The sequence below is a fragment of the Flavobacterium sp. FG68 genome, from assembly GCF_057808895.1.
Genome location: NZ_JBMDIY010000001.1, coordinates 114,178 through 171,848, shown reverse-complemented (window position 1 = coordinate 171,848; position 57,671 = coordinate 114,178). Strand labels below are relative to the sequence as shown.

Sequence of the window (57,671 nt, the reverse complement as noted above, 5' to 3'; positions counted from 1 at the left end):
TCAGCATCAAATGCCAGAAAGTTATCAATTAAAGCATCCGAAATTTGATCTGCAACTTTGTCTGGATGCCCTTCACTAACAGATTCTGACGTAAATAAATAAGCCATAATAATTTATTAAATTAACATTAAGCGAGGAAAAGTAATTGCTGAAAGTGCTAAAGGAGAATTCCTGCTTTAGCATTTTTTACTACCAAAAACTTAGTTTCGGCATTCATAACGAATCATTTCATTATGAAGAGGTTGCAATCAGTTCAAATTTTTCCTCTGTATTCGCGTGCAAAGGTATAAAACCATTTTGATTTGCAAATTAAAGTTCAACTTTTTTTATTTTTTGTAGCAGAAATTTAACAGTAATATACTAATTTGATAGGGTAATAGAAAATATTTTTGTTTTTGTTTGGTCAGTTAAAAAATAGTTTGCACATTTGCCTCGTTAAAATAACAGAACAAAATGAAATTTACAATTTGCAATATGATGTCTTGTAAGATGCCGGAATCCTCCGCAGAGACTCTATTGTAGTTTATTTTCAACAACATATATAGAACCTCTGCCAGCCGCAGAGGTTTTTTTTTGTTCGAAAATTAAACTTGTAAGAATTTTTTTTAAGCCAAAAACAAATTAATCAGCAAAAAGAAATGAAAAAAAATGTACTAATCGTTTTAGGTCTTTTGACATTTTCAGGCCTGTATGCTCAGGATAATAAAACTGAGCAGGATACTTTAAAGAATAACGAACTGTCAGAAGTTACCGTAATTGGAACTCGTAATAAAAATAGAGTAAAAACAGATGTGCCGGTTCCGGTTGATGTTTTTAATATTTCTGAAATAACAAAAGGAGCGCCGCAAACCAGCGTAACCCAGATTTTAAATTATGTTGCACCATCCTTTACCAGTAACGCAACATCAACTGCCGATGCAACAGACCACGTTGATCCGGCACAATTAAGAGGTTTAGGCCCAGATCAGGTTTTAATTTTAGTAAACGGAAAACGTAGACATACAAGTGCTTTAGTAAACATAAACGGATCACCGGGAAGAGGATCTGTAGGAACAGATTTAAATGCGATTCCGTCTTTTGCCATTGAAAGAATCGAAGTTTTAAGAGACGGAGCCGCGGCACAATACGGTTCTGATGCTATTGCCGGAGTAATCAATATTGTATTGAAAAAGAATGCTAAATATCTTTCGGGAGGAATTCAATATGGAACAAATTTATCTTCGGGTTCTAATAATTTTAAAGGAGGAGCCGATGGACAAACCGTTCAAGTCGATTTAAACTACGGAACATCATTAGGTAAACCGGGAAGTTTCTTGAATGTTACCGGAACAGCCGTAACAAGACAAGCAACAAGCCGTGCAGGAATTAGAAATAACGGAATTTTTAATGCTTATAATGCTGTAGAAAACAGAGCCGCACAAAACGGAGTTCAGATTAATTCGCTTTTCAGTAATATCAATAGTACTCCAAATTCGGCACAAATTATAAGCTCGATACAGCAATATGCTCCGCAGGTAAGTTATTTTACGCCGGCACAGCAAACTGCAATTTCATCTGCAACAACAATTACGCAATTGCAAACCGCACTTAATTTTGATGTTACCAATAATGAGTTGGCATACAGAGGACAAGAAAGAGCAGACTATAATATGAGTGTTGGTCAGTCGGAATTGGCTTCGGGACAAGCGTATTATAATGCAAAATATCCTTTAACAGAAACAACTTCACTGTATTCTTTTGGTGGAGTATCGTATAGAGATGGTAAATCGTATGCTTTTAACAGACTTCCAAATGGTTCAGGAACTTTCACGCAAGTGTATGAAAATGGATTTTTACCGGAAATCGAATCAGGAATTTTAGACGCTTCTGCAGCACTTGGAGTAAATACACAATTATTTGGATTTGATACTGATTTGAGTTCAAACCTTGGAACTAACTCTTTTAAATATGATGTAAACAATACGATTAATGCAACTTTGGGCGTAAATTCTCCTTCAAGTTTTGATGCCGGAAAAGTTTCCTTTTTACAAAGCACAACGAATTTAGATTTCAGCAGAAAATTTGATTTCCTTGCAGGTTTAAACGTTGCATTTGGTGGAGAATTCAGATATGAAAATTACCAAATCAAACAAGGAGAAGAAGCTTCATACGGATTATATGATGTAAACGGAGCTTTAGTTTCGGGAGTTTTACCAACTACTTCACCTTTAATTGTGACTGATTTCTTTGGAAACAAACGCGGAGCCGGAGCGCAGGGATTTTCAGGATTTCAGCCTTCGGATGCTAAAGAAAGAGACAGACGAAGCGGTGCAGCTTATATTGATTTAGAATTAAATGCAACCGAAAACTGGCTTTTAAACGGTGCGGCGCGTTATGAAAACTATTCAGATTTTGGAAGTACGGTTACTTTTAAACTAGCTTCTCTTTTAAAACTAAATGATAATATCAACTGGAGAATTTCTGGACAAACAGGTTTTAGAGCGCCATCTTTACAGCAAAAATACTTTGAAGCAAGCTCAACTCAGTTCATTAACGGATCTCCATATCAGGTTGGATATTTTACAAACGATTCTCAGGCGGCAAAAAGTATTGGTGTAGAAAATTTAAAACCAGAGAAATCAAAAAGTATCAGCACAGGATTTACATTTAAAATCCCGGAAGCTAATATCACAATTGCTACCGATGCTTATTTTACAAGAATCAACGACAGAATTGTTTTGTCAGGACAATATGCAAGACCAACAGATGCACAGATAAATGCCGCAACATCGCAAACACAAAAAGATGCCTTGACTTTGTTTCAACAAGCATTTGACTTGAAAGGAGTAGAAAGAGCTTCGTTCTGGACAAACGGAATTGACTCTGAAACGAAAGGAATTGATGTCGTAATTTCTCAAAAATACGACGTAATTCAGGATTTTGTGATCAGAAATGATTTTGCTTTAAGTTATAATGAAACAAAAAGAGTAGGAGATTTACATATTCCGCAGTCTATTGTTAATGCAGGAGGAGATCCTTATATATATTCCTTTTTTCCGGAGTCAAGCCGCGTGTATTTAGAAGAAGCAATTCCAAAACTGAAAGCGAACTTAACGACAACTTTCAGCATTAAAAAACTAGATATTTATTTGAGAAACAGTTATTTCGGAAAAGTAACAGATCCGGGAGCGACAGATGTTAATTTAGATGGATTTGCTTCTGTATACGAACATCCGGAATACAGCGCAAAACTGGTTACCGATTTATCTTTCGGATACCAAATCAACGAACATTTTAGAGCAACTGTTGGTTTTAATAATATAGGAGACGTTTATCCGGACAGAAATAATCCGTCAACTCCGGCTTTCACCAATACAACTCCAACTTTATCTCCTGCGCCAAGTACTGACTTGACAAATGCAAATCAGTTTGCGTATTCAAGAGCTGTATCGCAATTTGGATTAAACGGAAGATTTGGATTTGCTCGTTTGAGCTTTAAATTCTAAAAATATAGGCCGCAGATTTTACGGATTAAACGGATTGGCACTGATTTTTTGAATCAATGTAGTTTTTAAAAAGAATAGACCACAGATTTTACGGATTAAACGAATTAGCACTGATTTTTAAAATCAATGTAATCTTTTTAATCTGTGGCTAACCTTTCAATCCATGTAAATGGTTTTTATATTACATAGGTTCGGAATTACATTAAATAAAAGAGAAAACCCGTGCTAATTCGTTTAATCCGTAAAATCTGTGGTCAATTTTTTTTTTAAGAAGAAGCCTTTATTTACGCGAACTAAAAAAATTTAACGTTAAATATCAAAATTTTATTTGGCAGTTAAATAAATAAATATTACATTTACTCTATCGAATTAGTCGAGTTTAAAAAAGAATTAAATTTTAAATTAAAATGAAAACAATAGCAAGAAATAATATGATGTGTTGTAGCATGATGCAAATGTGCATCCAATCTTGCTGTTGCCAAAAGTAAAAAGATAAAATCTTTGTTATAGTTAAACTATAAGCCCTTTTGGTCGCCATCCGAAAGGGCTTTTTTCATTTTCACACTTAAAATTTTAAAATCATGAAAACACTAAATTCAATCGCTATAGAGTATTTATTGAGAAACGATTCTCAAACAAACAACAATAGATCAGAAGAGATAACAAAAGAAGTTGTCAGAATAAAAACAGAGCAAGATAGAAAAAGTCAAAAATCATTACTGTTTCAAATGTATGATCTTGAACTAGAAGGAGAACTTCCTTTTGCATAAATCAATTGGCAATTTCAAAAATCAATTACAATTCACAATATCAATATATCGTATTAACAATATTTAAAAACTAAGAAATCATGAGTACACAAAAATTTGCAACAAACGCATTACACGCAGGGCATGATGTAACTAAAAATTCAGGAACAAGAGCAGTGCCTATTTATCAAACATCATCATACGTATTTAATAACGCTGATCATGCTGCCAATTTATTTGGTCTTGCCGAAGCAGGATTTATCTATACCAGATTAAACAATCCAACAAATGATGTTTTAGAACAGCGTTTAGCGGCTCTCGAAGGCGGAATTGGAGCTGTAGTTACAGCATCTGGAGCATCGGCAATTTCAACGACTTTTTTGACTTTGCTTAGAACTGGCGATCATATCGTAGCGTCAAATAGTTTATACGGCGGAACGTACAACTTATTAAGTGTAACATTACCGCGTTTAGGAATTACAACCACTTTTGTAGATCCTTCAAACCCTGAAAACTTCACAAAAGCAGCAAAAGAAAATACCAGAGCATTCTTTGTAGAATCACTGGGGAATCCAAAACTGGATGTATTAGATTTAAAAGGAATTTCGGCGCAAGCCAAAGCATTCAAAGTGCCATTTATAGTAGATAATACAGTTGCGACACCTTATTTATTAAACCCAATTAAATATGGTGCCGATATTGTAATTCACTCCTTAACAAAATATATTGCCGGAAACGGAACTTCATTAGGTGGCGCGATTATCGACGCCGGAACTTTTGACTGGTCTAACGGAAAATTCCCTGAATTTACAGAACCTTCTGCAGGATATCACGGATTAGTATATCACGAAGCTTTAGGAAATGCAGCCTTTATTGCAAAAGCAAGAATCGAAGGACTGCGTGATTTTGGAGCAGCTTTAAGTCCATTTAATGCTTTCCAGATTATTCAGGGATTAGAAACCTTACCAATCCGAATTAAAAAACACAGCGAAAATGCTTTGGTTCTGGCCGAATGGTTAGAGAAACAAGATGAGGTAGTTTGGGTAAATTACCCAGGTTTGAAATCAAGTAAATATTATGATTTAGCAAAACAATATCTTCCTGAAGGACAAAGCGGCGTGATCACTTTTGGACTAAAAGGAGGTTTTGATGCGGCTAAAAAAGTGGTAGACGAAACAAAATTGTTCTCACTTCTGGCTAATATTGGTGATACAAAATCGCTGATTATCCACCCGGCGAGCACTACGCATCAGCAATTGTCAGAAGAAGAGCAATTGGCTACTGGAGTTTCAAAAGATTTAGTCCGACTTTCTGTTGGAATAGAAGATGTAGAGGATTTAATTGCCGACTTACAATCGGTTTTTGAAAACGTAACCCAGTCACAGTATAGTATCAATAAAAATTAGGTTTTTTTGTTTTTTGTTTGAAAAATTGCCTTTAGCAGCGTGAGTTCTGCTAGAGGTGATTTTTTATGAAAAAAGATTTCAAGATAAAAGTTTCACCATATAAGTTATATAAGTTCATTGTAGAGACGCACCATTGTAGAGACGCACAGCAGTGCGTCTAACTCGAAAACACGGTACGTCTAAAATTATAAACGTTGATAAATTAAATGAACTTATATTACTTATATGGTTTACTAAATATAGATATGTTTTAAAAAATTAAAATTATGTCAAAGCTTAAAATAAATATTATCCTTTTTGGGATTGGAAATATAGGAAGTACATTAATCAATCAGATTATAGAAAGTCAGGAGTTTTTTCTGCAAAGTAAAAACGTCGATTTTCATTTTCCAATAATTACCAATTCTACCGTTGCCTTTTTCGAGAAAGAAGGCGTAGGATATGCGTGGGAAACCAATTTTAGAGAATTGGCTGTTCCTTTTAGAGTGCAGGATATTGTCGAATTTGCAAAAGAAAACGAATTCGAAAATTTAATCGCTGTCGATGCAACCGCAAGTGACGAATTGATAGGTCACTATAATACGTTGATCGAAAACGGATTTAATATCGTTGCTGTCAATAAAAAGGCAAATACACTCCCAATTGATCTTTATAAGCAATTGAGAGAAAATCTTAAGAAGTACGACAAAGAGTTTTTGTATGAAACCTCAGTCGATACCGGTTTTCCCGTTTTGCAGACTTTAAGAGATTTGTATTTCTCCGGAGAAAAAATCACCAAAATAAGAGGCGTATTTTCAGATAATCTGAGTTATGTCTTTAATCGTTTTTCTGCCGAAGAAAATACTTTTTCCTCTGTTTTAAAAGATGCAAGCCTTCTCGGATTAATGCGCTCTACTTTTAAAGAAGATTTATCCGGAAATGACACCGCCAGAAAATTGTTGATTTTAACTCGTGAAATTGGTAAAGAATTCGAACTCTCTGATATTAAAATCAATCCGCTTATTGGAGAAGAACATTTGGAGAAAAACGGAATCCTTAATAAAGATGCCATTGACCGATCGTTTAAAATTGCCAAAATAACCCAGAAAGACAATCATGTTTTAAGATATATAGGAGAATTTGATGTCGAGAAAAATACATTAGAAGTCAAATTAGTATCAGAACCTATTACATCGGCCATTGGACAATTAAAAGGTTCCGACTCTATTTTTGAAATTTATACCCAATCTTATGCCAGTACACCCATTGTACTCCAAAGTGCGTCGCCATGCAAACAGGCCATTTCAAGAGGTTTAATTACAGATATTTTAAAAGTAGCTGAAAAGATTAAAAATAAGGAAGCAGTCTGGCTATAAGTGGTTGTAATATTAGTAGTTCTTTGACAGATTGAAACTAAAAGTAAGTTATTTTTTGTAAGATTATACTTCGTTTGGTTCAAATTGTAATTTTGTAGGATGTTTTTTAACGATAAAAAGCTGTTTTTTAACGTTTTTTAAGAAAAAATAGGGTTTTATAACTTGGAATATTGAAAAAATATTCGCACATTTGTAAGACAAGTAAGAACTGTTAAAAACAGCTGATTAATTGTTAAAATAAATATAGCTTTTGAGATCCTAATCACATCTTAAAAAAAGCTTTTTAAAGAAAAGTAAATGCAAGATTTTATTAAAATAACTGTCAAATTGCAAATGAATAAGTCCCTACAGATGAACATGATGTTTAATGTCGCACGTATTTGTGTACACGTCTGTTGATACTAAAAGTATATATAAGTTCTATAAAAACTTAAACCCTTTTGGTATTAAAATCCAAAAGGGTTTTTTTATTCCATTAGGCAGACATAACAAAGAATTAAAAGAAATATAAAGATTTAAAAATAACTAACTTAAACTTAATAATATGAGCGCAATAACTTACTTAAGAAAAAAACTTACAGGGTTCAGAAGTGCAAAAGCTGAAAGAAACAATCCGCCGCCTGTAAATGAATTAATCCACCCAAGTTTCGGTGTAACTGAAACAGATAAAAAAGCGGAGAAAAAAGTACCAAATTCATTATTGTTTTTGATGTACTCAAAAGAAAATGAAACCCTTTTCATCTAACTTGAAAAGCAGCCATAAAATAGGTTAAAACCTGCATGACTTTACTGGGCATTACGTTCGGTATTTTTGTGCGTACAAAAGTTTCTGATTGAATTATGTTTAAGAAATTGAGCAATCAGTTTCATTAAAATTTGTTAGTTTAAGAAATTAGTAGTTAATTTGCACCGTTAAGTTCAAAAACGTATTGAAATGTTATAAAGAAAGGAGGAGGGATTAGACCCGATGAATCCTTAGCAACCCTTCGTTAATTCGAAGAAGGTGCTGCATTCTACCACGCCTAAACGTGGAAAGATAACAACAAGAATTTTTCTAGTTTCAACTCTAGACTTTCTTTCTAATATTTCCACATACAAATCAATAATAAATAGATTTGAAATTGGAAAATATACCAAGGCCCATTATAATTCAAGATTTCATCACCGAAAGTGGTGCGCTGTATCCGTCGTTACCGTTAAGTTTTACACTTTCCGGCAAACCGCTGTATACTACCCCAATTGTTTTGGTAAATCACGCCTTAACCGGAAACGCTCAGGTTACCGGAGAAAATGGCTGGTGGAATGATTTAATAGGCGAAGCAAAAACCATCGATACCAATCAATATACTGTTTTGGCGTTTAATGTTCCCGGAAATGGAAACGATTCGTTTATAATCGAAAACTATCAGGATTTTACAACCAGAGATATCGCTAGAATTTTTATCAAAGGATTAAAAGCTTTAAATATTGAGCAGGTATTTGCCATAATTGGCGGTTCTGTTGGCGGTGGAATTGCCTGGGAAATCCTGGCTTTGGAACCAAACATTACTGAACATTTAATTCCTATTGCAACCGACTGGAAATCTACTGACTGGATGATTGCAAACTGTTTTCTGCAAGAACAAATTCTGAACAATTCTTCAAAACCAATCGAAGATGCCAGAATTCACGCCATGTTATGTTACCGATCTCCTGAATCATTCAAAGAAAAATTCCAACGAACCATCAATCAGGATCTTTTGATTTTTAATATCGAGAGCTGGCTGGCACATCACGGAAAAAAACTACAGCAGCGTTATCAATTAGCATCATACAAATTGATGAACCAACTGCTTAAAACCATAGATATTACGAGAAATAGCGCCGATTTCGAAACGTTAATATCCAAATCAAACGCTGCGATTCATATCGTGGCCATCAATTCAGATTTGTTTTTTACACCAAAAGAAAATCTGGAAACTTACAATGAATTAAAGAAATTTAAAAACAATGTTTTTTACAGCGAAATTGATTCGGTTCACGGACATGACGCTTTTTTAATCGAGTACAAACAATTAGATCATTTACTTGCCGATATTTTTAAGGCAGAAACAATAGCAAAATAAAATGAAAATATTAAAATTTGGTGGTAAATCATTATCAAACGGAGAAGGACTTAACAAAGTAGTTTCAATCATTACTGATAAAGTAAATCAAGGAGAAAAAATTGCCGTGGTCGTTTCTGCGCGCGGAAATGCAACAGATGAATTAGAAGATATTTTAAGAATTGCTGCCAAAAACGGAAATTACAAACCGCTTTTAGAAAGCTTTAAAGCATACCAAACTTCAGATTATCCAAACGTTGATTTATCTGAAGAATTTAATATTTTAGATAAATTATTTGAAGGAGTAAGCTTAATTGGTGATTACAGCAACAAAATCAAAGATCAGATTTTGTCTAAAGGCGAATTGCTTTCGGCTAAATTATTGACTTCAATTTTAGTTGAAAAAGGAATTCCTGCCAATTTCGTTGACACAAGAGAATTATTAAAAACCGATTCTAAATTTGGTGACGCTCAGCCTTTGGAACAACTTTCAAAGAAAAACGTTATCAATTATTTCAAACTTCATAACGGTGAAACAGTAAATATTGTTACGGGTTTCATTGGTTCAAACAACAACAACGACACGACAACTTTAGGGAGAAATGGAAGTAATTATACCGCTTCGTTAATCGCAAATTATCTGGATGCCGAAGAACTTCAAAACTTTACACACGTTGACGGAATCTACACAGCAAACCCGGATTTAGTTGCCGATGCTAAAAAAATCGAATATTTGTCGTTTAATGAAGCAAACGAATTAGCCAATTTTGGTGCAACAATTCTGCACGCCAAAACGATAATTCCTTTATTAGAAAAAAATATTCCGCTTCGTATTTTAAATACATTCAATCACGAAAATCACGGAACCTTAATCACTTCAAATTCTCAAAAAGAAGGAATTAAAACACTTTCTGTTTTAGAAAACGTTTCACTTGTAAACCTTGAAGGACGTGGATTACTAGGAAAATCTGGAGTTGATGCCCGTATTTTTAAAGTAATGGGTGATCACAACATCAGCGTAAGCATTATTTCGCAAGGTTCTTCAGAAAGAGGAATTGGATTGGTTGTGGCAAAAGAAAAAGCAACGCTTGCAATGGTGGAATTAGAAAAAGAGTTCGAAAACGACTTTTATTCTAAAGATGTAAACCAGATCACAGTAACAGATAATGTTTCGGTAATTTCGATTATTGGTCAGGATTTAAGTACGTTCCATAAACCATACACAGCATTAATCAAAAATAAAATAGTTCCCATTTTATTCAACAACACCGTAACAGGTAAAAACGTGAGTTTGGTTGTGAAGAAAGAAGAACTAAACAAAGCTTTAAACGTAATTCACGGAGAGATTTTTGGAGTTTCTAAAAAAATCAACATTGCTATTTTCGGTCACGGATTAGTGGGTGGAACTTTGATTAATCAAATTTTAGAATCGGCTTCTTCAATTGAAAAACGTAAAGATATTAAGCTGAATGTTTTCGCAATTGCGAATTCTAAAAAGCTTCTTTTAAATAAAAATGGCGTAACTTCAAGCTGGAAAAATGACATTGAAACTAAAGGTGAACCGTATACAATCAAAGATATTATCGCTTATGCAAATGAGTATCATTTAGAGAACTTAATTGCAATTGATAATACGGCAAGTGCATCATTCGTAGAAAATTATGTTCCGCTTGTAGAAAGCAGTTTCGACTTGATTTCTTCAAATAAAGTGGCGAATACATTGACCTATGGTTTTTATAAAGAATTAAGAAAAGCTTTAGCAGAAAACCAAAAGAATTATTTATACGAAACTAATGTTGGTGCAGGATTACCATTAATTGACACCATTAAATTACTGCATCTTTCGGGTGAAAATATCACAAAAATTAAAGGCGTTTTCTCAGGAACGTTGAGTTATTTATTCAATAATTTCTCTGCAAAAGATGTTCCGTTCAGCGAAATTCTGAAAGAAGCAATTGATAACGGATATACAGAACCAGACCCGCGTGAGGATTTATGCGGAAATGATGTGGGAAGAAAATTATTGATTTTGGCGAGAGAATTAGATTTACAAAATGAGTTTGAAGAAATCTCCATTCAAAACCTGATTCCGGAACATTTACGCGAAGGAAATGTTGCTGATTTCTTAACCAAATTAAAAGAATTCGATCCAATTTACGAGAAAATAAAAGCCGATCAAAAACCAAATCACGTATTAAGATACATTGGTGAATTGTCTGGTGATTTACAAAATGATAAAGGAAATCTAGAAGTAAAATTAGTTTCTGTTCCTTCAGATACTGCTTTAGGCGGATTAAAAGGTTCTGATTCTTTCTTCGAAATTTACACTGAATCTTACGGAGATCGTCCAATTGTTATTCAGGGAGCTGGTGCAGGCTCTGCGGTAACGGCAAGAGGAGTTTTTGGAGATATTTTGAGATTATCTGATAAAGGGTAATTTGAATTTTAGATTGCAGATTTTCGAGTTTAGATTTTTGATTTGAACTCAAATAAAACAAAAAAAGAAAAATAACATGAAAGTAACTTTGAACAGAGTAAATGACGCTTTTCATTTTAAACTTAAAAATGAACGCGGACATGTAGTTGATGTTGACAGCAGAGCTGAATTTGGCGGAAGCGATTTAGGCGCAAGTCCGATGGAGTTGGTATTAATGGGCGTTGCAGGATGCAGTGCCATTGATATGATTTCGATTTTGAAAAAGCAGCGCCAGGAAATCACTTCTTTTAACGCTGAGGTTGATGGAACGCGTGTACAGATTGAAGAAGCTAAACCTTTTAAAGAAATCGATGTGGTTTTTTATTTAGAAGGCGATATCAATCCAGAAAAAGTGCAACGTGCCGCACAGCTTTCTTTTGAGAAATACTGCTCAGTTGCTAAAACTGTAGAACCAACAGCAACAATCAATTACAAAGTTGTTTTAAACAACATTCAATTAGAAAATTAGTCAATTAAAGAATTAGATAATTCTTTGGACTAACTATTAAATAATGAAAGATTATTTCGCGAAACTCTGTGATCACTTTGTGAAACTCTGCGAAATAACTCTTTTAAATAAACAACACAATGAACGAACAAGAATTTGGTTTTGAAACTAAAGCCATACGTACACATTTAGAAAAAACACAATTTCAGGAACATTCAACTCCTTTGTATTTATCATCAAGTTTTATATTTGAAGATGCAGAGGATATGAGAGCTTCTTTCACGGAAGAAAAAGTCCGCAATATTTACTCCCGTTTCAGCAATCCAAATACAACAGAATTTGTAGACAAAGTTTGTGCAATGGAAGGTGCCGAATCTGGTTATGCTTTTGCAACCGGAATGGCTGCAATATATTCTACGTTTGCCGCATTGTTAGAATCTGGAGATCATATTGTTTCTGCTGGAAGCGTTTTTGGATCAACGCATGCATTGTTCATGACGTATTTTCCAAAATGGAAAATTGAAACTTCATATTTCGATATCAATAAACCGGAAACTATTGAAAGTTTCATCAAACCAAATACTAAAATTCTATATGCTGAAACGCCAACAAATCCTGGTGTAGATGTAATTGATTTAGAATTGTTAGGTCAAATTGCGAAAAAGCACAATTTAATTTTAATAATTGACAACTGTTTTGCTACGCCATATATTCAGCAGCCTATTAAATATGGTGCGCATTTAGTAGTTCATTCGGCAACAAAATTAATAGACGGACAAGGTCGTGTTTTAGGGGGAGTTGTAGTTGGAGAAGCTGAGTTAATTCGTAAAATATACTTGTTTTCAAGAAATACCGGGCCGGCAATGTCGCCATTTAATGCCTGGGTTTTGTCAAAAAGTTTAGAGACTTTGGCTGTTCGTGTAGACAAACATTGTGAAAATGCTTTAAAAGTGGCTGAATTTTTAGAAAGCCATCCAAACGTAAACAGTGTAAAATATCCATTTTTGAAATCACATCCAAAATATGAAATTGCCAAAAAACAAATGCTTTTAGGCGGTAACATTATTGCGATTGAAATTAAAGGCGGTCTTGAAGCAGGAAGAAAATTTTTGGACAAGATTAAATTATGTTCTCTTTCGGCAAATATTGGTGACGTAAAAACGATTGTAACGCATCCTGCGTCAACAACACACAGCAAATTATCTGAAGAAGATCAACTTGCAGTTGGAATCACACAAGGTCTGGTTCGCGTTTCTGTAGGTTTAGAAACCGTAGCAGATGTAATTGCCGATTTAAAGCAAGCGCTGGATTAAATAATTTTAGATTTCTGATTTTAGATATTAGATTTTCTAAACTGTATATAATGACGATTTTTGACTGTAAATTTATTACTGTTAAAAATCGTCATTCTTTTTTGATGGTTATTTGAACAAAAAATATATTTTTGTTTTCGTTATAATTTAAATCTATAATAATCAATTTAATAAACGACCAAACCATGAGTAACTCTACTTACATTCTTGATGAAAAATTATTGGCATCCGGCGGAAGCCGATTTGTAAACTATATTTTAGATATAGTTGTAATCCTTGCTTTAATTTTTATTATTTCTTTAATGATTGCTTTTTTAGGAAATTTTTTGGGCTGGAATGATCTTTTGTACTGGCTTGGTAATTTGAGTGATTTTGAAGGACAGTTAGTTTTTATTGTTATTTCTGTTTTTTATTATTCATTGTCAGAAGGTCTTTTTGGAAGATCACTTGGGAAATTTGTTACGGGAACTGTTGTGGTAGATGAAAATGGCGAAAAACCTTCTTTCGGAACGATTTTTAAGAGATCATTATGCCGACTAATTCCTTTTGAAGTTTTTTCTTTTTTAGGAAGCAGAGGCTGGCATGATTCAATTACTGATACTTATGTTGTCAATAAAAAAGATTTGGAGAAAGAAGTAAAACTATTCCACGAATTCAATTTAATAGGGAACACCGAACTAAATTGATAGAATAAGTAGAATATAAATCTCAATCTGTTATTTTTCTCATTTAAAAAGCCTATTTTTGTTGCAGAATAATATGAAGCTTGTAAATTTTAAAAATAATCTAAAATTTACAGTCTGAAATCTAAAATTTAAAGATGCTTTCAAAGAAAACAAAATACGGAATTAAAGCTTTAACCTATTTAGCCAGACGAGAAAATAACGAACCTGTACAAATAGCGGAAATTGCAAAAAGTGAACATATTTCGATAAAATTTCTGGAAAGTATTTTATTATTATTGAGGAATTCAGGATTTCTTGGTGCAAAAAAAGGTAAAGGCGGCGGATATTATCTGATAAAAGATCCAAAAGATATCAGTATGGCCAAAGTATACCGAATTCTTGAAGGTCCAATTGCATTGCTTCCGTGCGCAAGTCATAATTTCTATGAAAAATGCGATGACTGCGATGATGAATCTACCTGCGCTGCACGACGTTTAATGACAGAAGTAAGAGATAATACACTTAAAATATTAGAAAGCAATTCTCTAGCTGATATCGCTTTTTAAGTTTAAACCATATAAGTTATATAAGTTCATTTTAGACTTTGCACTTGCGGCATAGCTTAATTAAATGAACTTATATAACTTATATGGTTGAAAAAATATTTTAAAAGATCAGTTTATATCCTGCAAGAAAAAGCATTACGGCGATGGCATTTCTAAGGAATAAATCCGGTACTTTTCCGCTTAAACTACTTCCTATATAAATTCCTGGAAGAGATCCCAATAATAATTGTCCTAATAGCGCTAAATCTAAATTTCCCATAGAAGCATGGCCAATTCCTGCAACTAAAGTCAACGGAACAGCATGGGCAATTTCAGTTCCTACCAAACGAGGCGTTGGCAAAAGCGGATAAAGGAAAAATAAAGTTACAGTTCCTAAAGCGCCGGCTCCAATTGAAGTTAAGGTTACAGTAGCTCCCAGTAAAATTCCAATTCCTACAGTAAGCATATTTTGAGTATGGCTTTCGCTGTGAAATTTATCACCGGCATGTTTTTGAGAAAACTTTAAAATTCTGTTTTTAAATATAATAGCAATTGAAGTGAATAATAGAGCCCAGCCTAAACTGTATTTAATTACACGATTAATAGTTTCAATATCTGTTTTAATACTATTTAATATCCATAAAGTCACTAAAGCAGCAGGAACACTTCCTAATGTGAGCCAGCCGGTAATTTTCCAGTTTATATTTCCCTTTTTATTGTGTACAAATACACCACCGGCTTTAGTAAAAGCGGCATAAAGCAAATCTGTTCCCACTGCGGTTGTTGGCGGAATATTAAAAAATAATAAAATTGGAGTCATTAAAGAACCGCCTCCAACGCCAGTCAATCCAACAATAAAACCTACTACTAAACCTGCAATTACAAGACCTATTTGAAAATCCATACAAAAAATTTGTCGCTAAAATAACGACATTTTTATAATTATCCTATGGAAATTGTAGAGATTAAGATTTTTATTTGATAACCAAATAATTCGAGCCATTATATTGTTTAAATAACATGTTATACGGTGTTATTTGTGAAATTAATTCAATTATTTGTTTCAATGTGATCCAGAGGAAGTTAAAGGTTTAAAAAAACGAGAATATTTGTTTTGATTTTTAGAAATAAATAGTATTTTTGCAAAGTAATCTATTAACCCGATAGGGTAATAGGTTTTGAAAACAAATCGAATCATTTTAATATGGAAAGAGAACTGAAAATAAATACCGCCGATTCTTTTAAAGAAAAGCTATGGATTGGAATTCCTGTTGTTTTACTAGTAAGTTTATTAACTGTATTAATATACAATCATTACACTGAATTTTCGTGGAATGGATTTGTAGAAGGATTTAATGAAGAATTTTTAGTGTTTTTTGCCATTGGAGTTTTCGCTCAATTAGTTGACGGAACTTTAGGAATGGGTTACGGAGCAACTTCAACGTCATTTTTATTGGCTTATGGAGTTCCGCCGGTTGTAAGCAGTACGGCAGTTCACGTTTCAGAAATGTTTACAACAGGAGCGTCGGCACTTTCGCATCACCGATTTGGGAACATCAATAAAAAATTGACAAAACATTTATTAATTCCGGGAGTTTTAGGTTCAATTACAGGAGCTTATTTATTGTCTGATGTTATTAATGGGGATGTTATTAAACCATTTATTGCAGTTTACATGATTATTTTGGCAGTTGTTATCATCAGAAAAGCATTGAAAAAAACAATTGTAAAGAAGAAAACGAAAAGATTAGGCGCTTTAGCTGTTTTTGGAGGTTTTATGGATTCGGTTGGCGGCGGAGGCTGGGGACCAATCGTAACTTCAACATTATTAGGAAGAGGAAGAAATCCAAGATATACAATTGGTTCAGTAAATGCAGCGGAGTTTGCGATTTCATTTGCAAGTGGTATTACTTTTATGCTTTTTGGAGGAATTCATGGCTGGCAGGTAATCATCGGATTAATTTTAGGAGGCGTTATTTCAGCACCATTAGCAGCATATTTGGTAAACAAAATCAAAAGAAAACCAATGATGATTGCCGTTGGAATTCTAATTATATTATTGAGTTTAAAAACATTATCTAAATTATTGTAATTCTTTAGATACGGAGAAAGAGATTATGAGTGCGATTATTGTACAAGAATTATTAGAGAAAACAAAAGATTTTTCGCTGGATCAAACCTTAGTTTTTTTAGCAGAAAAATTTCCGGGGAAAGTAATTTTTTCCACTTCTTTTGGACAGGAAGATCAGGTGATTACAGATTTTATTGCCAAAAGTAATACTGATATTACCGTTTTTACTTTAGACACGGGAAGATTATTTCAGGAAACTTACGACGTTTTTCACAAAACATTAAAAAAGTATAAAAGACCTATTGAAGTTTTTTTTCCAGAAGCTGCGGCGGTAGAAAATCTTCTAAAAGAAAAAGGCCCAAACAGCTTTTACGATTCAGTAGAAAATAGAAAAGAATGCTGTTTTATTCGAAAAGTAGTTCCGTTAAGAAAAGCCTTAGCAGGAAATTCAGTTTGGATTACAGGTTTAAGAGCTGAACAATCAGAAAACAGACATGATTTAAGTTTGTTTGAATATGACGGAAACTTCGAAATCATAAAATTCAATCCGTTATTAAAATGGACTTTAGAAGAAGTTGAAACGTATTTATCAGAAAACAATGTTCCTCAAAATGTTTTACACAAACAAGGTTTCGTTAGTATTGGCTGCGCACCGTGTACAAGAGCAATTTTTCCGGGCGAAGATATCAGAGCCGGAAGATGGTGGTGGGAATCAAGCCATAAAGAATGTGGTTTGCATAGCGCTAAGAAAGAATAATTAGAAGCAAGAGGCAAGAAAATAGAATAAAGAATATAGATTTAAAGTTCCGGAGGAACGATTCATATTGTAGCGCCGGATTTTAATCCGGGGGAGAATGAAGATTTATATTGCGGCATCGGGTTTCAACCTGATGGATGAATGGAAGAGAGAATAGAAAACAGAATAAATAGTGTAAAGTTTTAGAGTAACTCACAACTTAAAACCTGAAACTTGAAACTAAAAAATATCAAACAAAAAACAATGAGTTCAGTATTAAAAACAAACGCTTTAGAGAGTGAAGCGATATACATTTTCAGAGAAGTAATTTCACAGTTTGACAAACCGGTTTTACTTTTCTCAGGAGGAAAAGATTCTATCACATTAGTGCGTTTAGCGCAAAAAGCATTTTTCCCTGCTAAGATTCCGTTTCCTCTATTGCACGTTGATACGGGGCATAATTTCCCTGAAACAATCGCTTTCAGAGATAAATTGGTAGAAGAATTAGGTTTGGAATTAATCGTTCGTAATGTTCAGGATGCTATTGATGAAGGAAAAGTGGTTGAAGAAACTGGTAAATATTCAAGCCGTAACAGCTTGCAGACAACAACACTTTTAGATGCAATTGAAGAATTTAAGTTTGATGCTTGTATTGGTGGAGCACGTCGTGATGAAGAAAAAGCAAGAGCTAAAGAACGTATTTTCTCTGTTCGTGATGATTTCGGACAATGGGACGAAAAAAATCAAAGACCTGAATTGTTTGATATTTTAAATGGAAAAATTGAAAATGGACAAAACGTTCGTGTTTTCCCAATTTCAAACTGGACAGAATTAGATGTTTGGAGTTATATCGAAAAAGAACACATTGAGATTCCATCAATCTATTTTTCACATAAAAGAAAAGTTTTTTTGAGAGACGGTTTAATCTGGTCGCATTCTCCTTTTGTGTATCAGGAAGAAGACGAACAAATCGAAGAACGAATTGTTCGTTTCAGAACCGTTGGAGATATGAGTTGTACAGCAGCAGTTGAATCTTACGCAGCAACAATCGAAGAAGTTGTTGGCGAAATCAGAGAATCAACAATTTCTGAAAGAGGAGCCAGAATTGATGACAAACGCTCTGAAGCTGCAATGGAAAAGAGAAAACAACAAGGATACTTTTAATAATTGTTAATTATGAATTGTTAATTGTAAATGCAATTCAGAACGAAATTTTAAAAGTAAAAATCAAGAAAACAAAAAATATACAGACTTATAAGTTTCGAGAGAACATGAAACCTGAAACTTTAAACCTGAAACAATATACAAGAATGGAAGTTTTAAAAATAGCAACAGCAGGAAGTGTAGATGACGGAAAAAGTACTTTGATCGGGAGATTATTGTATGATACAAAATCATTAACGACTGATAAAATAGAAGCAATCGAAAAAAGCAGTAAACAAAAAGGATACGATTACCTTGATTTTTCTTTGGCGACTGATGGTTTAGTAGCAGAAAGAGAACAAGGAATCACGATTGACGTTGCGCATATTTATTTTTCGACTGCAAAGAAAAGTTACATTATTGCCGATACTCCGGGTCACGTAGAATATACAAGAAACATGGTTACAGGAGCTTCGACTTCTCAGGTTTCTATCATTTTAATTGATGCCAGAAAAGGAGTAATTGAGCAGACTTACCGTCACTTTTTCATCAATAATTTATTGAGGGTAAAAGAAGTAATTGTTGCGATTAACAAAATGGATTTAGTTGATTATTCGGAAGAAGTTTTCAACAAAATCAAAGCCGATTTTCAGGCATTAAATGCAAAAAGCACATTCAAAGAGCAAAACGTAAGTTATATTCCGTTAAGTGCAATCAACGGCGGAAACGTGGTTGATAAATCTGAGAATATGCCTTGGTACGACGGACAAACTGTATTGGAACATTTAGAAGGATTACATGCTCATGATGTTTTTGAAACAGGAAAAGCACGTTTCCCGGTTCAGACTGTGATTCGTCCTAAAACTGAAGAATACCACGACTTTAGAGGTTACGCAGGAAAATTATACGGAAACTCAATCAAAGTTGGAGATGCCGTAACAGTTCTTCCTTCTTTAACAGAATCAAAAGTATCTAAAATTCACTTTTTCGATAAACAATTTGACGAAGCCGTTGCAGGTTCTTCAATCACAATCGAATTAGAAAATGATATCAATGTGACGAGAGGTGATATGATTGTAAAATCATCAGAACTTCCAAAAATTGAAAAAGAAATCACAACAACAGTTTGCTGGATGGACAGCAAAAAACTGGTTGCAGGAACAAAATACATTGTACAGCACAATACAAATTCGGTTTTAGCAAAAGTAGAAAGTATTAAAAATACAATTTCAACAGACTATTCCGGAACAAAAGAAGCTTCACAATTAGCCATCAACGAAATTGGAGAAGTAAGTATCAAATTAAGCAAGCCTTTATATTTTGACGCTTACAACGAAAACAAATCAAACGGAGCTTTTATCTTAATTGATACAGCAACAAACACAACAGCAGGAGTAGGATTCATTCGTTAGTTTTACTGCTGTAAGCAATAAGCTTTAGGCTGTAAGCTTTTAGCAAAAAACGTATAAAAAGGCATGCAATAAAGCTTACGGCTTATTGTCTAAAAGCCTAAAGCAAGAAAACACAAAGTTTAAGAAGCTTATAGCCTAAAGCTTAAAGCCTAAAGCATCAAAAAGAAATGGAAAGTTTTAGAACAGAAATAGAAAATCCGGTAGTTCAAAGAGAGATTATCGAATTAGAAAAAAAGATTCATTTATTCCGTGGAGGAAAAATTGATGATGAGCGTTTTCGTAGTCTTCGTTTAGCGCGTGGAATCTACGGTCAGCGCCAAGAAGGCGTTCAGATGATTCGTATCAAATTGCCTTACGGTAAAGTTACCAGCGAGCAATTGGTGCGTATTACACAAGTTTCTGATGAATATTCTACAGGACGTTTGCATATTACGACACGTCAGGATATCCAGATTCACTACGTGAGTTTAGACAGAACACCAGAACTTTGGGCAGATTTGGCTAAAGATGATATTACACTTCGTGAAGCTTGTGGAAACACGGTTAGAAATATTACAGGAAGTGAATTAGCTGGAGTTGACGTAAACGAACCGTTTGATGTTTCGCCTTATGCACACGGACTTTTTCAATATTTGTTAAGAAACCCGATTTGTCAGGAAATGGGACGTAAATTCAAAATTTCGTTCTCTTCTTCAGACGAAGATACGGCGCTGAGTTATTTACACGATTTAGGATTTATTCCGAAAATTAAAGACGGGCAAAAAGGTTTCAAAATCATGTTTGGAGGAGGTTTAGGATCTCAGCCAGCACATGCCGAATTACTTTCAGAATTCGTTCCGGTTAATGAAATCATTCCAACAGCTGAAGGAATCATCCGTATTTTCGACAGATATGGTGAGCGTGCAAAAAGAATGAAAGCACGTATGAAATTCTTAATCAAAGAAATGGGAAGAGATGTTTTCCTTGATTTGGTTGAACAAGAGAAAAAAGCAATCGCTTTTGAAACATACGAAATAGATACAACAGCTTTTGATGGTCCAATTCCAGAACCATTATTAGAAGTTCCACAAGTTACAATCGAAGATACTGCAGCTTATGAAGCTTGGAAAAATTCGAATGTAATCAAGCAGAAGCAAGAAGGTTATTACGCTATTGGAATTAAAATTTTATTAGGAGATTTTTATACTGATAAAGCCCGATTATTAGCCGCTTTAATTAAAAATTACGGAGCAAATGAATTACGTTTTTCATTGCGTCAAAATATTGTAATACGTCATATAAAAGAAGCCAATTTACCTTTCTTTTATCAGGAATTAGCCAAGTTAGATTTTGTTCAATTGGGGTATAATTCTACGGGTGATATTACGGCATGTCCGGGTACTGATACTTGTAATTTGGGGATTGCAAGTAGTACCGGTATTGCAGAAGAATTAGAAAGAGTTTTAACTGCCGAATATCCTCAGTATTTAAATAACCGTGAAATCGAAATTAAAATTTCAGGTTGTATGAATGCCTGCGGACAGCATAATATGTCTGCAATTGGATTCCAGGGAATGTCTATCAACTCAGGAAAACTGGTTGCTCCGGCTTTACAAGTTTTATTAGGCGGAGGAAGATTAGGAAATGGAGCGGGACGTTTTGCTGATAAAGTAATCAAAGTACCGAGTCGTAGAGGTCCTGATGCATTGCGTACCATCTTAAATGATTTTGATGCTAACGGAAGCGGACAAAAATTCCTAGATTATTATGATACAAAAGGAGAAAAATATTTCTACGAAATCTTAAAACCTTTTGCAGATGTAACCAATTTAACAGAAGCTGATTTTGTGGATTGGGGTAACGCAGACAATTACGTAAAAGCAGTTGGAGTAGGAGAATGTGCCGGAGTTGTGATCGATTTAGTAGCGACATTATTGTTTGAAGCTAAAGAGAAATTAATCCTGGCTGAGGAATCTTTCGACAACCAAAAATGGTCAGATGCAATTTATCATGCTTACGCAGGATTTGTAAACGGAGCAAAAGCTTTGTTATTGGCAGAAAACCAAAAAACAAACCATCACGCAGGAATTGTTGATTTGTTTGATACCGTTTTTATCGAAAATAATAAAATCGAATTAAACTCAACTTTTAAAGACTTGGTTTACCAAATCAATAAAAATGAACCATCAGAAGCTTTCGCTAAAGATTACATTGCTCAGGCAGTAGTTTTCTTTGACAAAATCGAAACTTTCAGAGCTCAGGAATTAGCAAATGCATAATATAAAACCCAAAATAACTTTAGTCGGTGCAGGTCCGGGCGATCCCGATTTACTTACGCTGAAAGCTGTAAAAGCATTGGCTGAAGCAAATGTGGTTTTATACGACGCTTTGGCCAACGAAGAAATTCTGGATTATGCACCAAAAAATGCCATTCGAATTTTTGTTGGAAAAAGAATCGGAAATCATGCTTACACGCAAGATCAAATTAATCAATTGATTGTTGACAATGCATTGACTTATGGAAATGTAGTGCGATTAAAAGGCGGAGATCCATTTATTTTTGGAAGAGGTGGAGAAGAAATTGATTTTGCAGAAAGCTTCGGAATTGAAACGATCATAGTTCCAGGAATTTCATCTGTAGTTGCCGTTCCTGCAAGTCAGGGAATTTCAATTACAAAACGTGGCGTTTCAGAAAGCTTTTGGGCGATTACCGGAACAACTTCTGATAGAAAATTATCTTCAGATGTAGCTTTGGCAGCACAATCATCTGCAACAGTTGTGATTTTGATGGGAATGCACAAATTGCCTCAAATCATCGAGTTGTTCCAGAAAGAAGATAAAGGAAATTTACCTGTTGCGATCATTCAAAACGGAACAACAACAGAAGAAAAAGTGGGAGTTGGAACAGTAGATTCGATTTTAGAAGTTGTAAAACAAAAAGAATTAGGTTCACCGGCGATTATTGTTCTTGGAGAAGTTGTGAGAGAAAGCAATAAATTAAAAGGATTTTACGAAGAATTTCTATCAAAAGAAGTTTCAAGATAAAGTTCCGAAGGAACGATTCATATTGTAGCGTCGGGTTTCAACCCGATGGACGTATGGCAATAACATTGGATTTTAACCCAATTTTGCCAAAGAGAATGTTCCGTTAGGAACATTTGGTCGGTAGAAAAAAATAAATGTTCCCAATAAAAATGTTCCGTTAGGAACAATTCGTTGGTAAATCATCTAATTTTGATTAGATGAAAATAAATTAAAATGGAACAAAACGAATTATATCCAATATTTCTAAAGCTTCACAATTTAAATGTACTGATTGTAGGCGGAGGAAATGTAGGTCTGGAAAAGCTTTCTTTCTTGCTAAAGTCAAGTCCGAATGCAAATGTTGAGGTAGTAGCAAAAGAATTTCATTTAGAAATTAAAGTTTTAGCAGAAAATCATCCTTCGATAAAATTGACAAAATCGAAGTTTAAAAAGAAAATGCTCAAAAAGCTTCACATGGTAATTGCCTGCACAGACGATTTGAAAGTGAATAAAAGGGTTTATGATTTAGCGAGAAAGCGTTATTTGATTTGCAATATCGCCGATACGCCCGATTTATGTGACTATTATTTAGGTGGAATCGTAACAAAAGGAAATGTAAAAATTGCTATTTCGACCAACGGAAAATCGCCAACAACGGCCAAAAGGCTTCGGGAATTTTTTGAAGAAGTAATTCCGGAAGATATAAATCAAATGGTTGAAAACCTCAATGAATATCGTAAAACCTTAAAAGGTAATTTTGAAGAAAAAGTGAAGAGAATGAATGAGATAACATCTTCGCTCAAAAATAAAGAGTAACATACAGGAGAAATGAATAATGATAAAAATCATTGTCAGGAGAATAAATTATTCGTTTCTTTGTATTATTAAGAATGATTATAAACAATAACCATAATGATTAAAACAGATATACTTATAATTGGAGCAGGACCAACAGGTTTATTTGCCGTTTTCGAGGCAGGATTGTTAAAATTGAAATGCCACATTTTAGATGCTTTGCCTCAGCCAGGAGGACAGCTTTCAGAATTATATCCTAAAAAACCTATCTATGATATTCCAGGTTTCCCAGAAGTTTTAGCCGGAGATTTAGTTGATGGTTTAATGGAGCAAATTAAACAATTCGAGCCAGGATTTACTTTAGGAGAGCGTGCAGAAACAATCGAAAAACAAGAAGACGGATCTTTCATTGTAACTTCAAACAAAGGAACTAAATTTCATGCGCCAGTTATAGCAATCGCTGGAGGTTTAGGAAGTTTTGAGCCTCGTAAACCACTTATTGAAGATATCGAGTTTTATGAAGATAAAGGAGTAAAATATTTCATCAAGAATCCTGAGAAGTTTAGAGATAAAAGAGTTGTAATTGCAGGAGGAGGAGATTCAGCGTTAGACTGGTCAATTTTCTTAGCAAATGTAGCCTCAGAAGTAACTTTAATTCACAGAAGAAACGAATTTAGAGGAGCTTTAGATTCTGTAGAAAAAGTACAGGAATTAAAAACAGCTGGAAAAATCAAATTAATAACTCCAGCAGAAGTTATTGGAATCAATGGTGCTGAGCACGTTGAATCATTAGATATCGAAGAAAACGGAGCACACCGTAAAATCGAAACGGATTATTTTATCCCGCTTTTCGGATTAACACCAAAATTAGGTCCAATTGGAGACTGGGGATTAGAAATCGAGAAAAATGCAATCAAAGTAAACAATGCATTAGATTACCAAACCAACATTCCGGGAATCTTTGCCATTGGAGACGTAAACACATATCCAGGAAAATTAAAGTTAATCCTTTGCGGTTTCCACGAAGCAACTTTAATGTGTCAGGCTGCATACGGAATCATAAACCCAGGTAAAAAATATGTATTGAAATATACAACAGTTTCTGGTGTAGACGGTTTCGACGGAACTCGTAAAGAAGCTCCAAAAGCAGTTGTGAAAGCGATTGTCTAGTTTCTGAGACTCTAAGATTTTATATACAAGCTCAAACTTTTAGTTTGAGCTTTTTCATTTAATTATGCATTGATGTTTTAAGAAATCTACATAAAATATAGCCAGTGGTTTCAACCACTGGAACGCAATCCATACAAATGATTACAATACGAAAAGAATTATCACAATACGTTTCCCGTGGTTGAAACCACGGGCTATGTTTGAAAAACAGTATTCAATTTTAAAACCTTAGAATCTTAGCATCTTAGAACCTCAGAACCTTACAAAAAAAACATTTGCAAATCGAAACCCTATTTCATACCTTTGCACTGTTCTTAAAATTATTGTCAGTTATCACGAAAGGCGGAGGGATAGACCCGATGAAACCTTAGCAACCCTTTATCATAAAGAAGGTGCTAAATTCTACTTTATACAACATTTTCCAGTATTAAAGATAGATAACACAAATACATTACTCGTATTTCTCAAAACTTTTCCAGACAACTACAATATTTACTGAAACAGATTCTGTATCAGGAGCGAATCATTGGCGCATTTTTACAGTCAATAGTTCCCGCTTTTCGTTGCAATCTTTTGCTTTTTTAAAGAAAAAAATCAAAAGGATTTCCACTTCAATCGGGGCTAATGAGCTGGCAATAGTGCACTTTTGGAATTAATGTAAAAAAAATATCGAAGGCAAACAGAGCCTTCAAAATTAAAAATAAAAAAAGCTTTGTGCCTTAGCGCCTTAGCGGCAAATACAAGATGGCAATAACAATTCAAGAAGCAATAAAAAAAAATATCCTAATCCTTGACGGAGCAATGGGGACAATGCTGCAGCGTTATAATTTCTCAGAAGAAGATTTTAGAGGAGAGCGTTTCAAAGATTTTCCGCATCCGCTAAAAGGAAACAACGATTTACTATCCCTAACACAACCACAAGCGATCCGCGATGTTCATGCCGCTTATTATGAAGCTGGTGCTGACATCGTAGAAACCAATACCTTCTCAGGAACGACAATCGGTATGGCCGATTATCACATGGAAGATTTGGTTTACGAGTTAAACTATGAATCGGCAAAAATCGCCAGACAAGTTGCGGATGAGTTTACTGCTAAAAATCCAGAAAAACCACGTTTCGTAGCCGGTTCAATCGGTCCGACAAACAGAACGGCAAGTATGTCACCAGATGTAAACGATCCGGGTTACAGAGCCGTAACGTTTGACGATTTGCGAATCGCATACAAACAACAAGCTGAAGCTTTAATGGATGGTGGTTGTGATTTACTTTTAGTAGAAACAATCTTCGATACATTAAACGCAAAAGCAGCACTTTTTGCAATCGAAGAAGTAAAAGAAGAACGAAATCTGGATATTCCAATCATGGTTTCGGGGACAATTACAGATGCATCTGGAAGAACACTTTCAGGGCAGACTGTTGAAGCGTTTTTGATTTCAGTTTCACATATTCCGTTATTAAGTGTAGGATTCAATTGCGCTCTTGGAGCCGATTTATTGAAACCGTATTTAAAAACATTAGCGCATAATACAAGCTTTAATGTTTCGGCACATCCAAATGCAGGATTGCCAAATGCTTTCGGACAATACGATGAAACACCGGAACAAACGCAGGCTTTCATTAAAGAATATTTAGACGATAATTTAATCAATATAATTGGTGGCTGCTGCGGAACAACTCCGGATCATATTCGATTAATTGCTGAGATTGCAAAGGATTATAAGCCGAGAGTCGCACCAGTTATTGCGTAAACGTTTCCTGCAAGGTTTCCAAAACCTTGTAGGTATGATTTTGTTTGCGAATAAAAGTAGAAACCAAAAAGGTTTTGAAAACCTTCAGGTTGAATTGAAATTGAAATATTCTGTAGGAATAAATGTTTGGGAATAACAGAATTTATTCAGTTGAAAATTAAAAAGTGGAAGAAAACAAAAGAGATTTAGATAAAATCAAAGGAGTTATAGGAATAGCTCTGCTTGCACTAATATTTCTGTTTAGTATTTTTTCGAATAAGAATGAAAAGAAGTATGATGAATACGATAAAAATTTAAAAGGTGAAACCATAGGGCTTACAACTAGAGTCAAATACCACAGAAAAACTAGGTCTTTGAGATATTATTTTTATACAAATAAAAAAGTTTTAGCTGAGGTTTCTAGTGATTATGGACATTTAAATAAGTTTTATAAAGTAAAGTACGATTTAGACAACCCAGAAAAAAACTATATAGTTTTAGAAGAAGAATTAGAACCTGATTCAATTTCATTAGTTAAAGCAGGATTTACTAAAACTAAATATTACATATATGATGCAGGAGTAACTTGCAAATATATAGAGCATTCAAAATGGAAATAAATGTTCCGTAGGAACAAATGGTTGGTAGCATTGCGTGAGGGATAGAAGCGGTTAGCCCACAGCCTGACGAAGGAAGAGCGAGGACTAAAAGCGGATAGCCCGACCCGGAGGGACACGCCCAAATTAATAAACATAAATACCTACAAGGTTTTAAAAACCTTGCAGGAACACAAATAGAGAATAAAAAAACTTAGAATCTAAGCATCTTAGAATCTTAGTAACTGAAAAAGAAAATGACAGAAAAAAGAAGAGACCTTGTATTATCAGGATTAGAACCATTAATTATTACGCCGGAAAGTGTTTTCGTGAATGTTGGAGAGCGTACGAATGTAACAGGTTCAAGAAAATTCCTGAGATTAATCAAGGAAGAGAAATATGACGAGGCACTTGATATTGCAAGACAACAGGTAGAAGGAGGAGCGCAGATCATCGATATTAATATGGATGAAGGAATGCTTGATGGCGTTAATGCAATGACTAAATTTTTGAATTTAATCGCTGCAGAACCGGATATTTCGAGAGTTCCGATTATGATCGACAGTTCGAAATGGGAAATCATTGAAGCAGGTCTGAAAGTAGTACAAGGAAAAAGCGTTGTAAACTCGATTTCGTTAAAAGAAGGCGAAGAAGCCTTTATTCATCACGCGCGATTAATCAAACGTTACGGAGCGGCGGCAATTATCATGGCTTTTGACGAAGTTGGTCAGGCCGATAATTTCGACCGAAGAGTTGAGATTTGTCAGCGTTCGTATGATATTTTGGTGAACAAAGTAGGGTTTCCTCCACAGGATATTATTTTCGATTTAAATATTTTCCCGGTTGCAACCGGAATGGAAGAACATCGCTTAAATGCTTTGGACTTTTTTAGAGGAACAAAATGGGTTCGCGATAATTTACCTCACGCACATATCAGCGGTGGAGTGAGTAACGTTTCGTTCTCTTTTAGAGGAAATGATCACGTTCGTGAAGCCATGCACTCCGTGTTTTTATACCACGCGATTAAAAACGGAATGACGATGGGAATCGTAAATCCGGAGATGCTTACGATTTACGATGATATTCCGAAAGACTTATTAGAACACGTTGAAGACGTAATTTTAGATAGACGCGACGATGCGACAGAACGACTTTTAGATTTTGCAGAAAATGTAAAAGGTGAGGCAAAGAGCGATGAAAAAGTAGTTCAGGAATGGCGTTTTGGAACCGTTCAGGAGCGTATTACACATTCATTGGTAAAAGGGATTGATGGTTTTATCGAAGAAGATGTTGAAGAAGCACGTTTAGCAGCAACAAAACCAATTGAAGTTATCGAAATCAATTTGATGACGGGAATGAATGTCGTTGGAGATTTATTCGGAAGCGGAAAAATGTTCCTGCCTCAGGTTGTAAAATCGGCTCGTGTAATGAAAAAAGCTGTGGCTTATTTACTGCCATTTATTGAAGCAAGCAAACAAGCGGGAGACAAACAAGGAAACGGAAAAATCCTGATGGCGACCGTAAAAGGTGACGTTCACGATATTGGTAAAAACATTGTTTCGGTGGTTTTGGCTTGTAATAATTACGAGATTGTAGATCTTGGTGTTATGGTGCCTCCGGAAAAAATTATTGCTGCGGCGATTGAACACAATGTAGATATCATAGGTTTAAGCGGACTGATCACGCCTTCGCTTGACGAAATGGTGTATTTAGCCAAAGAATTAGACAAACAAGATATTAAAATCCCAATTATGATTGGCGGGGCAACAACTTCACGTGCACATACAGCCGTGAAAATTGCGCCTCAATACAGAGAAACTGTAATTCACGTAAACGATGCTTCGAGAGCCGTTACTGTTGCAGGAAACCTGTTAGATCATAACCGAAAAATATATGCGGCAGATATTCGTGCAGAATACGACTCGTTTAGAGAAACATTTTTAAATCGTTCGAGAGATAAAAACTTCCTGACGATTGAAGATGCCCGTAAAAACAAATTACCATTAGATTGGTCTGAATATACACCAACTAAACCAAAAGTAATTGGCGCACAAACTATTGAAATAGAACTGGATGTTTTGGTTCCGTATATCGACTGGACACCATTTTTTCAGACTTGGGAATTGTACGGGAAATATCCGGCAATTTTAACGGATGAGGTTGTGGGAGAACAAGCTACTTCTGTTTTTAACGATGCTCAGGCGATGTTGAAAGTGATTTTAGAAGAGAAAAAGCTGAAAGCAAAAGGTATTTACGGAATTTTCCCTGCGAATCAGGTTGACGATGATGACATCGAATTGCGTGATGAAAACGGAAAAGTTCTAGAGAAATTCTTAACACTTCGCCAGCAGTCACAAAAAACAAAAGGTGCTCCAAACATCGCTTTGTCGGATTTTATTCTGCCAAAAGAAAGCGGAATAACCGATTATATGGGAGCTTTTTGTGTAACCACAGGTTTTGGTGTTGACGAATGGGCAGCGGAATATGAAAAGAATTTAGACGACTACAATTCGATTATGGTAAAAGCGCTTGCCGATCGTTTTGCTGAGGCTTTCGCCGAATATCTTCACGAAAAAGTTCGTAAAGATTTCTGGGGTTATGATTCAGAAGAATCTTTAACCAACGAAGAATTGATTAAAGAAAATTATAAAGGAATTCGTCCTGCTCCAGGTTATCCGGCTTGTCCAGATCACTTGGAGAAACCAACGATTTGGAAGCTTTTAAATGTAGCCGAAGAAATTGGTGTGACTTTGACAGAAAGCATGGCGATGTGGCCGGCTTCATCAGTTTCTGGATATTATTTCGGGAATCCAAAAAGCAGGTATTTCGGACTCGGAAAAATAAAAGAAGATCAGGTAGTAGATTACGCCAAACGACGCAATGTTCCAACTGATTACGCCATGAAATGGTTAAACCCTAATATAGCAGATTAACGAAAAGTTATTTTAGTTTCAAGTTTCAGGTTTCAAGTTCTCTACAGCAACTTGAAACTTGAAACCTGAAACTTGAAACAAATAAAAAGATTGATTTACGTTTTTTGATTTCAGATTTTTTACACAGACTAAAACTCAAAATTCATAACTCATAACCCATAACTTAAAAAATGAAAGTAACAGAGCATATAGAAAACGCCAAAGGAAAAACATTATTCTCATTTGAAATTATTCCGCCTCAAAAGGGGAAAAGTATTCAGGAATTATATGATAATATCGATCCGTTAATGGAGTTTAAACCGCCGTTTATTGACGTAACTACTTCTCGCGAAGAATATATTTATATTGATAAAGGCAACGGACTTCTGGATAAAAAATTGACTCGTATGCGTCCGGGAACGCTTGGAATTTGCGCTTCTATAAAACACAAATACAATGTAGATACGGTTCCGCATTTACTTTGCGGTGGCTTTACACAAGAAGAAACAGAATATATGCTGGTTGATTGTCAATATTTGGGAATCAACAATGTAATGGCGCTTCGCGGCGATGCAATGAAAGACGAACAATCTTTTGTGCCAAAAGCGGGAGGAAATCATTATGCAATTGATTTAGTACGACAAATCAACGATCTAAACTGCGGAAAATATCTTCATGAAGTGATGGATATCGACAACAAAGCTGATTTTTGTATTGGTGTTGCGGGTTATCCTGAAAAACATTTAGAATCACCATCTTTACAATCAGATTTAAAAAGATTAAAAGAAAAAGTTGACGCGGGAGCAGATTATGTGGTAACACAAATGTTTTTTGACAACTCGAAATATTTTAATTTTGTTGCAAAAGCAAGAGAAATGGGAATCACAATTCCTATTATTCCCGGAATTAAACCAATTGCTGTTCAAAGACATTTACAAGTTTTACCGCAGATTTTCAGAATCGATTTACCGGAAGATTTAATTGATGCGGTGGATAAATGCAAAAATAATGCTGAAATCAAACAAGTGGGAATCGAATGGGCGATTCAGCAGTCATTAGAATTAAAAGCGGCAGGAGTTCCATTTTTACATTATTATTCAATGGGGAAATCTGAGAATATCCGCCAGATTGCTAGTCAGGTTTTTTAAGGTCCTTGCGAGGAACTTTGTCAAAGTTTTAAACTTTGACAAAGTTGATTGAGTACAGTTTGTCATTTCGACGAAGGAGAAATCTTCGCTAGAAACTCGACAAAGATTAGATTCTCGTTGCGGAGCTGCGTACGAAGATTTCTCCTTCGTCGAAATGACAAGAATGTGGAAGATGATGATTGGAATTTGGAATTTTTTTAATTGAAATTTAAAAAATTATGAAACAAGAAGAATTACAAGCCATAGCCTCTCAATTAAAACATCCATCTGGAGAAAAAGGAATCGAAATGGCAAATATGATGAACGAAACGAACATCAATATGACGCGCCATTCGATTCAAAATCTTAATATATCCAAAGAAAATAAAATTCTGGAATTAGGTCACGGAAATGCGGGACACGTAGAATTTTTGTTTGAACAAGCAGAAAATCTTAAATATTACGGACTGGAAATGTCGGAACTGATGTTTCAGGAAGCGCGCCAGATAAACAGAAATTTTGTCTCTCAAAAACAAGCTTTCTTTTCGCTTTATGACGGAGATAAAATTCCGTTTGAAGACGAATCTTTTGATAAAATATTTACAGTAAATACCATTTATTTTTGGCAGAAACCAGAAGAATTACTTCTGGAAATTTACAGAGTTTTGCAACCAAATGGAAATTTCTGTATAACCTTTGCCCAGGAAGATTTCATGAAGCAATTACCTTTTACACAATTTGAATTCGAATTATACAGCACTGAAAAGGCTCAGCAATTAATTGAAAAAACGCCTTTTAAAATTGTTTACACAGAAACGCAGACAGAAAAAGTAAAGAGCAAAACAGGCGAATTGGCAGACAGAGATTATACAACTATTGTTTTGGAAAAATAATTTTTCTGCCACTCCCGATAACTATCGGGATAAAAGATTTAAAAGGATTTTTAATTTGTGTTAATCCTTATATAATCTGTGGCAAAAAATAATTAACTCTAGCAGTTTTTTAAGTACTTTCATTGTTTATTATTAATCTTTCTGAATTATAACCCTTATTAAATTATGGAAGTTAAAAAAATCAATTTTCTACAAAATTACAGCAGCATACTTTTGCTTCTTGGCGGTATTATTATCGGGAGTATTTTTGGATTAGTGTTTGGAGAAAAAGTTTTGATAATAAAACCAATTGGTGATATATTCCTAAACCTGCTTTTTACTGCCATTATTCCGCTTATATTTTTCACGATTGGTTCTTCCATTGCTAATTTGGAAAGAACAGAAAAATTAGGAAAGCTGTTTGTTATCATGATTCTGGTTTTTTTGGCGACAATTCTTATTTCAGGAATTGTAATGATTTGTGCCGTTTATCTTTTTCCAATTCATCAGGATATTGCCATTACCAAAGTTCCGTTTGAAAAAATTGAATCAGGATCTGCGGGTGATCAAATAGCGAAACTGCTTACGGCAAATGATTTCTTCGAATTACTGTCGCGAAAAAGCATGCTGGCGTTGATTATCTTCTCTTTTTTAATTGGTTTTGCCACATTGCAGTCTGGAGAAAAAGGAAAGGCTTTCAAGAGTTTTCTGGATTCCGGAAACGAGGTTATGAAACAACTTTTGAACATTATAATGAAGTTTGCACCACTTGGTTTAGGAGCTTATTTTGCCTATCAGGTTGGTATTTTCGGGCCGCAGTTGTTTGGAGTTTATGCAAAACCTATGGCAGTTTATTATGCAGCCTGTATTTTTTATTTCTTTGTGTTCTTTAGTTTATACGCACTTGTCTCTGGCGGAAAAAGAGCATTTAAAGTTTTTTGGAGCAATAATATTACGCCTTCATTAACAGCAGTTGGAACCTGCAGCAGTATTGCAACGATTCCGGCAAATTTGGATGCTGCACAAAAAATGGGAATTCCGTCGCATGTTCGTAATTTGGTAATTCCGCTTGGAGCACCTTTGCACAAAGATGGTTCGAGTATGTCATCCATTTTAAAAATAACCTTTTTGTTTGCCATGTTTGGCAAAGATTTTACAGATCCCATGACCATTCTTCTGGCTTTAGGAATTACTGTAGTTGTCTCAATTGTAGAGGGCGGAATTCCAAACGGAGGTTATATTGGCGAAATCTTAGCCATTACTGTTTACGGTTTCCCGATGGAACAAGCGCTGCCAGTCGCCATGATTTTAGGAACCCTGGTTGATCCAATTGCCACTTTACTAAACGCAAATGGCGATGTAATCTGCTCGATGATGGTTTCGCGATTCTCTGAAAAAACCAAGTGGTAGCTTCGGTATAAAAAATTTCCTTTCAAAAATAATTCTTAAAAATAACTTTATCTCGCATGTAAAGGCTTCGACTTCGCTCAGCCTGACAATGACGCTGATCAAATAACTTATGTAAATATGAACACAACACTACAACACGATCTAAACGATTTAGAAAATATCTTAGAAAAAGCAAAACAACAAGGGATTGATTTTCTTAATAATCTTGAAAACATTTCAACATCCAATACCAATAGAATTGATCCCAAGCGAAATTTAAACGAGTTAGGTTTAGGTTCAGAAAAAGCTTTAAAAGAATTTAATGAAAGACTAGCGCCTTTATTAGTTTCGTCTCCGGGACCGCGTTATTGGGGATTTGTGACGGGCGGGTCAACTCCGGCTTCTATTGTTGGCGATTGGCTGGCAACGGTTTATGATCAAAATGCACAATCAATTAATTCGCAAGGAGGAAATTCGGCACTAATAGAGTTTGAAACTATTAATTTACTGCTGCAATTATTAGAACTTCCAGATTCCTTTTTAGGCGGATTCGTAACCGGAGCCACAATGTCAAACTTTACCAGTTTAGCAGTTGCGAGACAATGGTTTGGAAAACAACTTGGAAAAGATTTTGCTAAAAACGGAATTTCTGAAACCATAAATATCTTAACTGCAACGGCGCATTCTTCTTCCATAAAATCATTATCAATGTTAGGAATTGGAAGTCAGAATTACACCGTAATAAAAACGGTTGAAGGCAATCGTGAAGCAATTGATATTGCTGATTTAGAATTGAAAATTAAAGAATTAAACGGAAAACCTTTTATATTGATTTCAAGTGCCGGAACCGTAAATACTGCAGATTTTGATGATTTTGAAGCGATTTCAAATCTAAAAGAAAAATACAATTTCTGGTGGCATATTGATGGTGCTTTTGGTGGATTTGCTGCAGTTTCGGAGAAATACAAACATTTTGTAAAAGGCTGGGAAAATGCAGACAGTATTACAATTGATTGTCATAAATGGCTTAATGTGCCTTATGAAAGTGCCTTTTATTTAATTAAAAAAGATCACGTGAACCTGCAGATTGAAACGTTTCAGAATTCGAATGCACCATATTTAGGAAATCCGCTGGAGAATTTTAATTATTTAAATGTTCTTCCTGAAAATTCACGTCGTTTAAGAGCGCTTCCAGTTTGGTTTTCTTTAGTAGCTTACGGGAAAGAGGGTTTTTGCGATATTATTGAAAAAAGTATTTCACTGGCACTTCATTTTGGAAATGCTCTTATTGAAGACGGCAGCTTTGAACTTCTGGCTCCAATTAGATTAAATAATGTTTGCTTTACTTTAAAAGGGGATGAAAATCAAGATAAAGTGGGAGAGTTTTTAACCAAACTAAATGATACGGGAACCGTTTTTATGACGCCGACTTTTTATCAAAATAAAAAAGGAATCAGGGCTTCGTTTGTAAATTGGCGAACTACAGAAAAGGATATTAAAATAGTTTTAGAAGAAATCAAACAGCTTATCTAAAAAAACAAACAAAAACTTTTTTACAAGTCCTGCTAACTACGGTTAGCAGGATTTTTTTTATTGAATTTGTAAGGTTTTTAATGGATTTAAGTTTTGTGATTTTAACTTATTTTCAATTTTATTTAATAAAAACTTAATTTAATATTAATCAAATCTTAAGAATTGATGGATTTTTTTATTAATATTTTATTTTAAAGGTTAATTTAATTCTTATTTAGAATAAATAAAAATTAATTTGTTTTTATTTATATTTGTATGTTAATTTTGTGCAAAAATTTAATTTAAACCAAATTAATATAATGCAAATTAACAGACTATTAATCCTGATTTTATTGTTCTTCACTTCGATTCAGGGTTTTCCACAAAGTAGTAAAGTAAATTTAAGTGGTGTCATTTTAGGAAATAATGGAAAACCTGCTGAAGGTGTTTCGGTTGCATTAAAAGGGACATCTTATTCAACTTTAACAAACGAAAAAGGAGAATTTGAAATTAGTGCCGCTCCGGGTAATTATACTTTATCAATTTCTTATGTTGGTTACAAATCAAAACAAATCAAAATAAATCTGGATCAGTCTAAAACAATCCCAACGATCACTATTGAAGAGGATATGGCGGCTTTAGATGAAGTTCAGGTTAAAGGAAAATCAAAAGTACAGCGCGTTCGCGAAGAAGCCTTTAATATTACCGCAGTTGATTTAAAACAGCTTTATAATACTTCTGCCGATTTAAATCAGGTTTTAAATAGAACTACCGGAGTTCGTGTGAGAGAAACAGGAGGAATGGGATCTGCTTTTAATTTTTCATTGAACGGTTTTTCCGGAGATCAGGTTAAATTTTTTATGGACGGAATTCCATTAGATAATTACGGGCCATCTTTTACATTGAATAATATTCCAACAAATATGGCGGAAAGAATAGATGTTTATAAAGGAGTTGTGCCAATTGAATTAGGAGGTGATGCCTTAGGAGGTGCAGTAAATATTGTAACGAATAAAAATGTAAACAGATATATTGATGCATCATACAGTTATGGCTCTTTTAATACGCACAAGGCTGCACTAAATACACGTTTTACAAGTAAAAAAGGTTTTGTAACTAATCTTAATGCTTTTCTTAATTATTCTGATAATAGTTATAAAGTCGAAGCTCAGGTTCCAGATCCTGTAACAGGACTTTTTGGGCCGCCGGAAGAACTTAAGCACTTTCATGATGGTTATAAACAAGCAACTGTTATAGCAGAAGTAGGAGTAAAAGACAAAAAATATGCAGATTACTTATTAGTTGGTGTTACTGGCAGTGCAAACAAAAAGGAAGTACAACAAGGGCCTACTATGTTTAGAGTTGTTGGGGATGCTTTTGAAGACAGCCAAAATTTTGTTGCGTCATTAAAGTATAAGAAATCAAACTTGTTTACTAAAGGATTAACGGCAACTTGGGCGGCATCTTACAACATAGCAGAAGAACGTAAGGTTGATACGTCATCCAGAAGGTTTACATGGAGAGGAGTGCGTACAGACGTACCGGCTTATAATAGTTCGGGAGAAATTAATACCGTTAAAACTTTAATGGTTTATGATGTAAAATCTCTTCAAAGTAATGCTAATTTAAAATATGAGTTGGATGAGAATAACACATTTGCTCTAAATTATACTTATGTAGGATATAAGCGTACAGAGGATAATGAATATATAACTACGGACAAACCAACAAAACCATTTTTGAATAAAAATATAGTAGGTTTTTCATATAGTTTATCAGCACTTGAAAAAAGATTGTCTTTTACAGCTTTTGGAAAAATGCTTGATTTAAAAGGAGAAGTAACAACAGATCCGGGTACAACTTCAGAAAAAGTAGTTAACCCTTCCTTTAACAATTTTGGTTATGGAAGTGTCGCAGCTTATTTTTTAATTCCTGAAACTTTACAGCTTAAAACATCTTTTGAGCATGCTTACAGAATGCCATCAGCACTTCAATTATTAGGAGATGGTCTTAGAGTAAGTCCAAGTCCAAATCTTCAGCCGGAATCTAGTGATAATTTTAATTTTGGATTTTCTTATAAAAATGCTGCTGCGGTACACTCTTATGGAGCAGAAGCAAATTTTATTTATAGAAGAGCTGATGACTTTATACAAGACAGACAAGATCAAAGCAATCCATCAAAAAGTAAAGCGATTAATTTTAAAAATATTCAAGTAACCGGAGTTGATGGAGTTTTGCATTATGGTTACAAAGACTGGCTGGTTTTAGATTTAAATGCAACATATCAAAAAACGGTTAATAAAGATGCAACGGTTTCTCCGGGTACTAACCAGGTTAATTATTTGTATAATAAACAATTAGCAAACGTGCCAATTTTATATGGAAATGCTAATCTGGGATTTAACTTCAGGAAAATTAAATTTGATGACGACTTCCTTACCGTTAACTTATTAACGAATTATTCAAGCAGTTACTATTTAAGAAATCCAAATCTTGGAGAAACAGGTAAAAAAGAAATTCCAGAGCAGCTTTACTATTCCGCATCTGTAGCTTATTCACTTAAAAATGGACGTTATAATGTTGCCGTAGAGTGTTTTGATATCACAGACGTTAAACTTTACGACTATTTTAATGTGCAAAAACCAGGAAGATCGTTTACCCTAAAACTTCGTTATTTTTTCATGTAACCTTTCTAATACTATATAAAATTAATTCCAGAAACAGTTGAAGCTGCTGGTACTACTAAACTAAATTTAAATAATTATGAAAACACTTAAAATTAAAAATCTATTAGCAGTTATGCTAATGTCAGTTACTATATTTTCATGCAGTAGTGACGATTCTAATACAGAGGAGCCAATAACGTTAAGCAAATATGTTATTGGTTACCAAACTGATACCTGGAATGAAAACTACATGTGGAGCTTTAGTTCAATAGATCAGTTAATGACCGGAACAATAGACATGAATGGAAAAGGAATTGAGCAAGGCGGTTCATACATTCCAATTGCTAATACTATGTTTGCAATGGATAGTGAGGCAGAAGGTTCTGCACCATTTTCATTAAATGCTGCCGGAGCATTAGTTGCCGGAAGCCGTGTTTTTATCGAATCTCCATATGCTTATGGTGTTACTGAAGATAATAAATTATTAATTGTTGGTGCTTCATGGGAAGGTGCGAGTTCAAACAATGAATTAATTGTTTACGATCCTGTAAAACAATTTATTACAAGTCGTAAATTTAACGATTTTGCAACTACTACAGGTCGTTTTGATTTCCCAACAGGTGTAACAGTAGTTGGAGATAAAGTATTTGTATCTGTATTTAACAGAGATGCAAGTGATGACTGGCAGATAGATCAAAAACAAGCTTACATTAGAGTTTACGACTACCCATCTTTAACTTTTGTAAAAAGAATTGCTGATCCTCGTACAACTGCAGTTGGTATGTATTACACTAACACGGGTATTATACGCACAGATTCAGGAAACATTTATACTTTCTCTTCAAATGCTAAAGCTGGAGGTTATACTGTAAAAGAAGATTCTCACTCTGGAATCCTTCGTATTAATAAAGGACAGACAGATTTTGATGCTTCTTATTTCTTCGATCTTCAGGAAAGCACTCTTAACGGAAAAGTACTTGCAGCTTACCCAATTGGAGGAGAAAAAGCATACATCGTTTATCTTCCTGCTGCAGATGATACGGTAGAATGGGGTTTCTTACGTCATTATACCTTTAAATTTAAATCTGCAATTATCGATTTACCAACTAAAAAAATAACTGCAGTAACAGGATTACCTGGACACGCTGGAGATAATTATTTTGGTATAGGAAGTTTATTTGTTGAAAATGGAAATGCTTATAAAGCTTTTGTAACAAATGATGAAGTTCGTATTTACAAAATTAATTTAGAAACTGGAGTTGCAACTGCTGGTGCAAAAGTAACAGGTGGTGGAACTGATATTTCGGCTATTACTAAATTAACGTATACAGCTCAATAAAAATAGGTTAAAACTTTCTGTTTTAATTTCACATAACCATATAATCAATGTCTTTTACGGATTTGATTATATGGTTTTTTTATAATAACAATTTCATTTTAGAATTACAAAATATCTATTATTATCTCAAAACACCAAATTCAAATATCATTTCAGTAAAATAAAAAGAGCCTGTCTAAAATTAGCAGGCTCTTTTCTTTCAAAAAAAAATAAAAAACAAAAAAACAAGTTTAAGGGATCTAAAATTCTATATGTTTGGAGTTAATGCACTAATAGGATTATCCAGATTATATCAATATAAATTTTACAGATGCAAATATAATATTATTTATAACAAGTCTAAATAAAAATAATTAAAAATTGCAATAAACTTTACATGTTTGATACCAAGTAGATAAATATTTGATATTAAGAAAGATTAAGAGAGAAACAGAGATTCTTAGAAAAGAAAAACCGATTTATTCTTAGGAATAAATCGGTTTTTAATATATCTGAGACTGTAAACCGCGACTGAAAACTTACTTAGTAATTTCTCTAAACACCGCCTCCAGGTTTTTATTTTTCTGGTTTAATTGTAATGTTTTTAAACCATTTTCTGTAGCAAAGTCAAAAATTGCAGGGCGCATATCTTTTTCTGTAACAAAAGTTAGTTCCCAAGTCATGTCATGCGTGTTTTTGTACGAAGAAATGTTTTCTAATCTGGCTAAAAGCTGCTCTTCGACTTTATAATCAAACTCTACTTCAATAACTTGCTCTTTATTATCAGAAACTAAATGATCTAATTTATTGTCGGCAACAATTTGTCCTTTGTCAATAATTATGACACGATCGCAAATTGCTTCGACTTCCTGCATAATATGTGTCGATAAAAAAATGGTCTTATCCTTACCAATATTTTTGATTACGTTTCTAATTTCCATTAACTGATTCGGATCCAGACCTGTAGTTGGTTCATCCAAAATCAAAACATCAGGATTGTGAAGTAAAGCATTCGCAAGCCCAACGCGCTGACGGTATCCTTTTGAGAGCTGGCTGATTTTTTTATGGCTTTCCGGTGTCAGTCCTGTCAGTTGAATTACCTCTTCAATTCTTGACTTTGGCACCTTATAAACATCGGCATTAAAAGCCAAATACTCACGAACATACAAATCCAAATATAACGGATTATGCTCTGGTAAATATCCTATCGACTGCTGTACCGCTTTAGCGTTTGTCATGACATCGTGGCTATTTACAAGGGCTGAGCCGCTGTCGGCAAGTAAATAAGTAGTCAAAATTTTCATTAAAGTAGATTTTCCAGCTCCGTTGGGACCAAGAAATCCTACGATTTCTCCCTTCTCAATTTTAAACGAAATTTCATTTAAAGCTTTTTGCGCTCCGTAACTTTTTGATATACTGTTTATTTCTATTGACATGACTTTTTATTTGCTACAAAAGTAAACAGAAATAGTCTCGATTGCTAAAATTTATCTTTTAAAGTAATTATAAAAAATTAAACATCGCCCAGTATTCACGGCATCGTTATTGTTAAAGGAATGCTAAATTAAAATAAAACCCAAATTATGAAAAAAATTCTAGTGATGGCTGCATTGGCTATCTGCAGTTTTGCAAATGCACAAAAAGGAACAATCTTAGTAGGTGGAAACATCGGATATTCTTCTGAAACGGTTGATTATGGAGTTGGTGAAACAAAAACAAATCAATTTAGCTTTTCTCCTAAAGTAGGTTACCAATTTCACGAAAACTGGACAGTTGGAGGTGAATTTACGGTATCTTCAGCTAATGATGACAATGGTGCAAGAGAAATAAAAGATAATGATTTCAAATTAGGAGCTTTTGTACGTTATTCAGTGCCATTAAACCAAACTTTTTCTGTTTTTGCAGATATGGGCTTAGGTTTACAAAATAAAAAAAGAACTATTGATGGTCCTGGAAATGATTACTCAAAATCTAAAGCAGACGGAATGTACGTTGGAGTAACTCCAGCTCTTTTCATTAACATGAAAAAAGGTTTTGGTTTAAACTTCAGCATTGGTGGTTTAGGTTACGATACTTACAGCTATGACAACAATGGTCCGGATGTTAGTAATTTCTACTTCAATTTTGGACAAACATTTAACATTGGAGTTTCTAAAAACTTCTAATCTTAAGTTACATATTCAATTTCAGAAAAGCACTCCAATTGGGGTGCTTTTTTTATTGATAGAATCCCATTGAGTGTATCCTTTGCGCATAAGACGCACTGCGGTGCGTCTCTACGATATGCTTTGTGTTGATTTTTCTTTGATAATCATACACGTATTTTGTTCTGTAGAGACGCACTGCAGTGCGTCTACGCAACGAATATCGAATAAAACATTTTGTATTAAGATAGCGTATTGTTCGCTAAGATTTTTTGAAAACAAAAAGTCTTCTGCTTAAAAAAAATAATGCCCGCAAAAGTGAAGTCGAAACTAAATCATAACTAATTCCCGACTCCACTAAGCTGACACTAAAAAACAAAAATATATCTAAAAAGAACTATTAATTTACAGGACTTTCAACCGCAGCGCGCATTTCCTGAGCCGCTGCAACCATTTCGATTAAAGCTTTTTTGGTTTCATCCCAATGACGTGTTTTTAAACCACAATCAGGATTTACCCATAATTGATCTACTGGAATTACTGCCGAAGCTTTTTCTAATAAACGAACCATTTCTGCGCTCGAAGGCACACGTGGTGAGTGAATATCATAAACGCCGGGACCAATTTCGTTTGGATATTTAAAGTTGGCAAAAGCATCTAAAAGCTCCATTTGCGAACGGGAACATTCAATCGTAATTACATCCGCATCCATATCGGCAATGTTTTGAATAATGTCGTTGAATTCGCTGTAACACATGTGTGTATGAATTTGCGTATCGTCATTTACACCGCTTGCAGAAATACGGAAAGCTTTTACAGCCCAGTCTAAATATTTCTCCCATTCTTCTTTTCGCAATGGTAAACCTTCACGAATTGCAGGCTCATCAATTTGAATAATTTTGATTCCCGCTTTTTCTAAATCCACAACTTCGTCACGAATTGCCAAAGCAATTTGCGTACAAGTTTCAGAACGAGGCTGATCGTTACGTACAAACGACCATTGTAAAATTGTTACTGGTCCTGTAAGCATTCCTTTTACCCATTTTGGAGTTAAAGACTGTGCATATTTAGACCATTTTACCGTCATAGGGTTTGGTCTTGAAACGTCACCATAAATAACCGGAGGTTTTACACATCGGCTTCCGTAACTTTGAACCCAGCCATTTTTGGTAAAAGTAAATCCGGCCAATTGTTCGCCGAAATATTCCACCATATCATTACGTTCAAATTCTCCGTGAACCAGAACATCAATTCCGGTTTCTTCCTGAAAACGAATCGTAGCTTCAGTTTCTTTTTCGATTAAATCATTGTATTGTTCCGTAGTTAATTCGCCTTTTTTGAATTTCGCTCTCCAGCTTCTCACTTCAGCCGTTTGAGGGAAAGAACCAATTGTTGTGGTTGGGAATAACGGAAGATTTAAAGCCTCAATCTGACTTTTTCTTCTTGCTGCAAAAGCACTTTTACGTTTGTCATCTGAAGCTGTAATTCCGGCAACACGCGCTTTAACTTCGTTATTATGAATTAATTTTGAAGTCTTACGGTTTTCATTTGCAATTACGTTTCTTTCGTAGTCAACAGAATTTTTAACATCAACTTCTCCTGAACCAATTTGTTTTAAAAGTACAATTTCGTTGATTTTTTGTTTAGCAAAAGCAAGCCATTGTTTGATTTCAGGCGTTAGAGTTTCGTCGTTTGTTTCTAAATCTAAATCGCAAGGACTGTGAATTAAAGAGCAAGAAGGTCCAACTAAAATTCTGTCTTTACCTAAAGCATCAGTTGCTTTTTTAATTAATTCTAAAGATTTTTTGAAATCATTTTTCCAGATATTTCTACCGTCAACAACTCCCAAAGAAAGATTTACGTTTGAAGCCAGTTTTCCGGATTCTAAAATATCATCTAACTGAAGCGGACATCGAACTAAATCTAAATGGAAAGTATCAACCGGAAGAGCCAAAGCCGTTTCTAAGTTTTCTCCAAAACAGTCAAAATAATTCGCTAAAATGATTTTAAGTTTTGGGAAACGAATATTGATTTCGTTATAAACCTTTGTAAACGTATTTCTTTCTTTATCAGTTAAATTTAAAGCTAAGAAAGGTTCGTCAAGCTGAATATATTCTGCATTTTCTGCTTGTAATTTTTCGAAAATTTCGAAGTAAACAGGCAATAAAGCGTCAATAAGATCAATTCGGTTAAAACCCTCTTCCTTTTCTTTTCCTAAAAGTAAATACGAAATTGGCCCAATTAAAACTGGTTTTGTAGCAATTCCTAAAGCATTTGCTTCTTTAAATTCATTGATTATTTTTTCTGAAAACAATTCAAATTTTTGGTTCTTTGTAAATTCAGGAACAATGTAGTGATAGTTCGTATCGAACCATTTTGTCATTTCCATTGCTACAACATCCTGACCTTCTTTTTGTGCGCCTCTTGCCATTGCAAAATACAAATCAAGAGATGAATTTTTTCTTGCGAATTCGTGGTAACGCTGCGGAATTGCACCAACTGTCAAAGTCAAATCCAAAACCTGATCATAAAAAGAAAAGTCATTTGACGGAATTAAATCAACTCCGGCTTGTGATTGTAAATGCAAGTTTTTGATACGGATTTCTTTTCCGGCATCGATAAGTTCATCTGCCGAAATTTTTCCTGCCCAATACAATTCACTGGCTTTTTTTAATTCTCTGTTGCTCCCGATTCTTGGATAACCTAAATTATTTGTTTTCATTTTGATTTCAGTATTTTTTACTGAACAAATTTATTGTATTAGATTTTATAACTTATATTTGACCCTTATTTCAGTAAAATGTATTTTAAAAGTTATTTTAAAAAGATTTTATTACTGTAAATGTCTTTTAAACGAACCTTTAGCCGTAAAAAAAACTATGGAAAACCTCGATAAAACCGATTTGCTGATCCTGAAACACCTTCAGGAAAACTCAAATATCAACACAAAAGACCTCGCCAGTAAATTATTTCTTACTGTAACGCCAGTTTATGAACGTATAAAAAGGTTAGAAAGAGACGGATTTATAACAAAGTATGTGGCATTACTTGATAGAAAAAAAATGAACCGCGGCATGACAGTTTTTTGCAATGTCCGTTTAAAAGAACACGCTAAAAACGTGGGAAGTAATTTTGTAAAAGATATCGTAGCGCTTCCTGAAATTATAGAATGTTATAATATTGCGGGCGATTACGATTTTATGCTAAAAATTCTCGTGCAGGATATGGCTAGTTATCAGGATTTTGTAATGAATAAATTGTCAACAATAGAAAACATTGGAAATACGAACAGTATTTTTGTAATGGGAGAAATAAAACACAGTACCGCATTAGAGTTTTAATCTTTTTTTGCCACAGATTAAAAAGATTATAATGATTTTTTTAGGATTGATGGTTAGGTTTTTTGCCACGAATTTCACGAATTTTCACAAATCATTGTATATAAATTAATTCGTGAAAATTCGTGAAATTCGTGGCAAACAAAACATTTAATCTTTTAATTCAAATTAATCTACGGCCTATTTTTATTTAATATTATCCTAAAATAAAATGTATTTTTGACGTTTAGATCCTCAATCTAAAATCAATAATCTACAATCTAAAATAGAACAATGAACTGGGAACAACTTTTATCATTAAAACGTCAGGGAGATACAAGCAAAAGATTACGTGTAGAACAAGATGATACACGATTAGGTTTTGAAGTCGATTATGACCGAATTATTTTCTCGGCAGCATTTCGTTCTCTGCAGGATAAAACCCAGGTAATTCCGCTTTCTAAAACAGATTTCGTACATACCAGATTAACACACAGTTTAGAAGTTTCTGTTGTGGGAAGATCTTTAGGACGTTTGGTAGGTAAAAAAATCATCGAAAAATATCCTTATTTAAAAGAAATTCACGGTTATCATATGAATGATTTTGGGGCAATTGTAGCCGCTGCTTCATTAGCGCATGATATCGGGAATCCGCCTTTTGGACATTCGGGAGAAAAAGCAATTGGCGAATATTTCTCTACCGGAAAAGGATTGAAATACAAAGATAAATTAACGGCAAAACAATGGCAGGATTTAATTGATTTTGAAGGAAATGCCAATGGTTTTTCGGTACTTACGGCAAGCCGTCCGGGAATTGAAGGCGGACTTAGAATTTCATACGCAACATTAGGCGCATTTATGAAATATCCAAAAGAAAGTCTTCCGAAAAAACCAACCAATAATATTGCTGATAAAAAATACGGTTTCTTCCAGTCTGACAAAGCCTTTTTTGAAGAAGTTGCCGAAGATATGGGAATGATCCCAAATAAAGAAGAGGGAGATATTGGCTTTGAAAGACATCCTTTAGCTTATTTAGTTGAAGCTGCAGATGATATTTGCTACACCATTATTGATTTTGAAGACGGAATCAATCTTGGTTTAGTTTCTGAAGATTATGCTTTAGAATACTTAATCAAATTAGTAAAAGACAATATTGGAGTTGCCAAATATAAATTGTTAGAAACAAAAGAAGACAGAATTAGTTATTTACGTGCCTTAGCAATTGGAGCCTTAATTAATGACGCTGTTGATGTTTTTGTAGAAAATGAAGAAGCGATTCTGGCCGGAAATTTCCCTTTTGCTTTAACTGATAAAAGTAAATACAAAGCGCAGATGAATGATATTATCAACTTAAGCGTTGAAAAAATCTATCAAAGCCGTGAAGTTATCGAAAAAGAAATTGTTGGGTATCAAATCATTCAGACTCTGCTTGATAAGTTTATCACTGCATTCAATAACAAATACGAAGGGACAGCATCAAATTATGATAAATTAATCCTGAAAATGTTGCCGGAAAAACATAATTTAGAGAAAGGTAATTTATATGAACGTCTGCTTCATATTTGTCATTATGTTTCTCTTTTAACAGATGGAAATGCCTTGGAATTATACGAAATGATTCAGGGAAGAAAAAAGAATTAATGTTCAAATTATAGTATAAAAAAGTGCCTGTATGTTTGTTTACAGGCACTTTTTTTTATAGTATGAATTTTATTTATTGAAAAGCATAAACTAAACCAACACCAAGAACTTGGCGTAATTGCGCTCTTGGTCCGTCGTTAACCTGCGAAGTACTTCCGGTTACAGGATCAACAACATCTTTTTTAGTTTTAATATCATCATCATAAACTAAATGAATACCAATATTTGCTTTCACATAAGCGTTTACAACAAGATCTAAACGCGTATCGTAATCGACATCGACATTTCCAAATCTGTTTAAATAATCGGTATATAAACTTAATCTGTTTTCGTAAAAAATATTTTTAAAGATTTCGCTTTTCATGTATGCCGTAAAAAGAATACCAAACTCCGCTTTTACTTTTTGTCCTTCCTCAATTAAAATTTGATTATTAGGATCTAAAGGATCTGGTGCATAAACCGCTTTTTTCACACCAAAAGAACCTTGATTTGCCAAGTATTGATCTAATACCAAAGTAGTTTTTAACGTAATAGGAGAGAAGTAAAAAGTTCTGTTTTTCTTTTTGTCTGAATTCTCAGCTCCCGCTCCCAGAAATATATAAGCTGGAGCAAAAGGCCTAGAGATTGCAATATCACGGTTTGGATAATTGTAACCGTCTGTAAATTGTGTATTGAAGTTAAATTTAGCAGAATAATACCAGTTTGAAACCGTATCTTTTCTAAAGCCGTATGTTGAGTTTAATAAAACAGCATCGTCTGTTTTTCTAAGTTCAGTCCCGTCTTGTTTGTTTAAACCATATTTAACAATAAGTTCGTTAACCCACTTATGATTTCCTTTTACAAAAGTTCGTCCAAATTCACCCTTAAATAAACCAGAAATAGAACTTGTTCCCCCCGCACTCCAATTCACAAAAGCGATCTCTGAAATATCAAAACCCACTTGATTTTTTTTAGTCCAGTTTGAAGGCAGTTTAGGTACTTGATTTGGATCTAAAGTCGTTTGTATAAGCTGCGCAAAGTTTTTTGAAGAACAGAGAAGCAACAGAAGCAAAAGGGTAGAACGTAATAATTTCATTAGGCTTATTTTTGTATTTTTGGTGTTGCAAAATAATTATTTTACACCGTTTGAAAAAAGATTTATTAAAGATTTAACGTCAATTTCACACAATTGTTGTAGCTGCAGCACGCTTCCATGCTCAATAAACTCGTCTGGAATACCCAAAATTTTGACATCATTTTTGAAGTTATTTGTGGCAGCAAATTCCAAAACAGCACTTCCAAATCCGCCTCTTTTTACTCCGTCTTCAATTGTAATTATATTTTCAAAAGTTGAAAAAATAGTGTTTAATAAATTGATATCTAGTGGTTTAATAAATGAAAAGTCATAATGCGCAATCTCATCTGAATTCGAACACTGATTTATAGCTTCGATTACATTATTTCCAATTGCTCCTGTAGATAAAATGGCTGTTTTTGTGCCATTTTTTAAGCAGTTTCCCTCGCCAATATTAATTTTTTCGTAATGTCCGAAATTTTCTACTTCCCAGTTTTGTAAGACACCGCGTCCTCTTGGATATCGAATCGCAACAGGATGATTTAATAAGCCTAATTGAGCCGTATATAAAATGTTTTGAAGTGCAATTTCATTAATTGGTGCATAAATAATCATGTTAGGTATAGAACGCAGATAAGCAATGTCAAAAACACCGTGATGCGTTGCACCGTCTTCGCCAACTAAACCAGCTCTATCCAAACAAAAAATAACGGGTAAATTTTGCAAAGCCACATCATGAATAACCTGATCGTAAGCGCGCTGTAAAAAAGTAGAATAAATATTGCAATATACCATCATTCCCTGCGTTGCCATTCCGGCGGCAAGAGTTACAGCATGTTGTTCTGCAATTCCCACATCAAAAGCACGTTCCGGCAGTTCATCCATCATAAATTTTAAAGAACTTCCTGATGGCATTGCGGGCGTGATTCCTATTATTTTTTCGTTCTTTTTAGCTAAATCTAAAATAGTTAAACCAAAAACATCCTGATATTTTGGTGGAAGATTTTCTTCTGATTTTAAATGAATTTCTCCCGTCGAAGCATCAAATTTTCCGGGCGCATGATATTTTACCTGATTCTCCTCGGCTTGCTGTAAACCTTTTCCTTTAGTAGTTACAATATGAAGAAACTTTGGGCCTTTTATCTTTTTTAATCTATTTAATTCTTGGATTAAAGTTGGAAAATCATGTCCGTCAATTGGACCGGAATAATCAAAATTCAGTGATTTTATAATGTTATTCTGCTTCGGATTTTTTCCGTTTTTAACCGCAGTCAGATATTTTTTTAGAGCACCAACACTTGGGTCAATTCCAATTGCGTTATCGTTTAAAATTACAAGAATATTAGCATCGGTAACTCCGGCATGATTTAAACCTTCAAAAGCCATTCCGCTTGCGATAGAAGCATCGCCGATAACCGCAATGTGCTGTTTATCGAAATCCCCTTTTAATTTAGAAGCAATCGCCATTCCCAATGCTGCAGAAATAGAAGTAGAAGAATGTCCAACGCCAAAAGTATCATAAACACTTTCGGTTCTTTTTGGGAAACCAGAAATTCCTCCAATTTGTCTGTTAGTATGGAAAATTTCTCTTCTTTCGGTTAAAATTTTATGTCCGTAAGCCTGATGTCCAACATCCCAAACCAATAAATCTTCGGGCGTATTAAAAACATAATGCAAAGCAATTGTCAGTTCGATTACACCTAAACTGGCACCCAAATGCCCTTCTTTTACAGAAACCACATCAATAATAAACTGACGTAATTCCTGAGCAACTTGAGTAAGCTGCTCTTCTTTTAAAAGACGTAAATCGGCAGGATTGTATATTTTCGAAAGTAAATTGCTTTTCATTGTAAGGTAAAAAGCAAATTTACGGTTTTAAATTTAATTTTTTCGCTGAGCGCTATTTCAATAAAATTGGTACAGAATATTGCATCTTGATTTTTTTTCCATTTGATTCTCCCGGCTGCCATTTTGGACATAAACTTAAAACTCGGATAAGTTCTTTTTCTAAAGGCTGGTCGACAGCAGGTTGAGATTGAAGATAAGATACAGAACCGTTTTTTTCTACAGCAAACGCAAGAATTATTTTCGCTTTTCCAATATTTGAGTCTTCTGGTTTTTTAAATTCTTTTGCAAAAAATGTGTAAAATTGCTCAATTCCACCAGGAAATTCTGCATTTGTCTCCATAACCGCACCAGTAGTAAATAAACTTTCGTCTTCGACTTCCACAGCTTTTTTACAATTTAGCTTTGCAGCTTTTTCTTTTTTAGTATTATTTACAGGATTTTTTTCAAATTTCACGTGATCAACTTTTGGAGGCGGAGGAGGTGGTGGTAAAGGGTTATGATGAGGATCATTCGGATTAATTGGAATGTCTCCAACCATAATTCTTTCTTTAGCAACGGTATCTTTTACAACTTCAACTTTATCAATTTTTTTCTTATTTCCTTCTTTATCTGCACAGCTAAACAAAGTTGTTCCCATTGCCACAAATAATGCCAATAAAAACATTTTATAGTAATTAGTCTGTGCATACAAAATTCGACTTGGAATTTGAATTGTAACAGAATCTAATTGCGATTTTCTAAATCTTCCGCAAATTTTATTATTTTGATTTTGAATGAAAAAATGCTGAATTTCATCAGGAAGCATTGCTGTAAAATCAACAACAGTTTTAGAGCAGCTTAAACAGAAACGACCATTTCCATCTGGAGTCATTTTGTTCCAGTCTTCATGACATGGTTCAGGAATTGTGATTTTATGTTTTCTATTCATTATTTATTGCTTAAAAGAAATTGGTAAGTTCAAAGATGTTCTAACGGCATGATTGTTTAATTTTCCCGGATTCCATTTTGGGGACATTTTTAAAACTCTAATAGCTTCTTCGCCAGTTCCGGTTCCGGCATCACGTAATATTTTGAAAGTACTTAAACTTCCATCTTTTTCTATTACAAACGAGACATATATTTTTCCGGTATATTTTTCTGTTTTATTGGGGATAACATAATTATCGTTAACAAAGGCATAAAACTTTTTCATTCCATTTTTTGGCTCAGGTATGACATCTAAACTTATTGGACTAAAAATATCATCATAATTAATAGTTATGTCTTCGGTTTTTATTTGATGATCATCGGGAACGACAGGCATACCCAATGTAGTAGCAGATATTGTATCATTCTCAACAATTTCTACTTTATCAATTTTTTGTTTCTTCTCATTTTTATCCTGACAGCTAAATAAAGTAGTCCCCATTGTAACAAACAAAGCCAGCAAAAACATTTTATGGTACTTCGTCTGCGTATATAAAACCCGACTTGGAATTTGAATTGTAATAGAATCTAATTGCTCGTTTTTAAATTTTCCGCAAATTCTTTCGTTTTGATTTTGAATGAAAAAATGCTGAATTTCATCAGGAAGCATGGAAGTAAAATCAACAACCGTTTTAGAACAGCTCAAACAAAACCGGCCATTTTCGTTTGGCGTCATTTTGTTCCAGTTTTCACCACAAGGTTTTGGAATCGTTATTTTATGTTTTTCTTCCATATTCAAATATCAAAAAATAAATGTAATAAAAAATAAGTTCTAAAATCCTATTTTTGCAATTATGGAAAACCCTTTTACCGACGAATATTTCATGAAAAAAGCTTTGCAGGAAGCCGAAGAAGCTTTTGCTAAAGGCGAAATTCCTGTTGGGGCCATTATTGTTGTAGCCGATAAAGTAATTGCAAGAAGCCATAATTTGACAGAATTACTTAATGACGTTACCGCTCATGCTGAAATGCAGTCCATAACCGCCGCTGCGAATTTCCTTGGCGGAAAATATTTAAAAGACTGCACACTTTATGTAACGCTTGAACCTTGCCAAATGTGTGCGGGTGCTTTGTACTGGAGCCAGATTTCGAAAATCGTTTTTGGTGCGCGCGACGAGCAGAGAGGTTTTATAACTATGGGAACAAAACTGCATCCAAAAACAACTGTGGTTTCTGGTGTAATGGCTAATGAGGCTGCAGATTTGATGAAGCGTTTTTTTCTGGAAAGACGTAAATAAAATCCTTTTGAATATTTTGATAAGCGATAAGTTATGACTGATTTTTCAATAATAAAAAAACTATTTCATATTACAGAACCTTTTGGTTTTATTTCTGATGAAGTTCAAACTATTGAAAATATTTTTGGGAAACTTCCCCAGGTTTTTGTGGATTATTATACAGAACTAGGTAAAATTCAAAATTTAAATCATACACAGGATTTACTAATTGTACCAGAGCGTTTTCAATATTATAAGCATGATGACTATTTGATTTTTTATTCTGAAAATCAAAAAGCTTGTGTTTGGGGAATACATAAAGACGATTTGTTGAAACCTGATCCGCCTGTTTATATGAGTTCTGATGAAAAAGAGTGGAACTTAGAAACAGAAAAATTATCCGATTTTTTTACTGCAATGGCTTTTCTGCAAGCTGGTTTTGCATTACAATTTCCATGCAATACCTTTTTTGAATTAGAGCAGAAGGAATTAGATTTTATTAAAGAGAATTTTGCTGATAAAGGAGTTGGTTTTAAACAATGGCTTGATGGAATAAACTTTTACGGAAATTGTCCTGATGATGTAATTATTATTATGAGTGGAAATCAAATGTTTTATGCATCAAATTCAGAAAAGCATTTTGCCGAATTAAATAAGGTTTTGTCAAAATTAGGAACAGAACTTTAAGGTTTGATGCTCTTAATCAATGCTGCAATAACTTGCAAACTTCAACAAAAGTTAAATAATTATTACTAAAGAATTTTCTTCTTAAAGAATCAAAAAATACTTTACTTTTATTGTAATTTAATTTGCGTTTTGCTGTTAAGACTTTAAACAGCAGATCATGTTAAATTACTAACTTGTTAACCATTAACTCTAAATAAAAGTGAAAGCAAAAGGTTTAGTTCTCGTATTTTTTGTGTTTTTTATTTTTCAATCCTGCGGCAGAAAATCGGCTGCAGATTTCAACTCCGATTTTTCATTATTTAAAGAGTACATAACCAGCTTTACCAGCGGAATCGTTTCCTCCGATTCTGATATCCGAGTCGTTTTGGCTTTCGACAAAAATGATTGGAAACCCAATCAGGAATTAGACGACGATTTGTTTGATATTTCACCAAACGTTCACGGAAAAGTAGTAGCACTTTCTACAAATACAATTGCTTTTATTCCTGAGAAAAAATTAAATCCGGGAACAGAATATCAGGTTACTTTAAACTTAGATAAACTGACAGCAATTCCAAAAGAAAAGGAAAAAGAGCTTTCTAAATTCAACTTTACGGTTAAAACAGTTAAGCAGGATTTTACCATAAATACCGGCGATATTCAATCGTACAGTAAAGAATATCAATATTTAAACTGCGTTTTAAAAACAGCAGATAAAATTGATCTTGAAACAGCTCAAAAGTTGGTTGAAGCCAAACAAAAAGGAAACAATCTTAAAATTAAATTTGAAAAAACGACTGGTCCTGCAAAAGAATTTCGTTTTATAATCGACAGTATTCAGCGTTTTTCTGAAGCTTCAAATTTGGAAATTATATATGACGGAAATGATTTTGATATTGATCAAAAAGGACAAATCGATTTCCCAATTACAAGTATAAACGAATTTAAAATTATAAAAGTTGAAGTTCCGGACGGAAGCAATCAATCGGTTTCAATTAATTTTTCTGAACCTTTAGAAAAAGGACAGGATTTTGCCGGATTGGTTTCGATTCAGAACACCAATAACTTAAAGTTTTCTACACAAGGGAATCTATTAAAAGTATATTTTACAAACCAAAACGCTCCTAAAAAAGAGGAACCAGCTCCAGTTGTTGTTGAGGAAGAAACGGCCGAAGTTACCGTTGATTCTGCAGCAGTTGCTGTCGATTCTGCCGCTGCAGTTGTTGAAGCTCCGGTAGAAGATATAGTAGAAGTTGTTCCAGATGAAGAGCCGGAACAAGTGATTACTGGAGAATTACTTTTGGAAGTTTTTCAGGGAATTGAAAGCCAGTACGGCAAAAAAATGGAAGCGAACTATTCTGAAAAAATCTCTTTTGATCAGATAAAACCAAGCGTGCGTTTCGTTAAAAACGGAACAATTCTGCCAAGTTCAAACAATTTAAAACTGAATTTTGAAGCCGTAAATTTAAGTGCCGTTGATGTAAAGGTTTATAAAATTTACAAAAACAATATTCTGCAGTTTCTTCAATACAACGAATTAAACGGCGCACAAAACCTTAAAAAAGTAGCGCAGCCTATTGCAAAAACCACACTTAATTTAAGAGAAAGTACGCTCGTAAATCTCACGAAATGGAATACGTATGCCTTAGATTTATCTAAAATTATAAAACCAGAACCGGGAGCGATTTATAGAGTTGAGTTTGAATATAAAAAGAAATACGCGCTTTATAAATGTGAAACATCAGATGGAGATCAGGATGAAACAGAGGAAGAAGAAGTTGACGAAAATGATGTAAACTACAGCGGAAACTCATACGACGATTATTATTACGATGATTACGAATGGAGAGAAAGTCAGGATCCTTGCTCTGGATCGTATTATTATAATGCGAAAATTGCAACTAATATTCTGGCTTCAGATTTAGGAGTTATTGCTAAAAGAGGAGAGAATAAATCGTATTTATTTGCTGTAAATAATATTGTAACGACCGAACCAGTTTCGAACGCGAGAGTTGATTTGTACAATTTTCAACAGCAAAAAATTTCGACGCAAGCAACAAGCAGCGAAGGAATTGCTTCTTTCCAGCTGGATAAATTCGCCTATTTTGCAATTGTTACTTTAGGTGATCAATCGACGTATGTAAAATTGGATGACGGACTTTCGTTATCTGTCAGTAATTTTGATGTTGCCGGAGAGACTTTACAAAAAGGTTTAAAAGGATTTATTTACGGAGAAAGAGGCGTGTGGCGTCCGGGGGATAATTTGTATTTGTCTTTTATTTTAAATGATGCTGCGAACAAACTTCCGAAATCGCATCCGATAAAATTCAGATTAAATGATCCGAATGGAAAAACAGTTTATCAAACCGTTCAAAAAACAAACGATTTAAATCATTATGCCTTTATAGTTCCAACAAATCAGGATGCGCCAACAGGAAATTGGGAAGCCATGGTAAGCGTTGGCGGAGCTAAATTTTATAAGAGCATTAAAATAGAAACGATCAAACCAAATCGTTTAAAAATCAAAAATACATTTACAAGAAAAACGCTTTCATCATCTTATCCAAATACAGATAATCTGGAAGTAACATGGCTTCACGGCGCAATTGCTAAGAATTTAAATGTAGAAATGCAGGCAAAATTCTCGCAGCAAACCACAACTTTTAAAGGATATGAAAAATATAGCTTTGATGATATGGTTCGTCAATTTAGTACCGAAGAAATCAATGTTTTTTCAGGTAAATTAAACGAAAGCGGAAAAGCATCTGTAAATATTCAGCCAAGATTACAAGGTCAGGCGCCGGGAATGCTTCGCGCTTCATTCATTACAAAAGTGTATGAAGAAGGCGGTGATTTTAGTACCGATGTTATTTCGACAACGTATTCTCCATATAAAACCTATGTTGGGGTAAAATCGCCTGAATTGAACAAATATAACATGCTTGAAACCAGAACGAATAATCGCTTTGAAGTGGTTACGGTTGATGAAAACGGAAGACCAAAAGCAGTTCGAAATCTTGAAGTAAGAATTTACAAAGTAGATTGGAGATGGTGGTGGGATTCTTCAAGCGATAATTTATCGAATTATAATTCATCGAACTCAACAACATCTTATAAATCTGTGGTAATTAATACCGATTCAAGCGGAAGAGGAAGTTTTCAATTTGCTTTAACCGATGAAGAATGGGGACGTTATTTAATTAGAGTTGAAGATCCAAACGACGGCCATGCTACAGCTTTAACCGTAAATATCGACTGGCCAATCTGGTCTGGAAAAACCAGAAACAGAGATGCTTCTACAGCTAATATGTTAGTTTTTTCTACTGATAAAAAGAATTATGCTGTTGGAGAAAAAGCACAAATATCTTTCCCTTCAAGTGAAGGCGGGCGTGCATTGATTTCTATAGAAAATGGTTCTCGCGTTGTACAAACACTTTGGGCGGAAACCAAAAATGGAGAAACAAAAGTAGAAGTTCCAATTACAGGAGCAATGGCACCAAATGTGTATTTTAATATCACGTTATTACAACCGCACGCTTCGACTAAAAATGATTCGCCAATTCGTATGTACGGAATTGTTCCGATTGAAGTAGTGGATAAAAACACGATTTTGGCACCAACCATTAATATGCCTGATGTATTAAAACCAGAACAGCCATTTACGGTTAAAGTAGGGGAGAAATCAGGAAAAGAAATGACGTATACAATTGCAGTTGTCGATGAAGGATTGCTGGATTTAACCCGTTTTAAAACGCCAAATGCGTGGGATAGTTTCTATGTTCGTGAAGCTTTGGGGGTAAAAACATGGGACGTTTATGATGATGTAATTGGCGCTTACGGCGGAAAAATAAACCAGATTTTCAGTATTGGAGGAGATCAGGATTTGGGCGGTGGAAAAGCTAAAAAAGCAAACCGTTTTAAACCAGTTGTATTATATTATGGACCTTTTAAATTAGAAAAAGGAGAAACAAAATCACACCAATTAAAACTGCCTAAATATATTGGATCTGTTAGAACAATGGTTGTTGCCGGCGACGCTGCGACAAGTGCATACGGAAGTGTAGAAAAAGCAACTCCGGTTAGAAGTCCGCTGATGGTTTTGGCTTCATTACCGAGAAAAATTTCGCCATCCGAAAAAGTAACGATTCCGGTTACCATTTTTGCAACTGAAAATAAAATCAAAAATGTTTCTGTTCAAATAAAAACAAGCAACGGATTGAAAGTTGTGGGAAGTGCTGTTCAAAAGCTAAGTTTTGCACAGCCAGACGAAAAAATGGCGTATTTCAATTTGGTTGTAGGTTCTGCAACCGGAATTGCAAAAGTGCAGGTTATTGCAACATCAGGAAATGAGAAATCATCTTACGATGTTGAAATCGATATGACAAACCCAAATCCGGTTACGAGTACTTTTACTGATGTTGTTTTAACTCCAAACAGTACCAAAACACTTTCGTGGAAAACGTTTGGTGTTGCCGGAAGCAATAAAGCAAGATTAGAAGTTTCGTCAATGCCATCGATGAATTTGAACGGAAGACTGCAATATTTAATTCAATATCCACATGGTTGTGTCGAGCAGACAACATCGTCAGTTTTTCCGCAATTATTTTTAAGTGATGTTGCTGATATTGATGCCAAACGAAAAGAAATTATACAAAAAAACATTGCAGCAGGAATCCAGAGATTAGGAAACTTCCAGTTATCAAACGGTGGATTACCTTACTGGCAAGGAGGTACAATTGCAGACGATTGGGGAACTTCATACGCTGGACATTTCTTGATTGAGGCGGAGAAAAAAGGTTATGTATTGCCGATAAATTTCAAATCAAAATGGTTGTCTTATCAACAGAAAGAAGCGAAACAATGGCGTTTTGAACCAAAATACGGCAACGATCTCGCTCAGTCTTATAGATTATACACTTTAGCGTTAGCAGGAAATGCCGATTTATCGTCAATGAACAGACTGCGTGAAACAAAATCAATTTCGAATGAAAGTAAACTTCGTTTGGCCGCTGCTTATGTTTTAGCCGGACAAAAATCGGCAGGACAGAATTTACTGCTTCAAACGAGTATTGACGGTTCAGACAACTATAATTATTACTATTATGGTTCAGACGAAAGAAACAGAGCAATGGCTTTAGAAACACTGCTTCTTTTAGATCAAAAACAAAAAGCATTTGCCACGGCAACAAAATTAGCCAAAGAAATGTCAGCAAATCAATGGATGAGTACGCAGACAACGGCTTATTGCTTGTATTCAATGTCGAAATTTGCGATAAGTAACGGTCCAAAAGGAATCAATATTCAGTTTAGCAAAAACGGTAAAGGAGAAACGATCAATACGCAAAAAACAATTGCAGATCGTAGTTTGTCTGCCGCGAGCGGAACAAATAGCATCACATTAAAAAACCTTAAAAATAATACGGTTTATGTTCGCGTATTGAATACGGGAATTTTACCAATCGGAAATGAAAATGCTGTTCAAAGTGATGTTTCGGCAAGTATTGTTTTCAAAAACAGAAAAGGAAGTACTATAGATGTTTCAAGAATTAGTCAGGGGACAGAATTTATTGCTGAGGTTACCATTAAAAACCAAAGAAATGAAAGTGTTCAAAATGTAGCTTTATCGCAAATTCTGCCTTCTGGATTCGAAATTGTAAACACACGTTTCACAGATTATGGGGACGCAGTAAATAATATTGCCGATTATATTGATATTCGTGACGACAGAACTAATTTCTACTTCGGAATGAAATCCAGAGAAACGAAAGTTTTCAGAATTCTGTTAAACGCATCGTATCTAGGAAATTATTATTTACCTGGATTACAATGCGAAGCCATGTAC

General features: G+C 34.4%; 42 protein-coding genes and 2 riboswitches (2 of these 44 only partly in view). Of the genes, 34 read left to right on the top strand and 8 right to left on the bottom strand.

Annotation, left to right across the window (positions count from 1 at the left end; all coding sequences use genetic code 11):
- On the bottom strand, positions 1-107 hold the beginning of the coding sequence (gene metK, locus ACODSB_RS00730; RefSeq protein ID WP_488935651.1) for a methionine adenosyltransferase. It extends 1,144 nt beyond the left edge of the window; the window shows 107 of its 1,251 coding nt (coding positions 1-107); its start codon is at positions 105-107; the stop codon falls past the left edge of the window.
- Positions 108-638: 531 nt separating this feature from the next.
- On the opposite strand from metK, the gene ACODSB_RS00725 reads away from it, so the two are divergent.
- The 11 genes from ACODSB_RS00725 to ACODSB_RS00675 all read left to right on the top strand — a co-directional run bounded on the left by ACODSB_RS00725 (position 639) and on the right by ACODSB_RS00675 (position 14,547).
- The gene (locus tag ACODSB_RS00725; RefSeq protein ID WP_488935650.1) at positions 639-3,485 is read left to right on the top strand and encodes a TonB-dependent receptor plug domain-containing protein; all 2,847 of its coding nucleotides are present in this window, start codon (positions 639-641) and stop codon (positions 3,483-3,485) included.
- 581 nt (positions 3,486-4,066) lie between these two features.
- A complete protein-coding gene (locus tag ACODSB_RS00720; protein ID WP_053470087.1) occupies positions 4,067-4,255 on the top strand; it encodes a hypothetical protein in 189 nt (62 codons plus the stop codon).
- Positions 4,256-4,335: 80 nt separating this feature from the next.
- Positions 4,336-5,640, top strand: coding sequence for an O-acetylhomoserine aminocarboxypropyltransferase/cysteine synthase family protein (locus ACODSB_RS00715; RefSeq protein ID WP_488935649.1), 1,305 nt, complete (start codon positions 4,336-4,338; stop codon positions 5,638-5,640).
- Positions 5,641-5,906: 266 nt separating this feature from the next.
- Entirely contained in the window at positions 5,907-6,995 is a 1,089-nt protein-coding gene (locus tag ACODSB_RS00710; RefSeq protein WP_488935648.1) for a homoserine dehydrogenase family protein, read from the top strand.
- A gap of 544 nt (positions 6,996-7,539) precedes the next feature.
- The gene (locus ACODSB_RS00705; RefSeq protein WP_488935647.1) at positions 7,540-7,740 is read left to right on the top strand and encodes a hypothetical protein; all 201 of its coding nucleotides are present in this window, start codon (positions 7,540-7,542) and stop codon (positions 7,738-7,740) included.
- A gap of 189 nt (positions 7,741-7,929) precedes the next feature.
- Positions 7,930-8,038, top strand: a riboswitch (SAM riboswitch).
- Between the two features lie 78 nt (positions 8,039-8,116).
- Positions 8,117-9,100, top strand: coding sequence for an alpha/beta fold hydrolase (locus tag ACODSB_RS00700; protein ID WP_488935646.1), 984 nt, complete (start codon positions 8,117-8,119; stop codon positions 9,098-9,100).
- Between the two features lies 1 nt (position 9,101).
- The gene (gene thrA / locus ACODSB_RS00695; RefSeq protein ID WP_488935645.1) at positions 9,102-11,516 is read left to right on the top strand and encodes a bifunctional aspartate kinase/homoserine dehydrogenase I; all 2,415 of its coding nucleotides are present in this window, start codon (positions 9,102-9,104) and stop codon (positions 11,514-11,516) included.
- Positions 11,517-11,592: 76 nt separating this feature from the next.
- Entirely contained in the window at positions 11,593-12,024 is a 432-nt protein-coding gene (locus ACODSB_RS00690) for an OsmC family protein (protein WP_488935644.1), read from the top strand.
- A 119-nt stretch (positions 12,025-12,143) separates the two neighbouring features.
- Positions 12,144-13,316: a trans-sulfuration enzyme family protein gene (locus ACODSB_RS00685; RefSeq protein ID WP_180856420.1), complete on the top strand. Its 1,173-nt coding sequence runs from the start codon at positions 12,144-12,146 to the stop codon at positions 13,314-13,316.
- A 185-nt stretch (positions 13,317-13,501) separates the two neighbouring features.
- Positions 13,502-14,002, top strand: coding sequence for an RDD family protein (locus tag ACODSB_RS00680; RefSeq protein ID WP_180856419.1), 501 nt, complete (start codon positions 13,502-13,504; stop codon positions 14,000-14,002).
- 134 nt (positions 14,003-14,136) lie between these two features.
- Positions 14,137-14,547: an RrF2 family transcriptional regulator gene (locus ACODSB_RS00675; RefSeq protein ID WP_012023576.1), complete on the top strand. Its 411-nt coding sequence runs from the start codon at positions 14,137-14,139 to the stop codon at positions 14,545-14,547.
- Between the two features lie 100 nt (positions 14,548-14,647).
- Here ACODSB_RS00675 and ACODSB_RS00670 read toward each other — a convergent pair whose 3' ends face one another.
- Positions 14,648-15,430 carry a sulfite exporter TauE/SafE family protein gene (locus ACODSB_RS00670; RefSeq protein WP_488935643.1) on the bottom strand — a complete coding sequence of 261 codons (783 nt, stop codon included), beginning with the start codon at positions 15,428-15,430 and terminating at the stop codon, positions 14,648-14,650.
- Between the two features lie 300 nt (positions 15,431-15,730).
- Here ACODSB_RS00670 and ACODSB_RS00665 point away from each other — a divergent pair, with 300 nt between their 5' ends.
- The 17 genes from ACODSB_RS00665 to ACODSB_RS00585 all read left to right on the top strand — a co-directional run bounded on the left by ACODSB_RS00665 (position 15,731) and on the right by ACODSB_RS00585 (position 38,997).
- Positions 15,731-16,618, top strand: coding sequence for a sulfite exporter TauE/SafE family protein (locus tag ACODSB_RS00665; RefSeq protein WP_488935642.1), 888 nt, complete (start codon positions 15,731-15,733; stop codon positions 16,616-16,618).
- A gap of 25 nt (positions 16,619-16,643) precedes the next feature.
- Positions 16,644-17,354: a phosphoadenylyl-sulfate reductase gene (locus ACODSB_RS00660; protein ID WP_488935641.1), complete on the top strand. Its 711-nt coding sequence runs from the start codon at positions 16,644-16,646 to the stop codon at positions 17,352-17,354.
- 243 nt (positions 17,355-17,597) lie between these two features.
- Positions 17,598-18,497 (top strand): sulfate adenylyltransferase subunit CysD, encoded by a 900-nt coding sequence (gene cysD / locus ACODSB_RS00655; RefSeq protein WP_035645595.1) that lies wholly within the window; start codon positions 17,598-17,600, stop codon positions 18,495-18,497.
- A gap of 146 nt (positions 18,498-18,643) precedes the next feature.
- Entirely contained in the window at positions 18,644-19,888 is a 1,245-nt protein-coding gene (locus ACODSB_RS00650; RefSeq protein ID WP_488935730.1) for a sulfate adenylyltransferase subunit 1, read from the top strand.
- A 167-nt stretch (positions 19,889-20,055) separates the two neighbouring features.
- On the top strand, positions 20,056-22,146 hold the full coding sequence (locus ACODSB_RS00645; protein WP_488935640.1) for a HEPN domain-containing protein: 2,091 nt from the start codon (positions 20,056-20,058) through the stop codon (positions 22,144-22,146).
- Positions 22,139-22,912, top strand: a complete 774-nt coding sequence (gene cobA, locus ACODSB_RS00640; RefSeq protein ID WP_488935639.1) for a uroporphyrinogen-III C-methyltransferase — start codon at positions 22,139-22,141, stop codon at positions 22,910-22,912. The genes ACODSB_RS00645 and cobA overlap by 8 nt, the downstream gene beginning before the upstream one ends.
- Before the next feature lie 213 nt (positions 22,913-23,125).
- Positions 23,126-23,707: a precorrin-2 dehydrogenase/sirohydrochlorin ferrochelatase family protein gene (locus ACODSB_RS00635; RefSeq protein ID WP_488935638.1), complete on the top strand. Its 582-nt coding sequence runs from the start codon at positions 23,126-23,128 to the stop codon at positions 23,705-23,707.
- A 96-nt stretch (positions 23,708-23,803) separates the two neighbouring features.
- Positions 23,804-24,856, top strand: a complete 1,053-nt coding sequence (locus ACODSB_RS00630) for an NAD(P)/FAD-dependent oxidoreductase (RefSeq protein WP_180856412.1) — start codon at positions 23,804-23,806, stop codon at positions 24,854-24,856.
- A 327-nt stretch (positions 24,857-25,183) separates the two neighbouring features.
- Positions 25,184-25,300: riboswitch (SAM riboswitch) on the top strand.
- A 300-nt stretch (positions 25,301-25,600) separates the two neighbouring features.
- The gene (locus ACODSB_RS00625) at positions 25,601-26,605 is read left to right on the top strand and encodes a homocysteine S-methyltransferase family protein (RefSeq protein ID WP_488935637.1); all 1,005 of its coding nucleotides are present in this window, start codon (positions 25,601-25,603) and stop codon (positions 26,603-26,605) included.
- A 164-nt stretch (positions 26,606-26,769) separates the two neighbouring features.
- Positions 26,770-27,204 (top strand): hypothetical protein, encoded by a 435-nt coding sequence (locus ACODSB_RS00620; RefSeq protein ID WP_488935636.1) that lies wholly within the window; start codon positions 26,770-26,772, stop codon positions 27,202-27,204.
- A 233-nt stretch (positions 27,205-27,437) separates the two neighbouring features.
- Positions 27,438-30,113 carry a methionine synthase gene (metH, locus tag ACODSB_RS00615; protein WP_488935635.1) on the top strand — a complete coding sequence of 892 codons (2,676 nt, stop codon included), beginning with the start codon at positions 27,438-27,440 and terminating at the stop codon, positions 30,111-30,113.
- 170 nt (positions 30,114-30,283) lie between these two features.
- Positions 30,284-31,240 (top strand): methylenetetrahydrofolate reductase [NAD(P)H], encoded by a 957-nt coding sequence (gene metF, locus ACODSB_RS00610; RefSeq protein WP_180856406.1) that lies wholly within the window; start codon positions 30,284-30,286, stop codon positions 31,238-31,240.
- Positions 31,241-31,458: 218 nt separating this feature from the next.
- A complete protein-coding gene (locus ACODSB_RS00605; RefSeq protein ID WP_488935634.1) occupies positions 31,459-32,112 on the top strand; it encodes a class I SAM-dependent methyltransferase in 654 nt (217 codons plus the stop codon).
- Between the two features lie 165 nt (positions 32,113-32,277).
- Positions 32,278-33,501, top strand: a complete 1,224-nt coding sequence (locus ACODSB_RS00600; protein WP_488935633.1) for a dicarboxylate/amino acid:cation symporter — start codon at positions 32,278-32,280, stop codon at positions 33,499-33,501.
- A 117-nt stretch (positions 33,502-33,618) separates the two neighbouring features.
- Positions 33,619-35,013, top strand: a complete 1,395-nt coding sequence (locus ACODSB_RS00595) for a pyridoxal phosphate-dependent decarboxylase family protein (RefSeq protein ID WP_488935632.1) — start codon at positions 33,619-33,621, stop codon at positions 35,011-35,013.
- A 299-nt stretch (positions 35,014-35,312) separates the two neighbouring features.
- Positions 35,313-37,679: a TonB-dependent receptor gene (locus tag ACODSB_RS00590; RefSeq protein ID WP_488935631.1), complete on the top strand. Its 2,367-nt coding sequence runs from the start codon at positions 35,313-35,315 to the stop codon at positions 37,677-37,679.
- Between the two features lie 76 nt (positions 37,680-37,755).
- On the top strand, positions 37,756-38,997 hold the full coding sequence (locus tag ACODSB_RS00585; protein ID WP_488935630.1) for a DUF4374 domain-containing protein: 1,242 nt from the start codon (positions 37,756-37,758) through the stop codon (positions 38,995-38,997).
- Between the two features lie 518 nt (positions 38,998-39,515).
- Here the strand turns inward: ACODSB_RS00585 and gldA are convergent.
- Positions 39,516-40,412, bottom strand: coding sequence for a gliding motility-associated ABC transporter ATP-binding subunit GldA (gldA, locus tag ACODSB_RS00580; RefSeq protein WP_488935629.1), 897 nt, complete (start codon positions 40,410-40,412; stop codon positions 39,516-39,518).
- 147 nt (positions 40,413-40,559) lie between these two features.
- Between gldA and ACODSB_RS00575 the strand changes: the two genes are divergently transcribed.
- A complete protein-coding gene (locus ACODSB_RS00575; RefSeq protein WP_180856822.1) occupies positions 40,560-41,141 on the top strand; it encodes an outer membrane beta-barrel protein in 582 nt (193 codons plus the stop codon).
- A 379-nt stretch (positions 41,142-41,520) separates the two neighbouring features.
- Here the strand turns inward: ACODSB_RS00575 and metE are convergent, their stop codons facing one another.
- Positions 41,521-43,842: a 5-methyltetrahydropteroyltriglutamate--homocysteine S-methyltransferase gene (metE, locus tag ACODSB_RS00570; RefSeq protein WP_488935628.1), complete on the bottom strand. Its 2,322-nt coding sequence runs from the start codon at positions 43,840-43,842 to the stop codon at positions 41,521-41,523.
- A gap of 157 nt (positions 43,843-43,999) precedes the next feature.
- On the opposite strand from metE, the gene ACODSB_RS00565 reads away from it, so the two are divergent.
- Positions 44,000-44,461 carry an Lrp/AsnC family transcriptional regulator gene (locus tag ACODSB_RS00565; RefSeq protein WP_029271860.1) on the top strand — a complete coding sequence of 154 codons (462 nt, stop codon included), beginning with the start codon at positions 44,000-44,002 and terminating at the stop codon, positions 44,459-44,461.
- 270 nt (positions 44,462-44,731) lie between these two features.
- Positions 44,732-46,078 (top strand): deoxyguanosinetriphosphate triphosphohydrolase, encoded by a 1,347-nt coding sequence (locus ACODSB_RS00560; protein WP_488935627.1) that lies wholly within the window; start codon positions 44,732-44,734, stop codon positions 46,076-46,078.
- Positions 46,079-46,151: 73 nt separating this feature from the next.
- On the opposite strand, the gene ACODSB_RS00555 is transcribed toward ACODSB_RS00560, so the two are convergent.
- The 4 genes from ACODSB_RS00555 to ACODSB_RS00540 are packed head-to-tail and all read right to left on the bottom strand — an operon-like array spanning position 46,152 to position 50,679.
- Positions 46,152-47,153 carry a DUF3078 domain-containing protein gene (locus tag ACODSB_RS00555; RefSeq protein ID WP_053470118.1) on the bottom strand — a complete coding sequence of 334 codons (1,002 nt, stop codon included), beginning with the start codon at positions 47,151-47,153 and terminating at the stop codon, positions 46,152-46,154.
- A 36-nt stretch (positions 47,154-47,189) separates the two neighbouring features.
- A complete protein-coding gene (locus ACODSB_RS00550) occupies positions 47,190-48,980 on the bottom strand; it encodes a 1-deoxy-D-xylulose-5-phosphate synthase (RefSeq protein WP_488935626.1) in 1,791 nt (596 codons plus the stop codon).
- 52 nt (positions 48,981-49,032) lie between these two features.
- The gene (locus ACODSB_RS00545; RefSeq protein WP_488935625.1) at positions 49,033-49,908 is read right to left on the bottom strand and encodes a hypothetical protein; all 876 of its coding nucleotides are present in this window, start codon (positions 49,906-49,908) and stop codon (positions 49,033-49,035) included.
- A gap of 3 nt (positions 49,909-49,911) precedes the next feature.
- Complete coding sequence (locus ACODSB_RS00540; protein ID WP_488935624.1) at positions 49,912-50,679, bottom strand: energy transducer TonB; 768 nt, start codon at positions 50,677-50,679, stop codon at positions 49,912-49,914.
- Between the two features lie 61 nt (positions 50,680-50,740).
- On the opposite strand from ACODSB_RS00540, the gene ACODSB_RS00535 reads away from it, so the two are divergent.
- The 3 genes from ACODSB_RS00535 to ACODSB_RS00525 form a co-directional block, all read left to right on the top strand.
- A complete protein-coding gene (locus tag ACODSB_RS00535) occupies positions 50,741-51,184 on the top strand; it encodes a nucleoside deaminase (protein WP_056207927.1) in 444 nt (147 codons plus the stop codon).
- 33 nt (positions 51,185-51,217) lie between these two features.
- Complete coding sequence (locus ACODSB_RS00530; protein ID WP_488935623.1) at positions 51,218-51,850, top strand: hypothetical protein; 633 nt, start codon at positions 51,218-51,220, stop codon at positions 51,848-51,850.
- Between the two features lie 199 nt (positions 51,851-52,049).
- On the top strand, positions 52,050-57,671 hold the 5' portion of the coding sequence (locus tag ACODSB_RS00525; RefSeq protein ID WP_488935622.1) for an alpha-2-macroglobulin family protein. 54 nt of this gene lie beyond the right edge of the window; only the first 5,622 of its 5,676 coding nucleotides appear in the window; it begins with the start codon at positions 52,050-52,052; the stop codon falls past the right edge of the window.

What these genes read in the sequence shown, in the direction of transcription:
- ACODSB_RS00600 (WP_488935633.1), top strand. Translation starts at nt 32,278, where the DNA reads ATGGAAGTTAAAAAAATCAATTTTCTACAAAATTACAGCAGCATACTT.
- ACODSB_RS00555 (WP_053470118.1), bottom strand. Translation starts at nt 47,153, where the DNA reads ATGAAATTATTACGTTCTACCCTTTTGCTTCTGTTGCTTCTCTGTTCT.
- ACODSB_RS00535 (WP_056207927.1), top strand. Translation starts at nt 50,741, where the DNA reads ATGGAAAACCCTTTTACCGACGAATATTTCATGAAAAAAGCTTTGCAG.
- ACODSB_RS00660 (WP_488935641.1), top strand. Translation starts at nt 16,644, where the DNA reads ATGAGTGCGATTATTGTACAAGAATTATTAGAGAAAACAAAAGATTTT.
- ACODSB_RS00675 (WP_012023576.1), top strand. Translation starts at nt 14,137, where the DNA reads ATGCTTTCAAAGAAAACAAAATACGGAATTAAAGCTTTAACCTATTTA.
- ACODSB_RS00550 (WP_488935626.1), bottom strand. Translation starts at nt 48,980, where the DNA reads ATGAAAAGCAATTTACTTTCGAAAATATACAATCCTGCCGATTTACGT.
- ACODSB_RS00590 (WP_488935631.1), top strand. Translation starts at nt 35,313, where the DNA reads ATGCAAATTAACAGACTATTAATCCTGATTTTATTGTTCTTCACTTCG.
- ACODSB_RS00720 (WP_053470087.1), top strand. Translation starts at nt 4,067, where the DNA reads ATGAAAACACTAAATTCAATCGCTATAGAGTATTTATTGAGAAACGAT.
- ACODSB_RS00530 (WP_488935623.1), top strand. Translation starts at nt 51,218, where the DNA reads ATGACTGATTTTTCAATAATAAAAAAACTATTTCATATTACAGAACCT.
- ACODSB_RS00690 (WP_488935644.1), top strand. Translation starts at nt 11,593, where the DNA reads ATGAAAGTAACTTTGAACAGAGTAAATGACGCTTTTCATTTTAAACTT.
- ACODSB_RS00635 (WP_488935638.1), top strand. Translation starts at nt 23,126, where the DNA reads ATGGAACAAAACGAATTATATCCAATATTTCTAAAGCTTCACAATTTA.
- metE (WP_488935628.1), bottom strand. Translation starts at nt 43,842, where the DNA reads ATGAAAACAAATAATTTAGGTTATCCAAGAATCGGGAGCAACAGAGAA.
- ACODSB_RS00540 (WP_488935624.1), bottom strand. Translation starts at nt 50,679, where the DNA reads ATGGAAGAAAAACATAAAATAACGATTCCAAAACCTTGTGGTGAAAAC.
- ACODSB_RS00680 (WP_180856419.1), top strand. Translation starts at nt 13,502, where the DNA reads ATGAGTAACTCTACTTACATTCTTGATGAAAAATTATTGGCATCCGGC.
- metF (WP_180856406.1), top strand. Translation starts at nt 30,284, where the DNA reads ATGAAAGTAACAGAGCATATAGAAAACGCCAAAGGAAAAACATTATTC.
- ACODSB_RS00665 (WP_488935642.1), top strand. Translation starts at nt 15,731, where the DNA reads ATGGAAAGAGAACTGAAAATAAATACCGCCGATTCTTTTAAAGAAAAG.
- ACODSB_RS00710 (WP_488935648.1), top strand. Translation starts at nt 5,907, where the DNA reads ATGTCAAAGCTTAAAATAAATATTATCCTTTTTGGGATTGGAAATATA.
- ACODSB_RS00670 (WP_488935643.1), bottom strand. Translation starts at nt 15,430, where the DNA reads ATGGATTTTCAAATAGGTCTTGTAATTGCAGGTTTAGTAGTAGGTTTT.
- ACODSB_RS00705 (WP_488935647.1), top strand. Translation starts at nt 7,540, where the DNA reads ATGAGCGCAATAACTTACTTAAGAAAAAAACTTACAGGGTTCAGAAGT.
- ACODSB_RS00605 (WP_488935634.1), top strand. Translation starts at nt 31,459, where the DNA reads ATGAAACAAGAAGAATTACAAGCCATAGCCTCTCAATTAAAACATCCA.
- gldA (WP_488935629.1), bottom strand. Translation starts at nt 40,412, where the DNA reads ATGTCAATAGAAATAAACAGTATATCAAAAAGTTACGGAGCGCAAAAA.
- thrA (WP_488935645.1), top strand. Translation starts at nt 9,102, where the DNA reads ATGAAAATATTAAAATTTGGTGGTAAATCATTATCAAACGGAGAAGGA.
- ACODSB_RS00595 (WP_488935632.1), top strand. Translation starts at nt 33,619, where the DNA reads ATGAACACAACACTACAACACGATCTAAACGATTTAGAAAATATCTTA.
- ACODSB_RS00545 (WP_488935625.1), bottom strand. Translation starts at nt 49,908, where the DNA reads ATGAATAGAAAACATAAAATCACAATTCCTGAACCATGTCATGAAGAC.
- ACODSB_RS00650 (WP_488935730.1), top strand. Translation starts at nt 18,644, where the DNA reads ATGGAAGTTTTAAAAATAGCAACAGCAGGAAGTGTAGATGACGGAAAA.
- ACODSB_RS00585 (WP_488935630.1), top strand. Translation starts at nt 37,756, where the DNA reads ATGAAAACACTTAAAATTAAAAATCTATTAGCAGTTATGCTAATGTCA.
- ACODSB_RS00725 (WP_488935650.1), top strand. Translation starts at nt 639, where the DNA reads ATGAAAAAAAATGTACTAATCGTTTTAGGTCTTTTGACATTTTCAGGC.
- cobA (WP_488935639.1), top strand. Translation starts at nt 22,139, where the DNA reads ATGCATAATATAAAACCCAAAATAACTTTAGTCGGTGCAGGTCCGGGC.
- ACODSB_RS00560 (WP_488935627.1), top strand. Translation starts at nt 44,732, where the DNA reads ATGAACTGGGAACAACTTTTATCATTAAAACGTCAGGGAGATACAAGC.
- ACODSB_RS00715 (WP_488935649.1), top strand. Translation starts at nt 4,336, where the DNA reads ATGAGTACACAAAAATTTGCAACAAACGCATTACACGCAGGGCATGAT.
- ACODSB_RS00565 (WP_029271860.1), top strand. Translation starts at nt 44,000, where the DNA reads ATGGAAAACCTCGATAAAACCGATTTGCTGATCCTGAAACACCTTCAG.
- ACODSB_RS00685 (WP_180856420.1), top strand. Translation starts at nt 12,144, where the DNA reads ATGAACGAACAAGAATTTGGTTTTGAAACTAAAGCCATACGTACACAT.
- ACODSB_RS00645 (WP_488935640.1), top strand. Translation starts at nt 20,056, where the DNA reads ATGGAAAGTTTTAGAACAGAAATAGAAAATCCGGTAGTTCAAAGAGAG.
- ACODSB_RS00630 (WP_180856412.1), top strand. Translation starts at nt 23,804, where the DNA reads ATGATTAAAACAGATATACTTATAATTGGAGCAGGACCAACAGGTTTA.
- ACODSB_RS00575 (WP_180856822.1), top strand. Translation starts at nt 40,560, where the DNA reads ATGAAAAAAATTCTAGTGATGGCTGCATTGGCTATCTGCAGTTTTGCA.
- ACODSB_RS00625 (WP_488935637.1), top strand. Translation starts at nt 25,601, where the DNA reads ATGGCAATAACAATTCAAGAAGCAATAAAAAAAAATATCCTAATCCTT.
- metH (WP_488935635.1), top strand. Translation starts at nt 27,438, where the DNA reads ATGACAGAAAAAAGAAGAGACCTTGTATTATCAGGATTAGAACCATTA.
- cysD (WP_035645595.1), top strand. Translation starts at nt 17,598, where the DNA reads ATGAGTTCAGTATTAAAAACAAACGCTTTAGAGAGTGAAGCGATATAC.